Source organism: Deltaproteobacteria bacterium (assembly GCA_029860075.1).
GTDB lineage: Bacteria > Desulfobacterota > JADFVX01 > JADFVX01 > JADFVX01 > JAOUBX01.
Genome location: JAOUBX010000024.1, coordinates 1 through 54636 on the forward strand (window position 1 = coordinate 1; position 54636 = coordinate 54636).

Below are 54636 nucleotides of genomic sequence, written 5' to 3' on the forward strand. Positions count from 1 at the left end.
TGTGCCTGTGGTGACTATATTCGGACCCACGTCACCCTCATTTGGATATGCGCCTTATGGAAAGAATGTACAGATCGTGGAAAAAGCGCTTTCCTGCCGTCCCTGCCATCACCATGGCCCTATGGTATGCCCGAAAGAACACTTTCGCTGCATGAGGGATATCACCGTGAATGATGTGATGGACGCTATCGAAAGGACAGGGGCGCTTACTTGAAGATACTCCATATCGATACGGAAAGGACATGGCGTGGCGGTGAACAGCAGGTTCTTTATCTCCTCAGGGGCTTGAGAGAGAGAGGGCATGATTCAACGGTCATCTGTCAGCCGGCAAGTCCTTTAGCCGAAAGGGCGGGCGCTGAAGGCATCCATGTGAAAGAGGTCGCTATGAAGGGGGGCCTGGACCCCTTTGCAGTATTTGAAATTTCAAGGGCATACAGGCAGGGCTACCAGATATGTCATATGCATACTTCTAATGCCCATAGCCTCGGTTATTATGCGTCATTGCTTGCAAAAGGTCCGAAGCTCGCCGTATCGAGAAGAGTTAGTTTTCCCCTTAAGGGTTTTTTAGGTAAGTTGAAATACACCGGTGCAGACAGAATTATTGCCGTATCGGCTGAAATAAAGAAAGGGCTTGTTAAAAAGGGGATTGATGAAGAGAAAGTTGCCGTCGTGCACAGCGCCATTGATCTTAAACGTTTTGATAAATATGAAGGGGAGCCTGAAAAACCGGTAGTCGGAATCTTTGCTCATCTGGCTGAACACAAGGGCCATAAATATTTTTTCGATGCCGGATTAAAGATTTCCAAAGACTTTCCCCATGTTTCCTTTATAGTGGCAGGTGATGGAGAAGAAAGGGGAAACCTTGAAAAATACGTTGAGTCCCTTGGCATTGAAGGAAAAGTGGATTTTAGGGGGTTTAGCAAGGAAGTTCCCTCTTTGCTAAAGGAATGTACCATTACAGTTCTCTCTTCCATAAGTGGTGAAGGATCGCCCGGTGTATTGAAAGAATCCATGGCTGCCGGCGTGCCCGTTATTACGACCGACGTGGGGGGGAGCGCTGAAGTTGTTGAAAATGGCCGGTCCGGTATCGTCGTTCCCCCTGCTGATTCGGAGGCGCTTGCAAAAGGAATGGAAAAACTTCTGGGCCATAAATCTTTCAGGGAAGCAATGCGCCGTGGAGGGCTTGAAAGAGTTAAAGCCTTTAGCGCCGAAAATATGGTGGATAAAACAGAGGCCCTTTACAGGGAGATTTTGCGCATTAAATGAAAATACTCATAGTAAAGCTGGGCGCCGTCGGTGATGTGGCGCATACACTTCCGGCATTGCATTCACTAAGAAAGAGTTTCCCCGAAGCTTTCATTGCCTGGGTGGTAGAGAAAAAGGCCCTTCAAGTTATCAGGGATAATCCTTACATTGATGAAGTTATCCTCTTCGAAAGGAAGGAACTGGAAAGAACTTTCAGGAAGGATGGACTTTTTGCGGCAATAAGGTTCCTTGCCTCTTTTGGAAAAAAACTTAAAAGTTATCATTTTGATATTGCCATCGATTTTCAGACACTTTTCAAGAGTGGTCTTATTACCTGGTTGAGTGGCGCAAAAAAGCGGGTTGGTTTTGATAAGTGGAGAGAGCTTAACAAGCTCTTTACCAATAGCCGTCTTAAATCGAATAAAAGGCATACTATTGACAAGTACCTTGATCTTGTCGTGTCTGTTGGAGGAAGCGCTGATTCTACACCGGTAAAGATTTATTATGCTAAAGAGGATGCTGATTACGTTGACCGGTTTATAAGAGATGAAGGCCTGGAAAGTAAAAAATGGATAGCCATCAATCCCGGCGCCAGTTGGACTAGTAAGTTGTGGGGAGCGCAAAGATATGCTATACTTTGCGATCTTTTGAATGAGGCTTCTGTTCCCCATGTTATTGTATGGGGGCCGGGAGAAGAAAAAATCGTAGAAGAAATTCAGGAAAAGGCAGGCAATGAACTGCTTATTGCTCCACCTACCTCGATAAAACAGCTTGCCTGTTTGCTGGAACGGTCATCCCTCTATGTTGGTGGAGATACGGGTCCAATGCATATGGCTGTTGCCATGGGTACCCCCGTTGCAGGAATTTTCGGCCCTTCCGATCCTGAGAGAAACGGTCCTTACGGTGAGGGACAGAAGGTGCTTCAGGCCGACCTTGATTGCATTAAATGCTGGAAAAGAAGTTGTCCCACCGTCGAGTGCATGGAGAAGGTGACTCCCCAAAGCGTAATTGATGCCATAAAGGAAATTTTGAAGTGAAGATTCTCCACATCATTAGTGACTGGAAATGGACGGGCCCTGCCGAGCCTGTCGTCAATCTTTGCAGGGAGTTGCAGGACAGGGGGCATGATGTTACCCTGGCCATTGCCGATGTTCATGGTGATAATCATCCCGTGCTCAGAGAAAATGCAATCAAGCAGGGCGTGAAACTCTTTGAAGGACTTCATATGAGGCGCAGGGTAAAACCGGCAACCTTTAGCGATGTGTTAGCCCTTAAGCAATATATTAAGAAAGAAAAATTTGATATTGTTCATTGCCATTTAACCCATGACCATGCCCTTTCGGCTTTTTCAGTGGGTGGAAATGATGCTGTGAAACTTATCAGAACCAGCCATAAGGGGGGGCCGCTGAAAAACAGCTTCGGCAACCGTTTTATGATGAAACGAACGGCTGGCCTTATCACTGTCTCACAGTTGGCCGGCCGGGAAGACAGCAGGAATTTTTCCTTTCCGCCGGAGCGGGTGGCAGTTATTCAAAATGCCATTGACCTTAAGCTTTTTTCCCCAAGGGCTAAAAATAAAAAACTGATGAAAGAACTCGGCATAGCGCCTGGTGATGTGGTTGCAGGTATTGTAGCCAGGCTTCAGCGGCACAGGCGTTATGAGGTTTTTCTGGAAGCAATGAAGGAGGCGGCGAAAATAATGCCCAACCTTAAGGCCATTATTGTGGGTCGTGGTACTTATGCCGAGCAAGTCGCCTATCGGCCGGTAAGAGAAATGGGCCTGGAAAAGACGGTTATACTGGCGGGCTACAGGAAGGATGATTACATGGACGTGCTTGCCCTTTTTGATATGAAAGTCTTTCTCGTACCCGGCTCTGACGGCTCCTGCCGTGCATTAAGGGAACTGATGGCCATGGGTAAACCGGCTATTGCGGCGAAGAGGGGCATGCTTCCCGAGATTGTCGATGACGGTGCAGATGGTTATATCATTGATGATACTCCCGAAAACCTGAGGGATGCCATATTGAAACTTGCCGGAAATGAAGAAGGGCGGTTGAAAATGGGGGAAAAGGCGAGGTTGAAGGCAAATTCTCTCTTTTCGTTGAGTAAGCAGGGAGAGAAAGTTGAAGAATATTATCAAAGCATTTTTGAAATTAAAAGTTAGCAGAGGGCAACAGAAGAATGAAAGACTATTGTGATATTGTTCTTCCTGTATGGAACCAGCTTGAAATGACGAAAGAATGTCTTAAAAGTGTTCTTGATAACACAGATTATCCATACAGGTTGATTATTGTAGATAACGGGAGCGACAGTAACACTGCAGCCTACCTGCAAACATTCAGCGAAGAAAATAATGATATAGTCATGCTGCTTCGAAATGATGTTAATGTTGGTTATATTAAGGCAACCAACAGGGGGATGAAGGAATCAAGGGGTAAACATGTCTGTCTTTTAAGTAATGATACTGTTGTTTATCCTGGCTGGTTGTCTCAGATGATAGCTGTTGCAGAGAAAGAAAAAGACATCGGCCTTGTAAATCCGGCGAGTAATCATTTTGATCTCTCCTATGAGGATACCTTGAACAGTAAACATGAATACATAGGTATGGGAAGGTGTATTGGTTTTTGTATGCTTGCAAAAAGAGAACTCATTGATCAGATCGGATTTCTGGATGAACGTTTCGGTATGGGTTATGGTGAGGATGACGCCTATTGTTCAAGCGCCCATAATCTGGACTATCGTTGCGTTATGGCCAGAAAAGCCTATGTTGTGCATATCGGGAAGGCTACTTTTGGTAAAGATAAAAAAGCTAAAGAAAACAGGCAAAAGCAAAGGGCGCTTGCAAAACAATTGCTCGGTGAACAGTTAAAGGTAGAAGCCTTTTTGACAGCATCCATTGATGGAGAAAGGCCACCTTTGAAGCTCCTTAAAAAGTTGGCAGATAAAGGTGTGAGGTGTAAGGTATTTGCGGTTAATATTAAAGCAAGTTTACCCTATGAACATAGCTTTGTTAAATTCAGGAAACAAAGACAGGCAGTATTTTACTTTTCTTCTTTATATCGTTTTCTTTTTGACAGCAGATTCAGAGCTGCTGCTACAGAAAGCAGGTTGCTATACTCTCTTTTTTCCAAACTTAATTTTTTAGTAAGGAAACAATTGATTTATTTCGGAAGTACTGTAGATGGTCCATCGGGCATTATCGGGAATTATGATAATGTTAAGGCGCTTATTTTATACCTGAAAGGCAAGCTGTGAATAATTCTTCAGTAAAATTGCTTTATTGTACGGATAAAGTGCTTGAATTTTCTGTACTCATGTTTATTTCCTGTTTTGCCTTTGGAAGAAGTTTTAAAGAGGTTGCGATGGGATTGATTGTAATTTGTCTGCTAATTTTCAAAATTAATAAACGTCAAATATTGCCTGGCAATCGATTGAACATTCCTCTCATAATTTTTGGAATAACTATCGTTGTTTCCCTCCTTTTTTCAATGGACCGGGTTCGGAGTATGGATATCCTGAATGATGTTGTTCGCGCATCTATCATTCTTTTTGGTGTTTCTTCATATTTAAAAGGCAAGAAAGAAATAGGCAGAGTGTTGTGGGCTTTCCTCTTTATGGTTGTGCTTCAGGGGATTGACGGCACCTTTCAGTATATTTACGGTTTTGATTTTATCAGGGGCTATAAACTAATGGGGACTGTTCCGGGAGAGGGAAACAGGGTTACGGGGTCTTTTGGTTATTGGAGTGTAGGGAACCTGCTGTCTCTTACTTTACCTTTCAGCTTTGCCTTCATCGAAATAGTAAAAAAAAGGAGGCAAGAGATATTGTTAGTTCTGATGCTTTTACTTCCTATATTAACTATCATATTGTCGAGGACAAGAAGCTCATGGATCAGCTTTCTCATTTTTTTTGCGATCTTTTTCTTGTATGCCGAAAAAAAGCGCCTTTATATACCAATATTAATTATCCCTGTTTTATTTGTTGTTTTCGGGCCTTCCAGCTTACTTGACCGTTTGAATTCTTTGGCCAGAACGGGGGGCGCCGGAAGAATTGGTATATGGGGTACGAGCATGGAGATGATCAAAGATTCTCCCATATATGGGCATGGTCCTGGAACTTTCAAAAACTTATACCCTGATTATAAGAAAAAATTACCTCAATACAAGAGTCCGGGCAGAACACCTCATGCCCATAATATCTATATTCATACGCTGGCAGAAATGGGAATTATCGGTTTGTCATCTTTATTGTTTTTATTATATTCAATGGTAAGCGCCATTCTGTCAGCCATAAAAAAAAGCAGGGGAGACCCGCTGCTTTATTCCTTTTCCGTAGCAGTTCTCGGATCTATGACGGTTTATATTATTGAAGGTTTTCTCACGCACGGTCTTTTCAGAATGTGGTTAATGCAGATGCTTGCGCTTATAATCGGCTTTACTATAGCCGTCAGCGCTTTAGCTTCTGGTGAAGCCGGGACTAATTGTATTGATTCAGAGAAGTAAGCTATATGCGTCGGATAAGTATCGTTATACCAACATATAACAGGGCAGCCTACCTTAAAGAAGCTATCGAAAGCGCCCTTGCCCAGGATTATGAAAACCTTGAAATCATTGTTTCAGATAATGCTTCAACAGATGAAACAGAAGCGGTTGCTCAAGGTTATAAAAAGAATGACCGCTTCAAATATTATCGAAACAGCGCTAATCTTGGCATGGTTGGAAACTGGCGAAAGGCAATCTTTGATTATTCAACGGGCGATTACTTTCTTATTCTCTCTGATGATGATTACCTTCTTGATGAATCTTATATAAGCAAAGCGGCCGCGCTCATTGACAGGGAAAATGAAATGGTTATCGTTGTCGCCGGCAGTTACATACTTTATGAGGATACGGGAGAAAGGATCTCCTTTGATCTTCCCTTTAAGGAAACGATGGAGGGGAAGGCTATCTTTTTAAATCAAAAAAGAGAAAAGTCAAAAGGGTTTACGCTTTCCAATACAATATTTGACAGAAACCTGACTATAAAGCTTGACGCTTTTACCAATAGTTACAATTCTTCCTGTGATATGGAACTTTTCTGGAAGCTCTGTTTGTATGGAAAAGTGGGCGTTGTTAATGACCATGTTTCTGTCTACCGAAGGCACAGCCGCAATGAATCGACCTCTGTAAAGGGAGATATTAAGTTTCTTGTCAACAATAATGAGGCATATATAGAGCCATACAAACTGGCAAAGAATCTGGGATCATTTACTGCTGAACAATTGAAAGGCTGGGAAGAGAAGATCTATGTAAAGATCTACAGAACACTGAAAAGCGCCTGTAAGAGTCAATCCTTTGATGAAGTTTTAAATGCCCTGAGAGAAAAATATCCCGACATTGTCGAGATAGTATTAAAAAAATACTACTTTCAACTATTGTTTATTAAAATGAGACATTTGTTCACTTAATCGAAAAAAAGTTTCCCGCAGGAGTTCGACTTTTAAAGCAGGGTTTTAATGCGAATATTGGTTTTATTTAATCACGGTGATAAACCGGGCTTACTAAAAATGTTAAATGCTCTGGAAGTGAGGCTTGAATCAAGGGATTATCACTTTTTTCATGTCGTCGGCCCAAAGGAGAGCTACGCTTTTTCAAAGTATGGTTTTGATTTGAATCGTATCGAAATCATGGCGGGACTGAAAAAGCGGAGCAATCCTGTTACATCCTTCATAACGGCAAAGAGAATCAAGGAAAAGTGCCATAAAGAAAGTATAGATCTTATCCTGACCTATACCCTGTCTACCCTGCCCATAGCAATGAAAGTATCTGAAAAAAATGGCATTCCTGTTGTGGCGTGGCTCCATAATGCCTATCCTGATGCCGATTACAGATATAATAAGTTTGGCCTGCATCACTGCTACAATATCATTGCAGTATCCGATTTTATCATGTCCGGTGTCCGTAATTATTTGTCAAAAAAAGGTATTTATGCAGAAGAAAGAAACCTTGATGTTGTTTATAATGCCTTCGATGTGGAGGGATTTATAAAAAAGGGAGATCATGTCAGTGATTCAGGGGACATGCGTAAGGAGGCAGGTGATTTTGTTATTGCCATGATTGCGGCAATGGATAGAAACAAGAATCCCCAGGTGATTCTTAAAGCGGCTCAAAAAATCCTGCAAATTAATAATAAAGTAAAATTCTGGTTTGTCGGGGGCTTTCCCGAAGAAAAGTATGAGCAAGAGACGCTTGCTCTCGTTAAAGAACTGGGCATAAGCAACAATGTATGTTTCTGGGGACCCCGATTGGATGTGTCGAGAATATGCAAAAATATAGACCTTTTTGTTCAGCCCAGCTTCAGAGACGCCTGTCCTCTTGCTCCCATCGAAGCGATGATATGGGAAAAACCTGTTGTTGCGAGCCGTACCGGCGGCATTCCTGAAATTGTATCACATGAAGAGACAGGCCTCCTTTGTGAACCGGGGAATGAAAATGACTTTGCTCATGCAATTATTGACCTCATTAAGGATCCTGAATTGGGGAAAGCTATGGGACGCAAAGGGAGAAAAAGGGTTGATCATATGTTCACTATGAGCCGTTTATCTCAGGATATGGATAATATTTTCAGGAAAATAAAAGAAAAAAGTCAATATAATTAGAATTTTTTTATCAAGTAAGTTATGCTAGCACTCCTTCAATTTATTGCATTGAAGGAGTACCAGGCATTTTTTAAAATATAAAACACAAGAAGGAGCAGGAGCGGACATGAAAGTTGTTATTCTTGCCGGTGGTTTTGGCACACGCCTCAGTGAAGAGACGGATTTAAAACCGAAACCCATGGTGGAAATCGGAGGCAAACCGATCTTGTGGCATATTATGAAGATATATTCATCTTATGGTTTTAATGATTTCATAATCTGCCTTGGTTATAAAGGTTACCTTATCAAGGAATGGTTTGCCAACTACTCTTTGCATATGAGCGATGTCACTATTGATATGAAAAAGGGCGCTATGAAGGTGCATCAGAATTTTGCCGAACCCTGGGAAGTTACCCTTATTGATACGGGCGATGGAACGATGACCGGCGGAAGAATTAAGCGAGTGAAGGATTACATAGGCAGTGAGCCTTTTATGATGACCTATGGTGATGGTGTGGGAGATGTTGATATTGCCAAACTCGCTGATTTCCATAAAAAGCACGGCAAGTTCGCCACTGTGACTGCTGTCCAGCCGAGCGGAAGGTTCGGTTCCATGGATCTTGACAAGGCAGACCGTGTGACTGCTTTTCAGGAAAAGCCTAAAGGTGATAATGCCTGGATTAATGGCGGCTTCTTCGTTCTCGACCCTGAGGCTATCGATTATATCGAAGGTGATTCGACAATCTGGGAGAGATCACCCATGGAAAAGCTGGCTGGAGAGGGTCAAATGGTTGCTTTCAAACATTCCGGCTTCTGGCAGCCTATGGATACCCTTCGGGACAAACATCATCTGGAAGAAATGTGGGCCTCCGGTGATGCGCCGTGGAAAAAATGGAAAACCCTGTAACTTGAGATATTTACAATGATTGACAGGCATTTCTGGAAAAATAAGAAGGTCTTTTTAACAGGCCATACGGGATTTAAAGGCTCATGGCTTTCAATGTGGCTTCATTCTATGGGAGCAGAGGTGACGGGCTATGCTCTTGAACCGAATACGGAACCAAACCTTTTCGAGGTCTGTAATATTTCCGGTCTGGTTCATTCCCACCTTGCCGATATAAGGGAAACCGGTGAACTGTTCCGAACTATCAAAGAAGCTTCTCCTGAAATAGTTATCCACATGGCTGCCCAACCTCTTGTGAGAGAGTCCTATAAAAATCCTGCTGAAACCTATTCTGTTAATGTAATGGGAACGGTAAATCTCCTGGAAGCTGTTCGCAGGTCAGGTTCAGTGAGAGCCGTTGTCAATGTGACGACTGATAAATGTTATGAAAATAAAGAGTGGGAGTGGGGATACAGAGAGCTTGACCGCCTTGGCGGCTATGATCCCTATTCAAACAGCAAGGCCTGTTCCGAACTGGTTACATCCGCTTACAGGAACTCTTTCTTTAGTGCGGACAAGTATGAAGAGCACAAGGTTGCGCTTGCTTCGGCCCGCGCAGGAAATGTAATCGGTGGTGGTGACTGGGCCCATGACAGGCTTATTCCCGACTTTGTCAGAGCTGTTTTAAAGGGAGAAGAGATCTTCATCAGGAACCCTTATGCAACCAGGCCCTGGCAGCATGTGCTTGAACCTCTTGGCGGCTATCTTCTTCTGGCGGAAAAACTCTATAAGGAAGGAACCCTTTATGCCGAAGGATGGAACTTCGGGCCCAATGATGAGGATGCAAAGACCGTTGGCTGGATGGTAAAAGAGGTCTGCCACGCCTGGGGTGGAAAGGCTTCCTTCAGTATCGATAAAGGTGTTCACCCTCATGAAGCAAAGTTCCTCAAACTTGATTGTTCAAAGGCAAAGCTCAAGTTGGGGTGGCAACCGAGATGGAATGTTAAAAAGGCGATAGAAATGGTGATAGAGTGGACCAGGGCCTATGAAAAGAATGATGATATGAGACAGATCTGTTTACAGCAGATTGAGGCCTATGAAAAAGAAAAAGTAGAGGTATGAAGTGGATAATCCGGCAAGTGTAGAAAAAAATCTGAGAAAAGAGGCCATAGCGGCTGCCGTAAAATATTATGAAGCCATTCATAAAGATAAAAAAGTATTTGAAGCCGGTGATAGAATTGCCTATGCCGGGCGTATATTTGATGAAAGAGAGATAACAAATCTTATCGATTCATCGCTTGATTTCTGGCTTACGACAGGAAGGTATGCTGAACAGTTTGAAAAAGAATTGGCCCAATTTCTGGGAGTGAGGCACTGCTCTCTTACCAATTCAGGCTCTTCTGCCAACCTTCTTGCCTTTATGGCCCTCACCTCTTCCAAACTGGGTAAAAAAAGGATTAAAAAAGGGGATGAGGTCATTACCGTGGCGGCAGGATTCCCTACGACGGTGGCCCCTATTATTCAGTTCGGCGCTATTCCCGTCTTTATTGACGTTACCATCCCTTCATATAATGCAGACTGTTCTCAACTGGAGAAGGCCCTTTCAGACAAAACAAAGGCCCTTATGATTGCCCATACACTTGGTAATCCTTTTGACCTGCAACATGTAAAGGATTTCTGTGATGAACATGGACTTTGGCTCATAGAAGACAATTGTGATGCTCTCGGATCAAGGTACAAGTATAAGGGGGAGTGGAAATATACGGGAACAATCGGCCATATAGGCACTTCGAGTTTTTATCCGCCTCATCATATGACCATGGGTGAAGGGGGCGCTGTCTATACAAATGATATGCTGCTCAAACGCATCATAGAGTCCTTCAGGGACTGGGGACGAGATTGCTGGTGCCCTTCGGGGAAGGACAACACATGCAATAACCGGTTCGGCCAGCAGTTTGGAGAGCTTCCCTTCGGCTATGATCATAAGTATGTTTACTCTCACTTCGGTTATAATCTGAAAGTTACCGATATGCAGGCTGCCATAGGTTGCGCACAGCTTGAAAAACTGCCGGACTTTGTGAGCGCCAGGAAAGAGAACTGGCAGAAGCTCAGGAATGGCCTTGAGTCACTTTCAGAGCACTTGATTTTGCCTGAAGCTACGGAAAATTCTGATCCTAGCTGGTTCGGTTTTCTCATTACCGTGAAAGATGATTCCCCATATTCAAGAGACGACATCCTGTCTCACCTGGAAGCCAAAGGGATTCAGACGCGAATGTTATTTGCAGGGAATATTCTGAAGCACCCCTGTTTCGATGAAATGAGAAATACAGATGAAGGTTTCAGGGTGACAGGTGATCTTGAATCAACAGAGAGGATTGTAAATGATACTTTCTGGATAGGTGTTTATCCGGGACTGACGGAAGAGATGATATCTTACATTATTTCCGTCTTTAATAATTATTTTGGAAACCGGTTGCCTTGAGAGCGAGTTGATTTATGAAAATCAATGAGACAGAATTACCGGGCTGTTACGAACTGGTCCCTCATATTTTCAAGGATGAAAGAGGTCTTTTTGTAAAGACCTTTCATGAAGAACAATTTAGGGAGAAGGGGCTTGTAACGCACTTTGGTGAAGAGTATTATTCTTTTTCTCATAAGGGCGTGTTGCGGGGATTGCATTTTCAGACACCGCCCATGGATCATGCCAAAATGGTCTATTGTGTTTCCGGCGAGGTTATCGATGCCGTTGTTGACCTGAGAGTCGGGTCACCGGCTTATGGCAAGTATGCGCTTTTTGATCTTAATTCGGAAAAGTGTAATATTATTTATATCCCTTCAGGCATGGCCCATGGGTTTTATGTGACAAGTGAATCGGCGCTCCTCATGTACAAGGTAACGACGGTCTATTCCCCGGAGCATGACAGCGGTATTCACTGGCGTTCGGCAGGTATCCCCTGGGGAAATGATAATCCTCAAATATCAAAGCGTGATGGGAGCTTTCCCTCTCTGGCTGACTTTAAAAGTCCCTTCCAATACAATTAAGGACTGAGTAAATGAATAACAGCGCATATGAAAAGGTGTTGATTACCGGTGCCACGGGATTTGTCGGATCTCACCTTGCGAAAAGACTGGTCAGTGATGGAAAGGATGTTCATCTTATCGTGAGACCAGGTTCAGATCTGAGTCCCTTAAACAGTATTTCAGAGAAAATTACCTTGCACTGCCATGACGGATCGACGGAGGGGATGTTTTCAGTTGTTGAAAAGGCAGAGCCTCATATTGTCTTTCATCTTGCCTCCCTTTTTCTTGCACAGCATGAATCCAAAGATGTTGCGCCCATGATAGAGAGTAATATTCTTTTTGCCACGCAGCTTGCGGAGGCCATGACAAAGTTCGGTGTAAATTCCCTGATCAATACAGGAACCGCCTGGCAGCACTATAATAATGAGGACTACAATCCCGTTTGCCTCTATGCAGCAACAAAAGAGGCTTATGAAGACATTCTCAGGTACTATACGGAAACAACGGGTCTTAAGGTCATTACCTTGAAACTTTATGATACTTATGGTCCCGGGGACATGCGTCCCAAACTCTTCTCCTTACTAAACAGGGTGGCCAGGGAAAAAGAAACAATGGCAATGTCACCGGGTGAGCAACTGATAGACATTCTCTATATTGATGATGTTATTAATGCCTTTATCATTGCTGCCCATAGGGTGATGGACGCTGGCAGCGGTTCTATGGAAAGCTTTGCCCTGTCATCAGGAAATCCTCTGAAACTAAAGGAACTCATTCTTCTCTATGGTGAAGTTTTCGGTGAGGAATTAACGATTGAATGGGGGCAGAGGGAATATCGACAAAGAGAGGTTATGGTTCCATGGAACAGGGGAGAGGTTTTGCCGGGCTGGAAGCCTGAAATTGCTCTAAGGGAGGGGATTAAAAAAATAATACAAGAAGAGTAAACTAATAAGCCCCATTTTTTATTTCATTAAGCTTCCCTTCTAAAACCGCGACAACCTTATCCGCTCCCAAATTGCTGAGATGCCCGTCAGAGTAAGAACTCAACGCTTTGGTAATATAATGGTAATCTTTTTCGTTCATATCCCAGACAAGGTCTTTGTCTGAAAATAGTTTATCCATTTTCTTTTTGTAATAGGCCCATGCCCCGCTTTTCCTGTATTCTTCATAGAATTCATGGTACATGGGGAAGTAAAAGGCAAATAGCTTAACTTTTTTCCTGTGCAAAAAATTAATGAGCTCCTGAAAATCCGAATAAGCATTTTTGTCGATATGAATTTCTCTTTTCGGATCGGCTCTGCGGGTCTTGACTATGTCGGCAAAGTCGATGCCTTTTTTCAATATATTAAAGTCGTTATACCCCCATTCACTGGCATGAAAGCGGTCTTTTTCAGGTTCTTTTAATGTTTTTTTCTTCTCTTTGTAGATTCTGTGAGGCAGGAAGGAAAAGAGGCTGCCCCAGTATTCCCTGGGATCGATTTGCCTCCCTTTTGTTCCTGAATCGTTTGTTATGTAGGGAGAAAGGCAGATGATTACATATTTCACGCCGCCATAATTGATGACATTCTCAATGGCATACTTGAGTTCGCTAATGTTGGCTCCATCCATGGACATATTGTATATTTTAAAGCCCTTGATTTTTCGGGTATCCAGGTTGTCAGAGAATGAAGGGCCCATAATTACGCCTTCAAAATTTTCCGGAATGTACCTGAAAGAGAGAAGGTACTTTGACGTTTTTTCCTGTCCCCATATCCTGATGTTTTTTCTCGATGCGAATAGTCCAAACTCGTTAAGATAGAGATTGGACCCTATAATGGAAAAAGAAAGGGCAGAAATAAGGAGTATGGTGCTATAAAAGAATCTTTTAGAAGTCATAATATAAAAATTCCGACTTTTGGATAGTTTGTATCGTCAGCATGGTAATAAGAACCATCATGGTGATCAAAAGGGAGGCGCTGAAACTGAATCTGAAGTTGAATAATTTATGCCTGTAGGGCTCAATCTCACCCTTGTATATTTCGTAGGCCGGCCTGAAGTTGTACATAAATTGCTGAGTGTTGGGTAAATAGAGAACGATGAGCGTCAGTGCTATAAGGATGTGAAGCTCAATGCCGCCAAAAAAATCAAAGCGCGCCGGTTTTTGTACAATAATTCCCCATTGAGATAATATATTACCGGCTCCGTTTAAGTTGTTAAGCAACTCAATATAAGAGGTCGGCAATGCAATACCGTTAAGTCCGGACATGGCATAAAGCATGTTATATGCCCCGTCGAATGTTTCTGCCCTGAAAAAAACCCATCCCACAATGACGGCGGCAAAGGTAATCATTTGAGAAGTAAAATTACCCCACCCGGTGAAAGAGCTCAGGTCATGGCCTAACATTCTGCGTATGGCGTGGAAACCGTGATTGATAATGAGATAGAAGCCGTGTAAAGCGCCCCAGACCACAAAAGTCCAGCTTGCGCCATGCCAGAGGCCTCCTATTAGCATGGTAATGAACAGGTTTATATATCGTCTGAACTTGCCTTTCCTGTTGCCTCCAAGGGGGATGTAGAGGTAGTCCCGGAGAAAGCGCGACAATGTAATATGCCAGCGGTGCCAGAATTCAATAATATTATGGGCCTTGTAGGGTGAGTGAAAGTTGAGTGGCAGTCTGATGCCGAACATTCTTGCCAGGCCGATGGCCATGTCGGAGTATCCTGAAAAGTCAAAGTAAAGCTGGAAGGTATAGGCCATGGCGCCTCCCCATGCTTCAGTCATGGTGAGGATGCTGTTGTTTTCGGCCATGGCGAAGACTGATGAGGCATGCATGGCGATTCCGTCAGCAATGACGACTTTTTTAAAGAGACCGATGAAGAAGATAGTCATTCCCACCGATATATTTTCATAATCGAATTTATAAATCTCTTTCTTGGCGAATTGAGGCAGCATTTCCTGGTGATGAACGATGGGACCTGCAATGAGTTGGGGAAAAAAAGTAACAAAGAGGCAGTAATGAGAAAAACTGTACTCTTTGGTAATTCCCCGATAGGCATCGATGAGGAAGGTGATCTGCTGGAACGTAAAGAAGGAGATAGCAAGGGGAAGGATGATTTTGTCCAGCTGAAAGTCCGTTCCCGTAACATAGTTGACGTTGTCTATAAAGAAATTGGCATATTTATAATAAGCAAGGAGCGACAGGTTTGCCGAAATGCCGAAAATAAGGAATGATTTCTTTTGTACTGCATGTTTTAAAAAAGAGAGGTTATCACTGTTTGATAGAGTCCTGCCTACAGAATAATTGAAAAGGATGGAAGCAATGATAAGCAGCAGATAGGCAGGGTTCCACCAGCCATAAAAGAAGAGAGATGCCAGCACAAGCCATATAATTGAGAACTCCTGAGAACCTTTGCGGCCCAAGAAGTAGAAAAAGGCCAGAGTGACAGGCAGAAAAAATAAAATGAATTCGAAGGAATTAAAAAGCATGTTTTTTCTTTTTGCCGGTTTTGATAAATGCAGGTTTACGTTCCGGCATTTGTCATAATGTCTAATAAAAATTTATTGACAAAACAGCGCATAAAGATAGCAGATTTATATAAGAAATTAAATGATAAAGTAGACTTGCCGGCCTCTGTCTTAGTCATTGATTTAGCATTGAAAAGCAATAGGCAATATTTTAAATGGTTTTTTAATCGTTAAAAAAAACTGGTGATTTGCTCTCAATTGTATTAAAGTCTAGCCTTTAATTTATTACTTGTGGCGGTAGAAATCTGATGAAGAAAATTAATAAAAAACAAAAAATAGCGGAACTTGTAAAAAAGCATGTCAAGCCGGGAAGCAGGGTTCTTGAGGTTAGCTGCGGTCATGGCAAGATTCTTGAGGAGCTTGATGAAGCCGGTTATATGGTTAAAGGAACGAACTACTCCAAATACCCTGATGCCTGCAAATCAGTTGATATCGATTTTGGTATTGATATTAATGCAGGCCTTCCCTATGAGGATGATGTCTTTGACTGTGTCATTCTTTGTGATGTGATTGAGCATTTTCCGAACCATATTGCTACCATTCAGGAAATATCAAGAGTTCTGAAAAAGGGTGGTTATTCGGTAATTCTTACGCCCAACACCATGAAAATCGCTTCCAGGCTCCATTTTCTTTTTACCGGTTTTTTCAAGTTGAAGCGGGCCTTTATCGGCTTTGATGTGCCGGCCGATAAAGCTTTTGTTTTTCATAATAACCCTCCTCATCTCCCCGTATTTCTTTACCATCTCCATTCTCACTACCTGGAGTCGGTCAATGTGTATGGCGTTAATTATAAATTCAAATCATTTCTTTTCTGGCTCCTTTTGGCTCCACTTATTATTCCCTTTACTTACAGCAAGACCAGCTTCATGGAGAGGAATATGAAAAATGCCGGTGGAGGGGAATTGCTCTTTAGCAGGCTCACTTCCTTTGAAACGTTGAATGCTGAATACTGGATTGCCATAAATCAGAAAGTCGATCCGTCATTAACTGAACCTGTCCTCAAATCAAAGCTCCCGTCGTGGGCTGAAAAAAGTGTTTAATCCCATTGAGCAGCATGGCTAATCAGAAAAGCAGGGTTTCCGTAATTATTCCGACCTACAACCGCGCCCATTTTATTGCAGAGTGCCTGGAGAGTGTGCTTAACCAGACCTGCGGGGACTATGAGGTGATTCTTATTGATGACGGTTCCACCGATGACACGGAAGCGGTGATTAAACCTTACCTCGATCGTATCCGCTATATTAAACAGGAAAACCAGGGGAATGCAGGGGCCAGGAACAGCGGAGTTGAACTGGCAAAGGGTGAAATCCTTGCTTTTAACGATTCTGATGATCTCTGGCTTCCTGATAAACTGGAAAAGCAGATCAACTATCTCGATGAGCACCCTCAAGTTGATATGGTCTGCGGGAACGGCCTTTTCTTCGGCAGTCATAAACTGGAAGGAAAGCCCGTTATTCCTTTCAAGCGTGCCGTGCCGCTTGAAAGGGATGGTGTCAGTCTCGCTTCCATATTCATGAAGAGCAGCTTAAGGACACCAACCATGGTGGTGCGGCGTAAGGTCTTTCATAAAGTGGGTGGTTTTGATCCTGATTTCAAGGTTTGTGTCGATCTCGATTTCGCTTTTCGGGTACTTATGCACTTTAATGTGGCTTTTATGAATGAACCACTCTTTAAACTCAGAAAACACGATGGTCATGTTGGCGGTGACAGTGAGAGAAGAACCCTGTATAACATCAGGGCCATTGAGAAGCTTTTGAGGGATTATGCTGAAGCGAAAGATCTGATTGGCGAGGAAAATATTAAACGTCGCATATCTTATCGTTACTGCAGGTTGGGGAGTATCTATGGCAGGAAGGGGAGAAAAAAGGATGCCCTCGATGCTTTCAAAAAGGCCCTCGCCTATCGTCCTTTCTACCCCTCCTGTATGATAAAATACTTACGCTTTAAGTTCTCCTAAAGCCGTTTTGCCCCGACTTTCCTGTCTTTAACGGCAGAAGCCGCCAGCACAAGCCGGGCCAGTGCCTTCCATCCCCCGTTATTACAATATTCCCTGATGAAGGTGATACGGTCGGTGTTGGTCATGATTCTGCCTATAGTCCTGTTTACCTGCATCAGGTTTTCAATGAGACACCTTTGGGGGAGTTGACTGAAACTCTGAACACCTTCCAGATCGAGGAGAAAAAAGCGCGGTTTACCCTCTTCATTTCTAACGAGGATGTTGTAGTCCTTGAGATCGTTGTGATAGATACCCTCTTTGTGAAGGTCCCTGAAAAGACGGGCAAGGGACCTGATAAAATGCCGCTTTTCCTCGACGGCACCCTTTCCCTTAATAAATCGCTTCTCATAGTATTCAACGGATATTTCACTTTCACTGATTTCCCTGGTGACGTAAAAACATTTGCCCGGCAGGCCTAAACTGCGGCAGTCGATGGCGGCGACAGGCTCAGCCGTATTGATTCCCCTGCTGCTCAGCAGGTGTGCCCCCTTCCATGAGCGCATTGCTTTTGAGCCGAATGCCAGCGCTTCCAGGGTATTCCAGAGTGAGTAGGGATTGTATCGCTTGATGAAGAGCGGCTCACCGTTCCATATGATACGGCAGACCTTTACCCTTTTCTGGTTCTTGATTATTTCGCACTCCCCGACATCGCATAAACGGTCTATATCCTCATTGAAAAGAGATCTGAAACCCTCTGCCGCCCATCCGCGCTTTGAGCCTGCTTTAATGAATTCAGCCATGGCGTTTCTCTTTGATGATCTTGTTGCAGAGCTTTTCTATGGCTCTGGCATTTGCTTCCAGCGTGTAGGCCTTTGAAATCTCTCTTGCCTCTCCTGAAAGTCTTTCCCGCAATGTTTTGTCGGTCAGTTTACTGATGATTTTTGCAAGGCCCTGCACATTGTGCGGATCATTGAGGACAAGGCTTTTCATCTCTCCCTCCATAACCTCGGATGCGCCTGATAAAGAGGTCGTAACGGCAGGAAGGCCGCTTGCCATGGCCTCGAGAACGACATTGCCGAAGGCTTCCTGCAGCGATGGGATGACGAAGATATCGGCTGCCCCATAGAACTTTTCAGCCTCTTTCTGAACACCGGCAAAGACGGTTTTATCTTCTATGCCGAGAGAACGGGCTTTCGCTGCATAGGATTGGGGGCGCTTGTCTCCACCGACGACGAGGCAGTAAGTATTTTTATGATTTACCTGAGGCAGGGCTTCAAGGAGTGTGGTGAGGTTTTTTCGCTTATAGCCGCTGCCGAGAAAAAGGATGACAAAAGCATCCTGAGGGATGGAAAACTTCTCTCTTATTTCATAGCGATACTTTTCTCTCTTTTCGGGGGAGAAAAGCTTTGTATCGATACCGTCATAAATGACTTCAATTCTGTCTTCAGGAACACTGTAGACACTCATGATTTCATGCTTTACTACTTCCGAAATAGCCAGCACTTTTTTGCAGCCTCTTTGAAACTGCTTTTTTTCGACAGCAATGAGGGCATTATGGTAAGGGCTTATACTTCGCAACAATCTTTTAAATCCGCCTTCAGCGCTTTTCATTTTTTCCACAAAAAGTTTATGCGTGCCGCCGCCGCAGCGAACAAGGTCCTGTTTCAGTACCCGTGTAAAACCGATGACCATGTCGTGGCCTCCATGGTATGCCATTTTAGGGCCTATCCATGCCAGGCCAAGCATCTGCATAAGGCGGCCCAAAGGGGGAGCGGGTACCTTTTTTATGGTAATGCCGGGCGCAGGACTTGTTCTAACCTGCTGACAGTAGACGGTTATGTCGTGTCCGAAGCTCGCCAGGAGTTCAGTCAGGTGGTAGAGATCGATTTCCGTGCCACCCACCCTGTCATAGCGTCTTGCGATAAATGCGATGTTCATGGGATTCATTATCTTGAACAGGTTTCTAAAATTTTACTCCAACACAGGTGAAGACAGATAAGTCATGATTTTCACCGATGGATCTCTTGTTTTATCTTTAACATGGCTTTGGATAAATTATACCGAATCAGTGAAAATCAGTGTCGGCATATCTCATAAATTTTACTCCTTCCATGCCATAACAGCCCTGAAAGTGGTAAACTTTCTTTTTTCTGCGCTAATGCCCCGGTGGCGCATTACCCGCTCCGATGTTATTTCGCCTATCTTTCTTAACAGTTTTTTTCTGACTGATTCAAGATCGCGGTTTTCTTCCAGGTAGGCATCGAAGAACCTTACCCTGTCTGACGCTGTAACCCTGGGAACGATGACCCTGTTAAACTGAACAAGGTTTTTTATGCGTTCATTGTGAGGGAGCTTGTTCACTTTCCTCGTTCTTTCATTGTCGAGCAGGCAGAGTTTAATATTATCATTTTTTCCCATGGCAAAAATGTTTCCGGGGATAAGGTCCCCATGAATGATTCCTTCCCTGTGAAGTCTCCCTATTTCATGGCCGACGCGCCTTATGACACTTCGTTTTATTTTGAAGTCTCTCACGGGCAGGAGCAACTCGAGAAGGGATATGCCCTCAATGGGAAGAGTAATCATAAATGAATCGGACAGCAGGCCGAGTGAGCGCCTTTCACCCATTGCAATTATCCGAGGGACGCTGAAATCTCTTTTTTCGAGCATTTCTCCCGCCTTTAATGACCTCAGGGCACGTGATCCTCTTAGTGAGTCCTTCAGTCTGACGGGGAAGCTCTCGGGACGGAAGCGTTTAATAAAATAAGCATTCCCCTCAAAATTCTCGATCTTCCAGACGATGGAGTAGCGTGAGGTATGGAAAGGGGAGGGGAGTTTATTTTCATCTTCCTGATTTTCAAGAAACCAGTCGACTATTTTCCCGTGGTCTTTATCTGTGAAAAGTTTATAGCCATTTCTATGTAATTGAGTTAATGCCATATGGGTCAGCCATTATATCAGCTTGATTTTAAATGTTCTATGCCTTATTTCTGTTCGGGCGCAACGACAGCGCTTTGCCCGAAAGATGAAAGTGTGTTAACTTTGATAGCGCTTGCAGATAAAGTTAAGAGATGCTTCCTATTACTGGAATCGATGACAGATAAAAAATTCCCTATATCACTATTCCTGTTCATGACTATTCTTTTTGTCACTTTTTCCGTTTCAGGTGCAGGTGAAATCTCCGCCGGCGCAGAAAATGAGATTGTAAAGGATGAAGAAAATAATCGTCATAGTCCTGTTTTGAGCGCCTATATTTCCCATTCGGCTGAAATTCTGACAGCGCCTGCAAGATGGAAGGAAAAAGATTGGTTTGAGGGAGCCCTTTTTTTAACGGCAACGGCAGGCCTTTATAGTCAGGATGAAAAGATAAGGCGCTGGACGCAGGATAACAAAAATGACAGGGCCCATGGAATTCTCGAATTTGCAAAGGATTTCGGTGATGGGAGGTATCTCCTGCCACCCCTCGGCCTCCTCTGGCTCTACGGAAAGGGATGGGATGACGGAAGCGCAAGAGAAACGGCTTCCCTTGCTCTGGAGAGTTTTCTTATTTCAGGTGTCTTTACGCAGGTCCTTAAAGGGGGAATGCGACGGCACCGGCCCTATATGGAAGACGGACGCGACCATTGGGATGGTCCCGGTTCGGACTTTAGCGGATCCACCCTTTCTTTTCCCTCGGGTCATTCACAGACGGCTTTTTCCATTGCCACAGTCATTGCAAAGCAGTACAGGCATGTTTCCATCATTCCGCCTCTAGCCTACGGCATGGCGAGCCTGGTTGGCATGCAGCGGGTTTACGACGATAAACACTGGGCTTCCGATGTGTTTGTCGGTTCATCAATCGGTTATTTTACGGCAAAAAAGGTGATGGCCCTAAAGAAGGACGAGAAGAGGAGCGCTTATCTTCTCATGCCTCACTTTGATGGAGAAAAAGCAGGCATTACTTTCCTGGCATTCTTTTAAACCGGGAAAGGGCAGTTGGCCATGATTATGGAGGTAAGCTCCTGCTGCCAGGGCGCTTTCAAAAAATCCCGGCTTTGCCCCTGGCTTAAGCGGGCATTTTCAGGTTTAACGGGCAGCTTTAGCTGTTAACCTTCAGTACGTAAGGTCTATGAAATTTTCTCCCTCCCGCCTTGACTGTAATGGAGTAGATTCCTTTTTGGGGAACAGGGATTTCTGCGTGGTAGAGGTGGCCCTTATCGGGAAGGTCGGCACAGGATTTTACCTTTATTTCCTTTTTTCCCGTCAACTCTGACTGGATAGCGATTTTGTCGTATTTTTCCCCCGACATGATCCAGATATTGAAGTTTTCACCTGCATTTCTTTGCTGTATTGTCCCTGCCCCGGGGAGTATAGCTATTCTGTGGTCAAGTTCTTCAGAAGCAATAGGGCAGCGTCCACTTATGGCGGAAAGTTCTTTTACAAAGTTTGCTGATTTTCCAATTTCATTATCAACTGAAAGGCTGTTTAAAAATTCCATAGTAAAGGGCATGCGCCAACTCCAGTTATGGTCGCCGAATGTACCGGGAAAGTTGATGCGGTGTTCTTCACTAAAGCCGACAATATCCTGAAAGGGGAGAATGACAAACTGTGCCCTCGAATGATAGAGTCTTTGCAGAACATGCTCTTTTACCTCACCAAAGGCGGGTTCCTTACTGAGGCAGAGGTAATCGATGAGGGCCTCTTTTTCTTCGTGGCGCATATTTTCCCACCAGTGCGCCAGGGTAGGCGTGTCGTGAGTTCCCGTTGTGGCGAGAAAATCCTGGTCATACTCTTCGGGGAAACGATAGCCCGACGCCAGACCCGATGATTCACCTTCACCCCAGCCGAAGATGAACGTTTTATATCCGGCAATGCCCAGTTTTTTTCTCAGGTGATGGACTTCAGGCGTTATGGAACCAAGGTCCTCGGCAAGAGGAATGGCCAGTTTTTCGTAAAGTGACGTTTTTAAAAGCCGCTGAAGGAGTTTTTCTCCCGGTCCTTTAACCCAGTAGCCCTCCTTGGCGCTCCTGTTATTGGGGACAAACCAGTAGGATTCAAAGCCCCTGAAATGATCGAGACGGTAGAGATCGAAGTAGGCGCATTCACGTTCCACCCTTTTTCTCCACCAGCCATAGTCATCGATGGCCATTTTTTCCCAATTATAAAGGGGGTTGCCCCATGATTGACCGTCCCAGTTAAACATGTCCGGCGGTGCGCCGGCCGTTCCTTCCAGGTTGCCATGAACATCCATTTGGAAGAGATCGCGCCTGGCCCATACTTCGGCGCTGTCTATGCCCGGGTAAAAGGCCACGTCTCCCATGAGGTAGACACCTTTTTTGTGGGCATAACTTCGCATTTCATTCCATTGGATTGAAAAAATCCATTGAAGCCACTGGTAAAAAAGGCCTTGTTCGTGACGCTCCCTGTCGATTTCATCGAGGGCATTTCTGTCCCTGTCTCTGTATTCTTCAGGCCACTGCCGCCAGTCAACTTGTCCCAGCTTTTCTTTGAGGAGGCAAAAGAGAGCATAGTCTGTAATCCAGCTCTTTTCACTTTCCATGTAAACAAGAAATTCATCTGACTTTTCCGTACAGTGGGTCCAGTCGTTTTTGATAAAATCTTCAAATACTTCAGAAAGAATGGACAGTTTGACCGTTCTTACTTCATCATAGTCGACACGTTCGTTATTCTTAAGCCGTAAAATGATGCCGTCATCAGTCAGCTGTTTAATGAGTTTATTTGCTCTTTCGTATTGATCGAGGTTCTCAATGCTGTCGATGGAGATGTAGAGAGGATTTGCCGCAAAGGTGCTGATTGCCGCATAGGGGCTTGCGTCGCCGGGGCTTGTGTCATTGATGGGAAGGATCTGGATTATTCGCTGATTATTTTCAGCAGCCCAGTCAATGAGTGGATAGAGATCGGCAATGTCACCGATGCCGAGACTATTTTCCGTCCTCAGGGAAAAGAGGGGAAGAAGAAAACCGGCGCTTTTAGTTGCCCAAAGGTCGTTAAAAATGACACCCTTATTGTTCGCGTTCATAGGCGAAGCTCCATAAAAAATTAACCTCTGTAGGGAGAGACTTTAATGTTAACATTGACGGCATTACATATATCATCGAGAGGGTCCCGCCACTTGTGGTATTTCAGATCGGGAGGTGCAACGACGATGGCCGTCATGGTAAAGAGTATGGTTCCACTCATGGGAGCAGGCGCCGTATTTGTATCCATTGATTCTATATTGATACCATTATTTGCCAGGTTATGAGTAATGGAATTTATGATCCCTTCGTGATCTGCTCCGCTGACCTCGACCAGGTAGGGAAGCCACCCTGTATATTTGGTTTTTGCTTCCCCTTCGGTTTCCCGCAGAAAAATCTGAAATCCATCCTTGTTGAACCTCTCAAGAGAAGCGCTGAGGCTTTCCCTGTTTTCGGCAGATATCGATATAAAAAGGAGCATGGCAAAGTCACCGCCGAGCCTTGCCATGCGGCTCTCTTCGATGTTGCCTCCCAGTTCCAGAATTTTCTTTGTCACCCTGTCTACTATCCCGACATGATCAGGGCCGGCCAGGGTAGCAACGATGTGTTTATTCATGGATATCTCCCCGGAATTTTCATTTTTTGTTGTTTATGCATTCTTTTACCAGAGGTGAGGAAAAATTAGTTAAGTATATATCATAAAAATGTTGAGGAAAGAAGCTCATAATGAGGTATGGAAATATTATTTGAAAAAAACCGGTCATGAATAGATGAAGAGAATAAGTTATGATTCACACGGACAAGAAGCATGCAGAAATATATTTGGTTAGTAAGTGTTTACTTCATTGACATGGGACAGGAAAATAACTATAATGGCGACTTTAAAAATTACCAATTGCAAGGAGATAATTAGATGGCGACAGAACTGAAACTTTCGGCCTCCGGCTTTGATGAAAGAAAAGAAGAAATTGTAGAGGCTGTGAAAGGTCTTGAAAAGGATGACAAATTGACCTTGTCCTGTGGAGATGATTTTTTTGGCGTAATTTCTGCTGTTCAAAGGGAACTTAAAAATGAGTTTATCTGGGCGCCGCTTGTTAACGGACCCCGGATGTGGAAAGGTGAAATCAGGAGGTTTGCGCCTGAAGATGTGATTCACGGCAGCATTGTCGCTTATATGACCTTTGACCACAAAAGATGCGATGAACTCTATGCCGATGCGGAAGCTGCCTGGAATGACGGTGATGAAGCGAAGGCTATGGAGCTTTTAAGGGCCTTTGATCTCGGAATGAAGAGACATCTCGGTGAAGAGGAAAATGTGCTTTTTCCCCTCTTTACCGAAGCAACGGGCATGGTTGGCGGACCTGTCCAGGTAATGACTATGGAGCATGAGCAGATGAGGGGCGTGCTTAGCCAGATGCAGGAAGCCCTTGATGCAAATGATCTTGAAACAGCAATTGCAAACGGCGATACCATGGTCATCCTCATGCAGCAGCATAATGTCAAGGAAGAGGGCATCCTCTACCCCATGATCGAGCAGCATGCCCCGGGTGATTCAGAAGAGACCATCCGCACACTGCAAACCTATCTGCCCTGAATCGTGGCGCATGTCCGACATCATTAATTCAAGAAAAATCATAACTGTCGATTGCAGGGAACTCGAGCCTCCGGAACCTATGATAAAGGTACTGGAGGCTGTTCACCACATGGGAGATGACGAAGCAGTCATGATGGTGCACAGGAAAAGGCCGAGGCTGCTCTTTCCCCGGCTCGATGAACTTGGATTAAAGCATGAAATCAGGGAAGAGCGTGAAAATCGGATCAAAATACTTATCTGGAGAGAAAACTAGATGTATGCCGGTGTAAGCCTCGATCAGGCGCCGCCTGAGGACATTCCCGTCAGGTTTTTTCTCTCTGCTCCCGCTTACGGCATCATAGCGGGCCTGCTTATAGCTATCAGGGGAGAAGATCTTTTTCTCAGTATCTGGGGCTCGGAAACGATTGCCCTTACCCATCTTTTTACGCTCGGCTGGCTTGCCATGATTATGATGGGGGCTTTTTACCAGATGGTGCCTGTCCTTGTCGGAGGGACGGTTCCCTTTATCAGGGCTTCAAGAGTGGTGCACAGCCTCTTTTCTCTCGGCGTTGTCCTCATTGTGTCAGGAATGTACCTTGCCAAAGAGCCCTTCATTATTGCCGGAGCAGCAGCGCTTGCTCCGTCGCTTCTTTTTTTTATTGTTCAAATCTCCATTGCCCTGCTCAAGGTGAAGGCCGACAGACCGACGGTTGTTGCCATGCGCATTTCCGTCACTTCTTTCCTCATAACCATTCTGCTGGGCATCTATTTTGCCGGTACCCATGCCTTTTTATGGGAAATGTCAGATAACCGGATGGGATTGACGGGGACACACATGGTGACGGGACTCTTCGGTTGGGTTGGCGGGCTTATAATGGGCGTCGGTTTTCACGTTATTCCCATGTTTTATATGACGCCTGAATTTCCAAAAAAGAAGGCCTCTCTTATTCTCCGGCTCTACGGGACCTCCCTCCTTCTGCTTCCTTTGGCGCTGCTTACGAACCTTGGCTCTCTTTTTTATCTTGGTGCAGCCATTCCGGGATTAGCGGCACTTACCCTTTTCGGAGTGGAAACTTTTGCGCTTATGGGGAAAAGAAGAAGAAAAATAAAGGATACGACACTCAAGGCCTGGCAAAGAGGGCTTATCATTCTTCCTCCGGCCCTTATCGCCCTCATTGTGACGCTCTTTGTTGATACTGAAATTCCGCGTTTCCTCTTTGGTCATCTATTTATCGTCGGCTTTGGCCTGACTGTTACAACAGGCATGCTTTACAAAATCCTTCCTTTCCTTGTCTGGTTTCACCGCTTCAGCTTCCTCATCGGTAAAGTCAAGGTGCCGCTTATGAAAGATATCTGTTCCGATAAGAAAGCCGACAGACAACTGCTCCTATTTCTTACCTCCGTAGTGATACTATTTTTCGGCATTGCCTCCAATTTCGACATTATCATCAGGGCAGGTGGCCTTGTCTTTTTCCTGTCTTCAGCCATGCTGCTTCTTATCCTCGTCAAAATGATCCGGATGAAAGCCCCTGAAGTGCCTCAGGAAAAGGCGCAGGGTATGTCTCTTTAAGGGTTTTCTTCCGACGCAGATTTTCACATTTTGTTTATGATTATTTTCGGGAGAAGCTGCCCCGGAAAAGCTGCCCCGGAGAAGCTACCGCAGTGACGAAGTTGTCATTTCAATGCCAGGCGAATTTTGACGCATCGCTTTGTCTTCGGCAATCCGGATAGTTATGTTTTCCCCCCTTTGTCATTTAAAGTAGCCTGTCCTCTTTTTATAGCCTGATAAGGGTATTCTCTGCAAGTTCCATTGCCTTTTCTTTAAGTTTAAGGGCAAAGGGATCCTCATTTTTAAGGGCCTTTTCCATATGATCCAGAATATCGTAATAAAGGTCCCAGGCTTCTTTCTCCCTCTCAAATATTTTCTTTAGACCGCCCTCTGCCGTCACTTTTTCAATGGCTGATTTGAGTTTTTTTGCGCCTGTATTGATGAGTTCAAGCCCTTTATAGCGTTCTTCCTCATTTTCATGGGCAAGGAAAGCGCCTGCCTTAAGGGCCAGGCGAAGAAAGGCGATATTTAAGGGAATAGGGCTGACAAAGCTCCCTGTAAAAGGGTTGATGACCTTTTTAATCTCTTCCGTACTCCATGGAAGGGCTCCGGCATAATATGAAAAGATAATGATTCGCTCGTAGTCTCCCACGAGTTTGCCTATTGCAGCGGCCTTGATGGCTTCCCCGGCGAAGGCCTCCTTGTCGTGGCGCATAATAAAACCATCTTTATGAACATACCTGAGCGCCGGTTCTCCCCCGTCGTGGAAGAGTCGTGAGAGGATATAGGCCTGGTCTTCAGCCCTTCCTACAAAGGTGGGAGTAAAAGGGCGATGCTTCCTTAATGAATCTATAAGGATACCGTTTGTTCCGCCCGTAACGTGGATCCTGTGAATGCAGGACTTCCTGCCGTCTATCTCATCGTCATAGCGGGTCATCATTTCGGCAACCGTTGAGAGCGCTTGTGGAACCCTGCTGCAAAAGAGCCTGTCCTCCCCTGTAAAAGGGGCCGGGGGAGGGGTAACGTCGGGTGTGAAGAGCGACTTTGCGATGTCTTTTTCATTAACCAGCGCCCCTGCAATCATCCCGAGAGAAAGGGCGTTGCCATCGCAGTCGGTCCCCCCGGCTCCCCAGAGGGGCGACATAAGGTGCTCAAAAGCGGACTCTCCGCTTTCATTAAGGAGGGCTTCATGGGGAAAGACCTGATCGAGATCGATTTTAAAGGTTGCCTTTACATGCGGGGCGATAAAAACCTGCCAGAAGGCGGTAATGGCCTTAAGGAAACTGTAATGCCTGCCGTACATGCCGTCAACACCGATAATCTCTTTTAGCAAAAGGGCGCTATCTTCCTTTTCAGGCAGATATCTTTCTGCTGCTGGAATCAGTACCTGGTGGAGCAGTTTTGATGTGTCGGCCTCGGTAAAGAGGTAGACATTGAGGCCCGGCAGTTTATGGACCTTATTAAGTTCCCCTTCAATGTAATCTTTTGCCAGCCCCTGCAAGCCTTCGTGAGTGACAGAGACTGAAAGGAGGCATGTCAACTCTGACGCTTCGTTCACATTCCCTCTTTTTTTTTCATGTTGCAGGGTCTCTGAAAGATGTCTGAGCCCATAAATAATTTCATTTTTCTCAGGCTCTACTCCAATCTGAACAGGATGATCATACCAGAAGAGCTGATCTTCTCCGCTAACCTCATGGAGCGCTTTTTTCAGATTCTCCTCAAGATGAAGAGAGCCCAAATCAGTTTGTGATGAAGGGATGGTAATGAGGGCATTCGAAGTAAAAATGACTTCTGCGGCAACGTCTTTAACGGGATTTGGATTGAGAAAATCTATCTTAACTTTTCTTTTTTCTCTGAGCGAAGCCTTTTGGGCCGTTTGCCGGTCAATAATAGAAACCGCCTCTGGATGAAAGAGGGACCATAGTTTTTCCTGAAACTTTTGGCTGTCAGTCCGGTCTTCACCTTCCGGAAAATCTTTTAATAGGGATATTTCCTTATTATGGGCGAATTCCCTAAATTCAGCAGGCAGCCTTTCCAGGCCTTCTCTGTAGAAGGACGCAATATGTTTCCAGAGAGGATCGTATTCCATTTCTTTCAGGTAGGCAAGGGCCTCGCCGTAGCGGGGATGATTTTCCGCCGACAGGCAAATAAGAAAGGCCGCATTGAGGTTTCCGGGAATTGACAGGCGCCCCGATTCACCGGGATTGAACTGCTTTGAAATATTGATGCTGCAGGCGCCTTCTTTGGAATCATCTCCTATAAGAAGCGAGATGATGTTGTCATACCTTTTCCAGCCTGACTCCCCTGAAGTTGACTTTACCGCTTTATCTCCTGCTGTTTCATTTCCCATTTTCTTAATGTGCTCCCTCATGAAATTAATTGTGACCCCTCAGATCCATAAAAAGCGGTCAACGAAATAGTACCATAAAGGAGGAAGGGGCTAAACTTTTTATTGCAATTAAATTTATGTTCTCCCATGCTAAAAATTGATTCTATTCCTTGCCGCCTCGATTGATTGTATAGCAGGCAATTATCAGCCAGTCAATTTAATAAGGTGATTTATGTCGTGACAAAAGGTTTTTGTTATGTTATGTTTCCGCTTCTTTTGGTGAAGCCATAAAAAAATCGTTTTTTTAGGGTATTTTTACGCCGGCAATGGCGACATTTATTGATATGGGCGCCTGTTTTTTTATCGGCAGGGTTTGAATTTTTTTCATGATTATATGAAATTTATTCTATATAAATTGTTTTTTTTGTGCTGAAAAAAACAGGTGGAATTTTAAATAAATCAGATATTACAAGCAACGAGAGGGACAGGTCACTTGCGGCATTCTTTTTGCTTAATGAAATTTAGATGTTTTTGGGCTAATCAAAAAACACTCTGCTCAGAGCAAACCCTGGGAAACCTTGGGGCGCAGAGCAACGGGGCTAAAGAAAGGATGAGATAAATTTATTCTCTCTTCTTTCCATGTCTGCCGGGCCGCCAGAGATAATTCTTTGGCGGCTTTTTTTGTTGCCATAATATGAAAATGTGGAGGACATGAGATGATAACGACTCTTAAATTAAAAGCAAAGACGCCTCTTTTGACGCCAAACTACCCTTCCCGGGGAAAAGAAGAAAAAGCATCATCACAGAAAAAGGCTTTTTCTTTTGAGAAGTTTCTCGCCTTTATGGCCCTGTACACTATTGTTATTTTTACCTATGAAGGACTAACGGAAAAATATATTCCTCAAATAAGTATTTTAAAACTTCTGCATTCCCATGATTTGCTTCTGGGCTATTCCATCGAATATGGGCCGAGCAAGGGAATCTGGATTGATCTCGGTTGGGCCGGTTCTATCATGATGATGGTCATGATGTTTTACAGTGTAAGAAAGCGGGTGTCCATTTTTCGATCCTTCGGTTCTTTGCGTAAATGGCTTTCTTTTCATATGCTGTTGGGAATTTTAGGCCCTATTCTTATCACCTTTCATACGACGTTCAAGTTTAACGGTCTCGTTGCCACCAGTTTCTGGTGCATGATCATCACCATGATTTTCGGGATTTTGGGGCGATACATTTACGTGCAGATTCCCCGAAATATTTCCGGCGCCGAACTGGAGGTCAGTGACATTGAAGAATCAGTGCAATCTCTTAGCCTCAGCCTGGACAAAAATCTGGGACATGACAAGCTTCTCAGCCTGATGAAAATGATAGATTCGGGAGAGGAAGATATGGAAAAGCTTTCCCCGCCTTATATTCTTTTTCTCATGATGAAGATGGATATTAAAAATAAGTTTAAGCTCATTTTTCTGAAAAAAAGACTAAGATCAGACTTTCAGATGAGCGGAAAATTACAAAAGGAAGTTATCGACCAGCTAAAAAAGAGAGCAAGCCTTATTAGAAAAAAGCGGCTTCTGGCAACTTCACACAAGCTGTTGCATTATTGGCACGTATTTCATATCCCACTGGCTATCGTCATGTTTTTGATCATGTTTATCCATATCTGTGTTCACTTTCTCTTTCGTTCCGTCTGATAAGCAGAACGGACATTTACCCCGTTACAGTCGAATTTTTTTATCTTGTGGAGTGTAAATGAAGTCATTTTTCTTTATCATCCTTTTTCTTTTTATCCATACGGAGCTTCAGGCCGAAGACCTGGGATCGCTTATCAGTCCGGGCAAGCTGGCTAAATCCCATGAAAAGTACGATGCCATCAAGAGTTGTACCAAATGCCATAAACTGGGAGGGGGAGTGCCCGATCAAAAGTGCCTCAATTGCCACGAAAAGCTGGACAAGCTCATTAGAAACAAAAAAAGTATCCATGCGCGATACAGCGATCCCTGCATCCAGTGTCATGGTGACCATAAAGGACGCAACTATAAGCTGATTTCCCTTGATGAGAAAAAATTTGACCATAATCAGACGGGATATAAACTGGAAGAAAGACATGGCGAGATTGCCTGCAAAAAATGCCATAAAAAGAAAAATACTTTTCGTGGTCTAAAGGCAGACTGCCTCTCCTGTCATAAGAATTATCATAAAGGCCGCTTAAAAAAGGATTGCTTGAGCTGTCACAATTTCAGAGACTGGAAAGAGACGGAGAAATTCGATCATAACAGAGACGCTGCTTATAAACTGACGGGCTTGCATTTAAAAGTTAAATGCAAGGATTGCCACCGAAAAAACAGGTATAAGATCAAACATTTTAAACGATGCGATTCCTGCCATAAAAATCCGCATAAAAAGGAAAAAATCACAAAGAAAAAATTATGCAGAGAATGCCATGTTACCGGGGGGTGGAAGGTCGTAAAAATAAACCATTCAAAAACGAAATATCCCTTAACAGGAAAACATAAGAAAGTTGCTTGCGGGAAATGCCATAAAAAAAAGAAAATTACCGGAATTCCATTTGATACCTGCAATTCATCATATTGTCATAAAAACCCTCATGGGAAGCAGTTTAAGGGCCAAAAATGTGACGATTGTCATACCACCAGGCGGTGGAGCCCCTCTCTCTTTCGTCATGGTTCCAGTTATTATAAAGGATTTAAGCTAAAAGGCAGGCATAGAAAAACATCTTGTGAAAAGTGTCATAAAAAAGGCCGTTACAGAGGTCTGAAATATGGCAGCTGTGTCACCTCCGACTGTCACAGAGATCCCCATAGAAAGCAATTTAAAGGCCAAAAATGTACGAACTGCCATTCGGAAAAGCGGTGGAAACCTTCTCATTTTGACCATAATTCCAAAAGGTACAAAGGTTTCAAGCTGGAAGGAAAGCACCTGAAGACAAAATGCAACAGGTGCCATTTTAAAGGAAAGTACAGGAAAACTTCATCCAGGTGCTATAGCTGCCATAAGAAGGATGATATTCATAAAAAAGCATTAGGGAAGACCTGCGGTAAATGTCATAACGCTGCCGATTGGAAAAAAAGTTTTTTTGATCATAACAAACAGAGTGAATTTCCCCTTATTGGAAAGCACAAAACAGTCAAATGTAAAAAGTGCCATAAAAATAAAAGGTATCAGTCAAAAAAGAAAAAGTGCGCTCATTGCCACAAGGATATTCACAAAGGTGAATTTAAGGGTGCATGCAATGTTTGCCATACGCAGTATGACTGGCAGCCTAAAAAATATCCTCATGGCGATAAAACAGGGTTCTTTTTAAAAGGTGTTCACAGAGACCTTATTTGTATTGATTGCCATAAAACTAAGGGCTCATTTAAAAACCTGAGGAGAGAATGCAGCCGCTGCCATGAAGACCCTCATTTTAATCAATTTGGAAGGCTCAGTTGCAGTGAATGCCACGGAGAATTCACATGGGCCCCGACGGCGTTCAACCATAGCAAAACCATTTATCCCTTAATGGGAAACCACCGTTTGGCTGAATGTGATAGCTGTCATAGCAACGGTCTCTATAAAGCGACTACCCGAAGATGCATCAGTTGTCATGAAAGCCAATACATGGCTGCCCCCAATCACCTCAGTGACGGCTACAGTCAGGATTGTACCCATTGTCATTTTGTAAATTTTATCGGCTGGGGTTTCAGGCATGAACCTGTGAGCACGGGCTGCTCCTCCTGCCATATTAATTCAAGCAATCCACCCAAACCGGCAGACCATAACGCCAATAACTGGGTGACCTGTGAAGATTGCCACAAATCGACAGCGCTGTGGACCTTTACGCATTCTTCAAAGGGCGGCGGCTGTTCCTTATGCCATCTTGACTACAGCACTCCCCCCAAGCCGGAAAGCCATAGGATAAACAATCTCACCGTCTGTGAGGATTGTCATCAATCAACAGCTACCTGGGCATCGGCCCATCCTTCAGTGAGCGGGGGCTGCTCCTCCTGTCATCTTAACAGCAGCACTCCGCCTAAACCGGCCAGTCATAGCATAAACAACCTGACCACCTGTGAGGATTGTCACCAATCAACCTTAACCTGGGCAACAACTCATCAGTCCGTCAGTACGGGCTGTTCCGCCTGCCACCTTGGTTACAGCAATCCGCCCATAACGGCAAAGCATACCACCTACAACTGGGTAAGCTGTGAGAATTGTCATCAATCGACGGCACTGTGGACTTTTACTCATCCTGCGGCGGCTACAGGCTGTTCCTTATGCCATCTTGACTACAGCACTCCCCCCAAGCCGGCCAGTCATAGCATAAACAACCTGACCCTTTGTGAGGATTGCCATCAATCAACGGCTACCTGGGCATCGGCCCATCCTTCAGTGAGCGGGGGCTGCTCCTCCTGTCATCTTAACAGCAGCACTCCTCCTAAACCGGCCAGTCATAGCATAAACAACCTGACCACCTGTGAGGATTGTCACCTGTCAACCTTAACCTGGACAACAGCACATCAGTCCGTCAGTACGGGCTGTTCCGCCTGCCACCTTGGCTACAGCAACCCGCCCAGGACGGCAAAGCACACAAGCCAAAACTGGGTGACCTGTGAGGAATGCCACAAATCAACGACGCTGTGGACCTTTGCTCATCCTGCGGCCGGTACGGGCTGTTCCTCCTGCCATCTTGACTACAGCAATCCGCCCAAAACGGCAAAGCATACCAGCCATAACTGGGTGACTTGTGAGGAATGCCACAAATCGACGGCGCTGTGGACCTTTGCTCATCCTGCGGCCGGCACGGGCTGTTCCTCCTGTCATCTTGACTACAGTAATCCTCCCAGGACGGCAAAGCATACCAGCCAAAACTGGGTGACCTGTGAGGAATGCCACAAATTAACGACGCTGTGGACCTTTGCTCATCCTGCGGCCGGTACGGGCTGTTCCACCTGCCATCTTGACTACAGCAATCCGCCCAAAACGGCAAAGCATACCAGCCAAAACTGGGTGACCTGTGAGGAATGCCACAAATCGACGGCACTGTGGACCTTTACTCATCCTGCGGCCGGTACGGGCTGTTCCTCCTGTCATCTTGACTACAGTAATCCTCCCAGGACGGCAAAGCATACCACCCATAACTGGGTGACTTGTGAGGAATGCCACAAATCGACGGCACTGTGGACCTTTACTCATCCTGCAGCCGGTACGGGCTGTTCCTCCTGTCATCTTGACTACAGCAATCCTCCCAAAACGGCAAAGCATACCAGCCAAAACTGGGTGACCTGTGAAGAATGCCACAAATCGACGGCGCTGTGGACCTTTACCCATTCTTCAAATGGTACGGGGTGTTCCTTATGCCATATTGATTACAGTACTCCGCCCAGGACGGCAAAGCATACCACCCAAAACTGGGTGACCTGTGAGGAATGCCACAAATCGACGGCGCTGTGGACCTTTACCCATCCTTCAGTGAGCACGGGTTGTTCCACCTGTCATATTGACTACAGCAACCCGCCTAAATCGGCAAGCCACACAAGTAATAACTGGGTCACTTGCGAGGAATGCCACAAATCAACGGTAATTTGGAGTTTTACGCATTCTGCAAATGGCACGGGCTGTTCCTTATGCCATATTGCGTACAGCACTCCCCCCAAGCCGGCCAGTCATACCATAAACAACCTGACCGTCTGTGAAGATTGCCACCAGTCAACGACGACCTGGACGACAGCCCATCCTTCAGTGAGCACGGGCTGTTCCTCCTGTCACCTTAACTACAGCAATCCGCCCAAAACGGCAAAACACACAAGCCGTAACTGGGTGACCTGTGAGGAATGCCATCAATCGACGGCGCTCTGGACTTTTGCCCATCCTTCAGTCACTGCGGGCTGCTCTTCCTGTCACCTTGACTACAGTAATCCCCCCAGGACGGCAAAGCATACTACCTACAACTGGGTGACCTGTGAGAATTGTCACCAATCGACGGCGCTCTGGACTTTTGCCCATCCTTCAGTGAGCACGGGCTGTTCCTCCTGCCATCTTGACTACAGCAACCCGCCTAAATCGGCAAGCCACACAAGTAATAACTGGGTCACTTGCGAGGAATGCCACAAATCGACGGTAATTTGGAGTTTTACGCATTCTGCAAATGGCACGGGCTGTTCCTTATGCCATATTGCGTACAGCACTCCCCCCAAGCCGGCCAGTCATACCATAAACAACCTGACTCTTTGTGAGGATTGCCACCAGTCAACGACAACCTGGACGACAGCGCACCCGCCGGCCGGTACGGGCTGCGCCTCCTGTCACCTTAACTACAGCAATCCGCCCAGGTCGGTAAATCATACCACCTACAACTGGGTAACCTGTGAGGATTGTCATCGCTCAACGGCTTCATGGGCGTTTACCCACCCTCCAACGAGTTTCCCTTTGAATCATAACGGGACAAATCCAAATGACTGCGGGGCATGCCATCCCGGCGGCGCATTCACGAATAGCGGTGGATGTGTTGAATGCCATCAGGCAGAAGGAGCAAAAGTTCATAAAACTACTTTAAATTCCCGCTGTTTAAGCTGCCACACGACAGGAAAACCCTAGAGAACAGCTTTATGTTATTGCCAAACCATTTATATAAAGTTGTACTGGTTCAGATACTTTTGCTTTTTTTGGGAGCAAGGGATACCTTCGCCGCTGAACACCGCGGCCGCATATCTATTGAGGATTTTTATTCATCTGATTCAGGTTCGGCCAATAACCGTCATCTTCTGACGAGCCGTGTCCATATGAATTCAACAAAACTGAATAAAGCTGAAAGCCTTTCATTTCATTTAGACATGACGGCAAGAAAAACAATCAGTGGAGAAGAAAGCAGCAGCACTTTGAAAAATGAACGTATCAGCGCCCTGAATTTTGAATATACAGGGCCCTCCGATAATATCTACTTTGCCATGGGGCGACTATGGCCGAAAGAACTTTTTCTGGAACATGTCGATGGAATCAATCTCATTGTGCAGAAAAAAAAGACCGGTATCGGTCTTTTCGGCGGGGCAAAACCTGACCCTTATACGGAGGAATATAATTCCGACTACAGGGTGGCAGGCGCCTATTTATTTTATAATAAAAATAAAATAAATGCCCATTTTGCCATGGTTCAAAATAAGTTCAAAGGAGAGACGGACCGTGAATATGTCTATGGAAAGCTCTTTTGGCATCTAACGGATAAAGTGAGGTTTTATAGTACAATTATCTCGGACCGGAACCAGGAAAAGAAAAGCTTTGATCTGACCAATGTCATTGCCGAGCTTACGCTGAGGCCCGATTTCAAAAAAAGCCTCTCCCTGGGTTATAGCCGCTTCCAGGCTTTTCAACTTTTCCAATCGATGGATTTTGAAATAACGGGGAGTAAGCAGGAGTCTTACTATATGAGAGCAAACCGCCAGTTTTTGGATAGATATAATATCTACGGTAAATATGAGTTGCAGAGGTTCAGCTATGATATACCCGGCAGCGAAAGGCAGGATTCGACTATCAGCCAGGCAGGTTTTGCAAACAGCAAGCTGCTGGGGACGACTGTTCATCTTGACTTAAATGGTGTGGTGACGGACAGGCATGATTCCCGCTATCAGACTTATATGCTTGGCCTTAGCCGGCAGTTGACGGAGAAAACCCGCCTTACTTTAAACGGCTCGTATATGCTGACTGAATACGACACAACGGAAGAAAGGGATATTCAGCGGAGTTACAGCGCTTATTCTTATTTCAGCTTAAATAAAGAATGGAATGTTACTGTCAGTTATGAAGCAATTAAAGGGGAAGATTATTCATCGAGGACCGTTGTTTCACGTCTTACCTATAAATTTTAACTTTTCAGGACAAAGTGAATTTTTTAAAGACAGCCTGCTATTTTTTGGGTCCTCAATCCTGCCTTTCTGCGAAAGAACCGTCCCATTCAAAGAAAAATTAATATTAAATTTCAAGGGTAACTCAAAGTGAATCAAAGGCCCCGCCGCAAACTGTGGGGAGCTGAGACTCACCTTGTTTTCCCTGGGCCTTTACATTTGTGATTTAAAGGCTATACTTAGTTGTCAGGGTGGGTTCTTTTCGCACGGCACACTTTGAAGATTTTTATCCGCCCTGCGTCTCTTTTGTGACGTTATTTCCCCAAATTTACTATAAATACGGTTTTTCCGGAGAAAGACAGATGCATATTGCTATGCTTTCACCTGTTGCCTGGCGAACGCCGCCCCGCCATTATGGCCCATGGGAGAGCGTTGTTTCTCTCCTCACAGAGGGACTCATCGCCAGAGGGATAGATGTTACCCTTTTTGCAACGGGAGATTCCGTTACAAAGGGTTGTCTCCATTGGGTCTGTAAAAAAGGCTACGAGGAGGATGAGCATTCAGACCCGAAGGTGATGGAGTCTCTTCACATATCGGAACTCTTTGACAGGGCCGCTGATTTCGATCTCATTCACAATCATTTCGATTTTCTCCCTCTTACCTACAGCGGACTGGTGAAAACGACCGTTCTTACAACGATACACGGTTTTTCCTCTCCCCGCATTTTGCCGGCCTATAAGAAGTATAACGGCAAGGCCTTCTACGTCTCCATAAGCGAGGCCGACAGGGCGCCCGGTCTTGACTATATTAAGACAATACACCACGGTATCGATCTCAATGAATTCTCTTTTAATGCCGAGCCTCAGGGTAATTACCTCCTTTTTTTCGGACGCATTCATCCCGACAAGGGCGCTAAAGAGGCCATAGAGATTGCCCGGCGCACTGACAGCAAACTTATTATGGCCGGTATCATCCAGGATGAGGTCTACTATGAGAGAGAGGTAGAACCCCACCTTAATGGCAAGGACATTACCTACGTGGGCAGCGTTGGTCCTGAAAAGAGGGACGACTTGTTAAGGAACGCCAAAATGCTGCTGCATCCCATCAACTTCGATGAACCTTTCGGCCTTTCCGTTGTTGAGGCCATGGCCTGCGGCACCCCTGTTATTGCTTTTAACAGGGGGAGTATGGCTGAACTTATTAGGGATGGCGTCAACGGTTTTCTCGTTACCGACCTCGATGAGGCCGTCCATGCTGCAGACAGGCTCGGTGAGATCGACCGCGCCCATTGCAGAAAGTTTGTGGAGGAGAATTTTTCCGTCGAGAGGATGGTTGATGATTACATAAAGATCTACGAAGAGATCATTGAAAAGACAAAAGGTAATGATCGCAGGCCTTGGGGGTATTACGAAGTTTTTGCCGACGATTCCAACCACAAGGTAAAGCGTATCGTGGTATATCCCGGCAAGCGGCTCAGTTTGCAAAGGCACAGACGGCGCTCTGAACACTGGCATGTTATCTATGGCGAAGGTGTGGTAACGCTTGATGACCGGGAAATAGTGCTCAAGGCGGGGGAATCCATCGATATTCCGCAAGGAGCCGTCCACAGGATGGAGAACCGGGGGACGGAGCACATGGCCTTCGTTGAGGTGCAGCGGGGCGATTATTTCGGAGAAGATGACATTGAGCGGCTGGAGGATGATTTTGGACGAAAGTAAACCCTGTTTTCCATCAACTTTCTGCTGCCTTACTTTAAACTGCCTCACAATCAATCCTGATGAGACAGGCAGGCCCGGAGAAAAGCTATGGAACCTTTGGTAAAGCGCTATGAAAAGAATCCCCTGCTGACGAAGCAGGACGTTCCTTACCCCGTGGAGACCGTTCATAATGCCGGTGTTGTTAAACATGAGGGGCGATACATGATGCTCTTCAGGTCACATTTAAGAAACGGCAGATCCATCATCGGCAAGGCCCATAGCGAAGACGGCTTTTCCTTCATCGTTTCTCCCGAACCCTTCATAACACCTGCTGTTGAGGGCCTATTTGCCGAATATGAAGAATGCGGTGTGGAAGACCTGCGCATTTGCCACATGGAGGGGGAAGACTACCTGCTCACCTACAGCGCCTATTCAAGGCATGGCGTAAGAATCGCCCTGGCAAGGACGACTGATTTCAAGTCTATTGAGCGTATAGCTCTCATCTCCCAGCCCGATATGCGAAACGTTGTCCTTTTTCCGAGGAAAATAAAGGGACGCTATGTGCGCCTCGACCGTCCTCACTCGGAAATATCACCCTGGTCGATTTGCATATCCTATTCTCCCGATCTTGTTCACTGGGGGGACTCGAAGGTGGTCATGAAGCCTGTTACCTATCACTGGGATGAAATGAAGATAGGTCCCGGCGCAACCCCTTTCGCCACAGACAAAGGCTGGCTCCATATTTACCACGGCGTTTTTGAGACCATGGCAGGCGCCGTCTACAGGCTTGGCGCCGCCCTTCACGACATTGAAGACCCTTCAAAGATCATCGGTGTTTCCGATGACTGGATACTTCAGCCTGAAGATCCCTGGGAGATTACAGGCTATGTCTCAAATGTTGTTTTTAGCTGTGGCGCAGTCCCTGAAGATGACGGGACCCTAAAGATATACTGGGGAGGCGCAGATTCCGTCATGTGTGCCGGAACTGCCAGAATTGAAGATCTGCTGGAGATGTGCACAGGCGACAGGTCGAGAGCGCCCTTATAGAAAAGAGATGAATGTAAGCCCCTAAATTTATGCATCTGTGAGGCCATATGAAAAAAACGAAAAGATCAGTCAATGTAGAAAGGCGTAAGGAAAAATTTACCTCTCAGCCAACAAGGGTTATCGCCAAATTTTATCTTCCGGGAGGAGAGAAGCGAACCAGGCATATTATAGCGCGTGTCTTATTCCTTTCTGAAGAAGAAGTTCATGCTAACCTGGAAGAGGTCATTGCCGGCTTTACTGCCCGGCACAAAGAGTTAAGGAAGATTTTCAGACGAAATTTCGATGAGGTAGAAAGATACATCCCTGCCGACATTGAAATATCAGAGGAGAGGCGTATTCTCATCGGGGCTTATTTTACTCATGAATACTCAATACAGGCGGTTGCCTTTTTTAACCCTTCCATCGTAGACCATCCCAATCAGCAGCGTTTGCCGGAAGGGGAGAGAAGAGTCATACTCAGTTTTCGCTCCACCGGTGAGGGGCATATATCATCTATTGAGTTCAGGAGCGGCATCCTTGATAAAAAGAATGAACTCCGTTTCGATAAGGTAAGCCGTTATGTCGAAACGCCTGAGGTGATAAAGAACCCCACATACGACAACCCTACTTTCCGCTATAAACTGGAAGATATGGAGGCGCTCAATGAGGTTTCCGCGCATATTCTGGACAGGCTCCCGGGCCGCTTTAGTTTTTATGACCTGAACGGGTCGATACAACATGAACTGGATAGTCATCATGAGCCCTATCCCTTGCTTCATGACACTGTGGACAAGATATTATGGCTTGCCAGGTCAAATTATGAACTCAAATTCAGAAAAGACAGGAGGATATCGGAAAAGGTCATATTCCCCGTGTCGGAAAACGAAAGCAGGGGGATTGAAGACGCCAGGTTTGTCCGTTTCGTCTATGAAACAGGTGAAGTAAAGTATTATGCGACCTATACGGCATACAACGGTTTCAATATCCTTCCTATGCTGCTGGAAACGGAAGATTTTGTCACTTTCCGTATCAAGACACTAAACGGCCGGGCTGTTCAGAACAAAGGGATGGCCCTTTTTCCCAGGAAGGTAAAGGGCAGGTATATGATGATCTCCCGCCAGGACGGTGAAAACATGTTCATCATGTCTTCCGACAATATCCATTTCTGGCACGAGGCGACGCTTCTTGGTGAGCCCACATACCCCTGGGAATTTATACAGATAGGGAACTGCGGTTCTCCCCTGGAAACGGAGGCGGGCTGGATACTTCTTACCCACGGTGTCGGCGCTATGCGCAAGTACTGTATAGGAGCCTTCCTGCTCGACTTTGACGATCCCTCGAAAGTTATAGGCCATCTGCCGGAACCGCTTCTTCTCCCCACTGAAGATGAACGGGAGGGCTATGTGCCGAATGTTCTCTATACATGCGGTGCGATAATACATAACGATGAATTGGTTATTCCCTATTCCATGTCTGATTCGGCTTCAGGTATTGCCGTTATTCCCGTCAGGGAACTTCTGTCGAAGTTCAGCGCATAGGTGTCTGTTTTATGGGGGAAGATAGTGGAAAAACATATATCTTAATAAGGAAAGCATATGAGTAATTACAAAAAAATAGCTGTGATTGGAAATTATCTTCCACGGCGATGCGGAATCGCCACTTTTACTACCGATCTCTGCAATGCCATTGCCGGTGAAATGGAATGCGGGGGCAACAATCTTGTGGCTATTGCCATGGATGATGTTGAAGAAGGCTATCATTACAAGGACAGAGTAAAATTCCAGGTGAAAGCAAACGTTCTTTCAGACTACCTGTGCGCCGCAGGCTTTCTCAATCTCCATAAGTTTGATGTGGCCCTTTTGCAGCATGAGTTCGGCATCTTCGGTGGAAGTTACGGCGCTCACATAATCCATATGCTGAAAAATCTGAGGATGCCCGTAATTACCACGCTCCATACGGTACTGGAAAACCCCACGGAAGAGCAGCGCATAATTACCGGTGAACTGGCAAGGCACTCTGAGGCGCTGGTGGTGATGGCCCATAAAGCGCATTCTCTCCTGATGGAGGTTTACGGCATCGATGAGGGGAAGATCGTCCATATCCCCCATGGCATACCGGATGTGAAAGGGGACATGTCCCTCACATTTCGCAGGCAACTGGGTCTCGATGGCCGCCGAATACTGCTTACCTTCGGGCTTTTAAGCCCCGGAAAAGGGATAGAAGGTATGATAAATGCCATGCCTGCTATTCTCAAGGAGCATCCCCATGCCGTATTCATCATTCTTGGAGAGACCCATCCCCATATCAAAAAGGAACATGGCGATTCTTACAGGCAGTCTCTTTTCCAGCAGGTAAGACGTCTGGGTCTGAAGGATAATGTGCTTTTTCACAACCGCTTTGTCGATCTCGATACGCTGACCAAATATATAACCTCCGCCGACATCTACGTCAGCCCCTATCTCAACAGGGAACAGATTGTCTCGGGGACTCTCGCCTACGCTATGGGACTCGGCACGGCCATCGTCGCTACGCCCTACTGGTATGCCGAAGAACTGCTTGCCGATGGCAGGGGGGTTATCGTTCCCTTTGGCTGTGTTGATTCAATGTCGAAAGAGATTTGCGCCCTCCTTAAGAATGAGAAGAAGCGAAGCGCTATATGTAAAAAAGGTTATACAAAGGGGCGTTCCATGGTCTGGCAGGAAGTGGGGAAGAATTACCTTGCTCTTACCTGTGAAGCGTTGAAACAAAGGTCAGAGAAGCCCATACAGCAGATAGCAGAAAGGAGCGATGCACGGATTATTTACGAACTCCCCGAGGTAAACCTGAAGATCATGACTGACGATACGGGTATGCTGCAGCATGCCAAATATTCCGTGCCTGACCGCCATCACGGCTACTGCGTCGATGATAACGCAAGGGCTCTTATCGTGGCGGGCATGCACTACTCACTTTTCAAGGACAAGTCCGTCATACCGCTAATGCAGACCTATCTCTCCTTTATGCATTATTCCTTTAATCCTGAAAAGGGGAGTTTCAGGAACTTCATGTCCTATGACAGGCGCTGGCTGGAAGAGGCGGGAAGCGAGGATTCGCAGGGGCGCTCCATCTGGGGGCTGGGCGTTGCCGTTAAATGCGCGCCCAATGAAGCCGTCCGTAATATGGCGGCCAGTCTCTTTCTGGAGGGACTCAACTGCCTGGAGTCCTTTGTCTCTCCCCGTGCCTTGTCTTTTGCTATCCTGGGTCTCCACGCCTATATGGAGGTTTTTGGGGGAGATGCCAATGCCCGCAGGCTTCGGCAGAACCTGTCGGAGAAGCTCTTTGCCCTCTTTGCTGAATGTTCTTCAAAGGATTGGCCCTGGTGCGAGGAGATCGTAACCTATGCCAATGGAAAGATACCTCATGCGCTCATTCTTTCCGGGCAATGGATACCCGACCCTGAAATGCACAAGGCGGGACTGACCGCCCTTGAATGGTTGCTGGAAAAACAGACTGCCCCTGAGGAGCATCTCTCTATCATCGGAAATTCCGACTGGCTGAATCGCGACGGGAGGTCAGCCATATTCGACCAGCAGCCCATAGAAGTCATGTGTCTCATAGAGGCCTGTGCCGAAGCCTTTCGCTCAACGGCAGACAGGAAGTGGATGTTAGAGGCAAAAAGATGCCTGGGCTGGTTCCTGGGCTGGAACGACCTTGGCGAGCAGGTCTGCGTTCTTGAAACAGGCGGCTGCTTTGACGGCATTGAGGCTATTGGTGTAAACGCCAACCAGGGGGCCGAGTCCACCCTCTCCTGGCTCATATCTCTCCTCACCATGTACGAGATAATGGTCGATGGTGTGCTGGTGGAAAGGTAGGTGTTTCCAGGGCGCTTTTTATCTTCGTTGTCAGCAATTGATTATAAGGGCTGATGCCGTTGCGGCAATTTACTTGACATGTTGGCCGGGCCCGGGAGTTTACCTCCCAGGCTGTTGTTTTACTTTTTTATAACACTACTTCTACCGGTCTCGTATTTATAGTAAGTAAGGCCATAGCCACAACTTGATTTGACGTGACCCTTAACAGGAGACTGGTGACAACCGTTAGCTCTGTCAGGGGAATATGATTTCAACTTCCTCGCTGGATATCTGTTTTACCTTCAGTTCCGTATGAAAGAGCTCTCCCACACCCTTCAGGGCGCCCACAAAGATAGCGATTAGCCCTCTTTTGGAAATATATTTCATAATGAGCGTGCTGGAATCCTTCCACTTGTATTCAAACATGGGAGGCTGCGCATTGGGCACCATATTCGTAACCTGTTTGTGTATAATATTCAATTTCAGAATGAGGTCCTTTGCGTTCGTTATGCCCCGGTAATAGGACTTGTAGAGTTTGGGCACATAATGGGTTACCCAGTATTTGCCGAAGGTCTCGGCCGCCTGTTGCGGAGGAAGGTTCAAAACCTCGCAAAGAGATTTGAAGGTCATCATTACTGCCGCCTCTTCAACATCGTGGGTTATTGAAAAGGTTGTATTTTTGTCCAGTCCCACCTTTTCAAGTATGGCTTCCCACTTATCCTTGCCGAAATTGTCGGAAACCATATCTTTCATGGCATTTACAATAACACCTTTCATTTTTCTTTCCCTTTCTTATTAAAGTTCGCCCAGTTCCAATAGCGCTTCCATGAACCTGGGCTCGTATTTTTTCATCATCAACCGGCCCATACCGATATTGGCCTTCCTTGTGAGAAGCAGTTGGTGATAGTGATTTTCTCCGAGAAGTCTAAGGAGAATATAGATTTTATCGCAAGTGATCAAAATATCCTCCGCTTCTCCAAAAATATCGACTCCTCCCAGAAGCTCCGCTGCCTGCGACTGGCTGTTTATTACCTGGGCATAAGCTGCCGAGGCGGCAGATGAATCAATATTCGGGTCGCTTGATATGCCTCCGATCGACATACCGTCTCCCAGTCTCACAATATCAGTGGCTAAAAAATCCGGTATATCCATTTTAAAATTCTCAATGATTTCTTCCAGTACAGCCATTGTAATACCTCCTTTGTCAGGATTTCCATTTTCCTGTTTATTTTCTAAACTTTGGGCGCGCTTTTTTTCTTTCTCCGCTTGTTGCTTTTCATCTTTGATTCTCATTGTTTCCATCAGTATGTAGCTCAGGGAGGAGTTTATCTGTCTCCTTTTTTTGCAGATGCCTTCAATCTCCACCTCCGATTTGTCCCAGGATATGATGGTAATTGCTGCCTCTTCACCGTTTACCCCCCCTGCTTCGGCATCCATTAATTCACCATTTGACAGGTAGAGGTAACCTGTCAATTTATTGCACATTACTTTGAGAGTGCAGGTCTTTTTCTCCATTTCCACCATCTGAAGAAGGGTCGGAAGGGTAATGCCTTGAATATACCCCTTTGTGGCTGCCTTCATCCCTTCCAGTATACTTTCGGCCAGCAAGTCGATATCGAGTGGTTTCTCAAGGTATTGAAAGACTCCCGTGCTTTGAAGCTGGTCTTCGATCTCCGGTGTTCCGAATGCCGTCATGGCAATGATGGGAATAGAGGGGTAGTTGCTGTTCATGTAGACAAGAAGTTCCAAACCGTCCATTTTTGGCATTTTCAGGTCCGTCACTAAAAGTCCAATGTGGTTGGATTCAAGGATTTTTACAGCTTCATTTCCGTTTTCGGCGAGAAGCACATTGAACTTGTCGGGGTAGCCTTTGGCGAGGCCGTCTGAAAGGCTCATAAGAAATGGCTTTTCGTCGTCAACGATCAATACGTTTTTATCGGGCTTTGTCATAAAGTGATTCTTGCAGCAAGTAGCATGCCAAAATTGTCACAAATTGAAAATGCCTTTAAATCCGCCTGTTATAAAAGTTGGAAGGCGTTATGTAAGGGGCAGGGTGTTCATTTTGAACCATTCATTTTGACATGTCTGTCATTTTGAACGGGCGGGCAGAAGATTGTAACGGTGGACTTTTCGTTTCAGAGTGGAAAGGGAGATGCCAAGGGCCCGGGCCGTCCGGGTATAGTTGCTGGCATGGTGGTCCATCATACGGCGGATATGGTCCTTTTCGACTTTTTCAAGGGTGTCGAGACGGTTTATCTCCTCTGCATTTGTATTGTTAAGTGAGGGGGCTTCCCTCTCCATCAACAGTTTAGAAGGCTCGATAAATGTGTCTCTGCTGAGGATTACGGAGCGTTCCAGGATATTCCTGAGTTCTCTTACATTGCCGGGCCAGGGGTAATGGACCAGTTTTTTTAGCTCTCCCTCAGGGAGCCGGATATCCCTCGTTCCTCCGATCCTCTTTATCCAGAAATTGCAAAGTTCCGGAATGTCTTCCCTTCTTTCCCGTAAAGGCGGAATGTGTACGCGGATCACATTGAGACGATAGTAGAGGTCCTCCCTGAAAGTTTTTTCCTCAATGGACTTGTCGATATCGATGTTCGTTGACGCGATAATGCGTACATCGACCGGTTTCTCACTGTCGCCGCCAAGCCTTCGTATCTTTTTATCTTCCAGGACACTGAGAAGCTTTGGCTGAAGGGAAAGGGGCATGCAGCCGATTTCATCGAGGTAAAGGGTGCCGCCGTCAGCCATTTCGAAGATGCCTTTTTTGTCGGACAGGGCGCCTGTAAAGGCTCCCTTCGTATGGCCGAAGAGCTCGGATTCAATAAGGTTTTCAGGAATGGCGGAACAGTTAATGCTGATAAAGGCATTTTTACGGACACTGCTTTTGTAATGAACAAATTTTGCAAGCAGACTTTTGCCCGTTCCCGTTTCCCCTGTAATCAGCACAGGGGCTTCGCTTGAGGCCGCCAGTTCCGCCAATTGCAGGGTCCCACCGAGACTACCCGCCAGAATGGTTTCTTCGCTGTCCTTTTTAACGGTATAGCTCTGTATCTGTTCTATTTTTTCGAGATACTGAATCTTGAAGGATCTTTCTATTGCAATATCCAGTTCTGCAAGCTCAAAGGGTTTGGAAAGGTAGTCATGTGCACCCATCTTAATGGCGTTGAGGGCATTTTCAAAGTTGGGGTAGGCAGTGACAAAGATTATCTTGGTCTGGTCGTTGTGCTTCAGGATGGCCGGACAAAGGGTATGGCCTTCGGCATCGGGCAGTCTTTGATCTAAAAGGACGAGGCTGATTTTTCTGCCTGAACAGATTTTCAGGCCATCTTCAGCCGTATGCGCCGTGAAAACCTCTACATCGACGCTGGAGAAATGATCTTTAAGGGCGCTGCAGAAAATCCTGTCATCGTCTATAAGGAGGACGACCTTTTTAGGGTTCTTTTCTTTCAAGGCGTTTTTCTCTAAGAATATCTATTTTAACGGAGGTTCCCTCCTTTTCGGCGCTTTCTATCTCAATACTGCCCTGCATTTTTGTAAGGAGATTTTTTGTTATTACCAGTCCCAGGCCGGTGCCGTTGGGTTTGGAAGTATAAAAGGGCTTGAAAAGGTTCCCCTTCTCCGTGTCTCCCATTCCACAGCCATTGTCCTTAATCGTTATGGATACATAGTCGGTTCCCGTATTTTCTGCGCTTATGGTAATTTCCGGGTCCTTTGCTTCCTTCAGGGCATCGGAGGCATTGGTAATGACATTCAGCATAACCTGCTGAAGCGCTCTCTGGTCGGTGCGGATATATTTGACTTCGGGAGAGATGAGCGTTTTAATATTAATGCCATTTTCCTCGAAGTCCTTTACGGCAAGAGACAGCAGGCTGTTTATAAAAGAAGGCAGATTCACACGCTGGATAACGGGATTCTCAAACATGTTAAAATTTTTCAGTGTTTTAAGAAGGTACTCAATCCTCGCTGTTTCCATTAAAGCCCTGTCGATGTATTCCAGAACAGTGGCCTGGGGGAAGGTTTCCAGATTTTTTTTAAGAACACTGAGCGTCATTTTAATGGAGTTAATGGGATTACCGATCTCGTGCCTTATCCCGGAAAAGATGTAGCCCGTATTTTCCATGGTATTGACTGCTTCGGCAATAGACTCGAGCATCATCTTTTCAGTAATATCCCTTAAGAATACCAGTACCGATTCACGGTTAATATGATAAATGGTATAGCAAAAATGCTTGTTGCTCATTTGGAGCGTTTTTGAAATGCAGCCACCCTTATCTGCCGATTCCTTTTCACCGATGCCGGAGAGGAAATGATCGCTCATGACTTCGTAATCATAAGGTTTAAGCGGGGTGTTTTTCAGAATTTCCGTAATGGAATTGCTCAGGAAAGATACGGATTTTCTCTCCCTGTCGAGAACAATGATGCCGACTCTGGGACAGGCCGTATTGGATGCAATGCATCCCGTGCCGTCTGTATAATGTGAACACTCAACGAGATTAAAATATTGGGTATAGTCAATCATTGTTTACGTAAATTTACAGGCAAGAAAAAAACATCTGACAAGGCAAAGTATCACGATAGTGCAAAAAAATCAATAGGCGAAGCGGCTGCCGGCGTCTCCCCATTGATTTCAATTCCCCTCCTGTTGTTTCCCGGCGCAATAATGAAAGGCGCCGCTGAAAATAACTCAGGCTGTTCCAAACTTTTTTTCTATTTTAATTCCGATGGATTTTAGAAACTCGTTGGGAAGTTCCCCACCGGCAAAAATATAAACGTAATCATTTTTTATAAAACCGGTTTTTTCCCCTTCAGAAATTTTAACGTCCTTTTCTCTTATCTCTTTAACATTGGAATTAAATATGACTTTAAGCGCTTCTTTTGCTATTGCGCTATCGAGACGGGTCTTGTTCCCCGCTTTGATCCGGCCGAAAGCCTCTTTCCTGTAGGATAAAATAACCCTGTTCGCCCCCTGGCCGGCAAGGGCCATCGCTGCCTCAACAGCGCTATCTCCCCCGCCGACAACAAGAATATCCTCATCTTGATGTTGTTCAGGGTCGAGCAGCCTGTAGGCAACCTTTGGAAGCGCTTCTCCGGGCACACCCAGTTTTCTTGGTGTGCCCCGCCTGCCGATAGCGAGAATAACCTTTTTTGCCCTGTATTCCCCTTTACTGGTTTTAATCGTATAAGAGCCGTTTTTATGAGGTGACAGAGCTAACATTTTTTCATTTGTATTTATTTTAAGGCCTGTTTGACTAATGATCTTCATCCATAAATCAAGGAGCGCTTCTTTCGTTGTTTCTCTTAATTTCACTTTTCCATAGAGTGGTATTTCCACGGGAGAGGTCATGACGATTTTATGTCTGGGGTAATTAAAGACCGTGCCCCCGATCTCACTTTGATCAATGGTTAAAAAGTTCAGTTTATGCTTTAGCGCCGACAAGGATGCTCCAATGCCGGCGGGACCTGCGCCAATGATAATCAGATCATAAGTGTTCTCCTCTTTTATTTCTTCACTTTTGAGAGCGCAGGCAATATATTCGACGGCCTCCCGGCCCTGGGTGATTGCATTTTTTATGAGCCCCATTCCCCCTAACTCTCCGGCAATGTAAACGCCTTTTACATTGGTTTCAAAGTCAGGCGTTACATAAGGAATTTCTACGCCTCTTGTTTCTGTCCCAAAAACAAGGGTTATAGCGTCGACAGGGCAGGCGGCGGCACAGGCGCCATGGCCGACGCAGTGAGAGGCGTTGATCAGTTTCCCCTTACCTCTGGAAATGCCGAGAATATCTTTTTCCGGGCAGGCTTTAACGCAGGCGCCGCTGCCGATACATTTTGCCGGATCAATGGCGGGGTGAAGAGAGACGGGCTCGTGAAATCCAAATTCCTTTGCTCTCGTTATTTTCTTTTCAGTATGCCCTGATTTTTTTCCTTTAACCAGAACATAGATTCCAATAGCCAAAGATATAACAACTAAAGATATAATTTTTGATAACATTTAAATTATTCCTCACCCAAAATTTTTCGGTTTATAGAATAGATATTGTTAAACTTTAATTAACGGAAAGAGCGCGCTCATATATTCATTTGCTCCCATCTGCAAAAAAGCCCGTAACCGTTGCAGGTCCGGGCTCCCGGATTTTTCTTCAAAATTCCCCCTCTCCTTAAGCATCCCTAACTTTATTATTTTTATACCCTAATTATTTTGCTTTGTAAATGGTTTTGCACCCTTTTCCGACTTTACTCTCAGGCACCATCAGGGAGCATAAAGGATGCCTCTTCTCCTCTGAAAAAACCTTGCCACCTCTTCCTCATTATGCAAAACTTTTAGAGAGGTATTTCTATTCCATGTATAAAAGTATTCTTTATTTCTCATTTATCGTTTTTGCATTTCTTTTTGCAGCAGATAATCTCGATGCCAAAAAGACTTATAAATACAAAGACGAAAATGGCCTTTGGCATTTCACCGACAGGCCGCCTGCTACCGATCAGCCGGTTGAAGTGGAACAGGTTTATGTCAGTGGGAATGAAAAGAAGGTTCTTGTCGAGAGCAGGGGAAGCAGGTATGAACCTTATATTCATGTTCATAACCTGTACCGGGGGCCTGTTGAAATGGTTTTTGAGGCCATAAGTACGGAGAATGCGGCATTCACTCCCCCTTTGCCGATAAGCGTCGTCATTCCCGCCATGACGGAAGTGGATCTTTTTTCCATAAAAGCTGTTCAAAAAAATAAAAGATGGGCTTACCGTTTCCGGCACAGTTATGTTCCCGGCAAACCTGATGCTGTCCACAAACCTGAAAAGCCATACAGACCGCCTATTGAAAGGGGGGTGACTTTTCTCCTTTCCCAGGCGTTTGGTGGCGATTACAGCCATAATGACCCCTGGAACCAATATGCCGTCGATATCGCCATGCCCGAGGGGTCACCTGTTTATGCGGCGCGCGGGGGGATTATCATGGATATAGCCCGTGATTTTTATACGGGCGGGTCGGATATGGAAAAGTACGGAGAGCGGGCCAACTATGTCAGAATCCTTCATGATGACGGGACGATGGCCGTCTATGCCCACTTGAAGCTGGAATCGGTTCGCTATGGCCTGGGCAGACGCATAGAGGAGGGGGCCTTCATTGCCGAGTCGGGAAGCACCGGTTTTTCTTCAGGTCCCCACCTGCATTTCGTTATCCAGAGAAATACAGGTATGGCTATCGAATCACTTCCCTTTCAATTCGAAGGGGAGGGGGGGAGAGCCTATACGCCTGAAAAGGGGATGGTCCTGGAGGTTTTGATGTGACAGGTCAACTTGATATTTATTCAGTCATAGGCTCCCGGGTCCGGATTTTTGTCTGCTGCATGTCATCCTTTGCCGGCTCCACTCTTCTTCCATTGAAAAACTTTTCATCAATTGTTATTATCCTTGCCTATAAAAATGAATCAGAGGAGAAATAATGAAATACGACGTTATCGGCATAGGTAATGCCCTTGTAGATATTGAAGTGCAGCTTGGTGATGAAGAGCTTGCCGGGCTCGGCTATCCCAAAGGAGGAATGACGCTTTCCAGCGATGAAGACCAGCAGAAGCTCCTTGAAAAATTGAAGAAACATTCCTTTTCCACCTGCTCGGGAGGTTCGGCTGCCAATACGATTCACGGTATGGGCGCGCTTGGTGGAAAGGCTTATTACGTGGGCCGGGTGGCCAATGATGATTACGGGAAGCATTACACACAGGATATGGCTGACTGCGGTGTCGGCTTTTCGGGACCCGGCGCTGAAAATGACGGCACGGGAACGTCTGTTGTTTTGATTACGCCGGATGCGCAAAGAACGATGGTGACACATCTTGGCATTTCAACGGCTCTTCATACCGATAATGTCGATGAAACGATTGTTGAAGGGGCGAAGTTTGTTTACATAGAGGGCTACCTCTGGTCCGGTGATGAGACGCGGGCCGCCGGTATTGCCTTGGCGCGAGCTGCCAAAAAGAGAGGTATTCCCGTTGCCTTTTCATTAAGTGATACTTTTATCGTTAACGGTTTCAGGGAGGCCGTCGAGGATTTTATCAAGTGGGATGTGGACATCCTCTTTTGCAATGAGGTGGAGGGCCTGTCCCTGGCCGGGGAAAAAGACCCTGCCACGGCATTCGACAAAATTCTCGGTATCTGTGAAACGCTTTTCCTTACCCGCGGTGAAAATGGGGCCTGGGCAGCCAGGAGAGGTGAAGAGAAGGTGTCTGTTAAAGGCTATAAAGTGAGGGCCGTCGATACAACAGGGGCAGGTGATCTCTTCGCTGCCGGGGCCTTGACGGGGCTGCTCCATAAAAAAGGGCTGAAGGAATGCACCATACTCGGCTGCTATGCCGCCTCGCAAGTGGTGAGTCATCTCGGCGCCAGGATGCCTGCTCATTGCCATAAAAATATTAACGGGGTTATTGAAGAGTACAGCGAATAAAGGATTAAGTTCATATGCAGTTTTGTTGTCTGCAAGGGAGAGTGACCGGCTGCTAAAGGGCGAAGGTCATTGTACTTTCTGAAGGGTTCACCTGTTATGGGAAAATTTTATTGGTACGGCGGCGCTTTTTTTGCCTTCATTTTCTTTTTAATTTTGGGCTTTTTTATTGCCCGGAGCTTTCTAAAAGGAAAAGGGGCCCGTGATGCCGGGATTTTTCTTAAAGCCACAAGCGATAAAGATGAAGCCGCCCGGTCTTTGCTTGTTTATTTAAATGGTGATTTCAAAAGGAGCAATAAGGAAATTGCCCTTTATGACGGCACCCGGACTTCCGATGGAAGGGCCTGGATATTTTTTTGGGATACGCTGGAATTTATAAGGACGAAAAATCCTGCCTTCGGACTCAAGGGAAGTAATCCTGTTCTTTACGATAAAGAGACGGGCCGCATTCAATTTATTCCGCAGCATGAGGTTTTCAAGTATTTCGGTGAGAAAAAGCCCGATAATGCTTAAAAATATTTATTCCTTTTCCGGTAGGGGGAATTCCTCGGGAGGTTGCTCTTGATAGACTTCCTGCATGAAATCGATAAAGATGGGAAGCGCCGCTCTCGAACCGGTTTCTCTTCTGCCGAGAGGCCGCCGGTCATCGAATCCCACCCAGACACCGGCAACAAGGTCAGGTGTAAAGCCTATGAACCAGGCGTCACGGTTTTCATCGGTTGTTCCCGTTTTTCCAGCGACAGGCCGCTTTAAGACTTTTGCCTTCTTTGCAGTGCCTTCCTGAACGACACCTTGCAGAAGCATTGTCATCGTATAGGCTGTTTGCGGCGGGATAGCATATCCCAGGGGGACGTCATTCTTTTTTTCCTCTTCCCGGGGGACATCATCTTCAGTTTTTTCCTCTTTTTTCCTTTCATAAGGATTAACTTTATCAAAATAGGCGTTAATATTATTTTTCAGGACTTTTCCATCACGGTCCCTGATTTCCCTGATAAATAGCGGTTCATGCCTTTTCCCTCCCGAGGCAAAGACTGCATAAGCCGACGTTATTTCAAGCAATGAAAGACCTGAAGAGCCGAGAGAGAGGGAAAGGTTTTTTGAAAGATCGCTTCTAATGCCGAGTTTGCGGGCATAATCAATAACCTTACTGATACCCAGCTTTTTTGCCAGCCTTATAGAAACGATATTTCTTGACTGGGCCAGCGCCTTTTTTAGGGATATGGGCCCAAGAAAGCGGCCGTCGTAGTTTTGGGGACGCCAGACAAAGTTTCTTTGACTATCTACATACACATAAGGCGAGTCGACAATCTTTGTTTTTGGCGTCATTCCTTTATCGAGGGCGGCTGAATAAATAACAGGTTTGAAGGATGAGCCCGGCTGTCTTCTTGCCTGTACGGCCCGGTTAAAACGGTTTATCCTAAAATCATAACCCCCTTCCATAACCTTTATCGACCCATCAGAGGGGTCGATTGCCAAAAGCGCCGCCTGGGCTATGGGCTCCTGGTGAAGTGAAAAGAGGGGCACTCCTTTTTTGCCCTTCACGTCAATGACTTTAACCCTGATGATATCACCTACCTGGAAGGCCTCCGAGGGATGTTTTATATAGGCTTCATAGTAGTTGACTTCCGGGTTCGGTGTTCTGGCCCATCTCATTTCTTTAAAGAGGATTTCTCCTTTTATACCGCCTTTCAGGCTTATTGTTGTTGATTTGTCTTTCCTCTTTACAGAGATAACGACTGCTTCATATACTTCACCTTCTTTAATCTCCATGGGGGATGAAGATTTATCCTTGGGGGGAGCCATAAATGTTTTCATATCATTAAATTCAAGGTGTTTGACGACCCCTCTGAATCCCTGTCTTTTGTCATGGTCGAAAAGGCCCTTTTTAAGCGCTGCCTGCGCCTTTTTTTGCATGGCAAGGTCGAGGGTTGTAAAAACTTTGAGACCTTCTGAATAAAGTATTCTTGATCCGTAGGTCTTTTCAAGGTATTGCCTGACATGCTCCGTAAAATAGGGCGCTGCAGAATTATTTATATCAGCAATGGGGTAGACGGTAATTTCTGAATTCATGGCGTCAGTCGCTTCGACGATGTTGATGAAACCTTCTTCCACCATTCGAGAAAGGACATAAAACATCCTCTGTTTTGCCAGTTCGGGGTTTACATAAGGCGAGTAGGCGCTGGGCGCCTGTGGAAGACCGGCAAGGGTTGCCATTTCTGCAAGGTTCAGTTCACTCACATCTTTTCGAAAGTAGTTTTCCGCTGCCGCCTGGACACCATAGGCGCCATGGCCGAGATAGATTTCATTGAGATAGAGGAATATAATGTTATCTTTCGTTAGCTTGTTTTCAATCCTGTAGGAAAGAATGGCCTCCCGTGTTTTTCGTTTGAGCGTTCTTTCCGATGAAAGAAGCGATTTGGCCACCTGCTGGGTGATTGTGCTCCCCCCCTGGACAACTTCGCCGACAAGGATGTTTTTGATAAGGGCGCGAAATATGCTGAAAAAATCGAGCCCTTCATGTTCATAGAACCGGCCGTCTTCGGCGGCAACAAATGCCTGTACCAGTCTTTTCGGCACTTTATTGAGGGGAATAACTTTTCTTCTTTCCGTATAAAATTCTCCGATGAGCCGGCCATTACCGGAATAAACCTCGGTAATGCTTTTGGGCCTGTAATCCATAATTGAATTCAGTGGAGGGAGGTTCGAGGAAAGATGGTAGTAATAGCCCAGGGTAAAGAGCAGAAAGCCTGCGGCAATGATAACCGAGGCAATAAGGGTATACTTGCGTATTTTCTTTACCTTCGGTGAAATATACTTGATGTTTCTTACTATAATTGAATCGCGGGAAAACATATAAAAAAGCTTTATGCTTTATAAATTTAAGTTAAAATAACGACTTTGATCAGTGTACCATAAAAGCCGGCCCGGTGGTAGTTTGGCGGAAAATAAAATGAGCCCCCTTTCTCAACGTTTTTTTTACGGCAGCGGCTAATCTTCATGGCCATCTGCCTTTTCCCGGTAAAACCGCCCCGTGACAAAGGCTGGTGAAAAAAAGGGATTGCTGAGAAAGAGGGGCTGAAAATTCACCAGGGCAGAAGTTTTTCAGGCACATGAAGCGCAATTTTTTCCCCCGAGAAAGGAGACGCAAATTCCAGCTTTATGGCGGCAAGCTTCATCCCTTCCCTGTTTTTATTGCCCCGTCC

The 54636-nt window shown here is 45.5% G+C and carries 46 protein-coding genes and 1 riboswitch; of the genes, 30 read left to right on the forward strand and 16 right to left on the reverse strand.

Annotated features, from left to right (window positions below; translation table 11 throughout):
* The 13 genes from OEV42_09010 to OEV42_09070 all read left to right on the forward strand — a co-directional run.
* Positions 1-214, forward strand: a 214-nt coding sequence (locus OEV42_09010; GenBank protein ID MDH3974402.1) for a lipopolysaccharide heptosyltransferase II, incomplete at its 5' end; no start/stop codon positions are given.
* Entirely contained in the window at positions 211-1266 is a 1056-nt protein-coding gene (gene pelF / locus OEV42_09015) for a GT4 family glycosyltransferase PelF (protein ID MDH3974403.1), read from the forward strand. The genes OEV42_09010 and pelF, both read left to right, overlap by 4 nt.
* Positions 1263-2282, forward strand: coding sequence for a glycosyltransferase family 9 protein (locus OEV42_09020; GenBank protein ID MDH3974404.1), 1020 nt, complete (start codon positions 1263-1265; stop codon positions 2280-2282). The genes pelF and OEV42_09020 overlap by 4 nt, the downstream gene beginning before the upstream one ends.
* Positions 2279-3409 (forward strand): glycosyltransferase family 4 protein, encoded by a 1131-nt coding sequence (locus OEV42_09025; GenBank protein MDH3974405.1) that lies wholly within the window; start codon positions 2279-2281, stop codon positions 3407-3409. Before OEV42_09020 ends, OEV42_09025 begins: the two co-directional genes overlap by 4 nt.
* A 17-nt stretch (positions 3410-3426) precedes the next feature.
* A complete protein-coding gene (locus OEV42_09030) occupies positions 3427-4500 on the forward strand; it encodes a glycosyltransferase family 2 protein (protein ID MDH3974406.1) in 1074 nt (357 codons plus the stop codon).
* Positions 4501-4733: 233 nt separating this feature from the next.
* Positions 4734-5747, forward strand: coding sequence for an O-antigen ligase family protein (locus OEV42_09035; protein ID MDH3974407.1), 1014 nt, complete (start codon positions 4734-4736; stop codon positions 5745-5747).
* A 5-nt stretch (positions 5748-5752) separates the two neighbouring features.
* Positions 5753-6691, forward strand: coding sequence for a glycosyltransferase (locus OEV42_09040; GenBank protein MDH3974408.1), 939 nt, complete (start codon positions 5753-5755; stop codon positions 6689-6691).
* Between the two features lie 48 nt (positions 6692-6739).
* Positions 6740-7882 carry a glycosyltransferase family 4 protein gene (locus OEV42_09045; GenBank protein MDH3974409.1) on the forward strand — a complete coding sequence of 381 codons (1143 nt, stop codon included), beginning with the start codon at positions 6740-6742 and terminating at the stop codon, positions 7880-7882.
* Positions 7883-7988: 106 nt separating this feature from the next.
* Positions 7989-8768 carry a glucose-1-phosphate cytidylyltransferase gene (gene rfbF / locus OEV42_09050; protein ID MDH3974410.1) on the forward strand — a complete coding sequence of 260 codons (780 nt, stop codon included), beginning with the start codon at positions 7989-7991 and terminating at the stop codon, positions 8766-8768.
* Positions 8769-8783: 15 nt separating this feature from the next.
* The gene (rfbG, locus tag OEV42_09055) at positions 8784-9866 is read left to right on the forward strand and encodes a CDP-glucose 4,6-dehydratase (protein MDH3974411.1); all 1083 of its coding nucleotides are present in this window, start codon (positions 8784-8786) and stop codon (positions 9864-9866) included.
* A gap of 1 nt (position 9867) precedes the next feature.
* Positions 9868-11226, forward strand: coding sequence for a lipopolysaccharide biosynthesis protein RfbH (rfbH, locus tag OEV42_09060; GenBank protein MDH3974412.1), 1359 nt, complete (start codon positions 9868-9870; stop codon positions 11224-11226).
* Positions 11227-11240: 14 nt separating this feature from the next.
* Positions 11241-11786: a dTDP-4-dehydrorhamnose 3,5-epimerase gene (gene rfbC, locus OEV42_09065; protein ID MDH3974413.1), complete on the forward strand. Its 546-nt coding sequence runs from the start codon at positions 11241-11243 to the stop codon at positions 11784-11786.
* Positions 11787-11797: 11 nt separating this feature from the next.
* Complete coding sequence (locus tag OEV42_09070) at positions 11798-12706, forward strand: NAD(P)-dependent oxidoreductase (protein MDH3974414.1); 909 nt, start codon at positions 11798-11800, stop codon at positions 12704-12706.
* A gap of 1 nt (position 12707) precedes the next feature.
* Here the strand turns inward: OEV42_09070 and OEV42_09075 are convergent, their stop codons facing one another.
* The gene (locus OEV42_09075) at positions 12708-13637 is read right to left on the reverse strand and encodes a hypothetical protein (protein ID MDH3974415.1); all 930 of its coding nucleotides are present in this window, start codon (positions 13635-13637) and stop codon (positions 12708-12710) included.
* A complete protein-coding gene (locus tag OEV42_09080; GenBank protein MDH3974416.1) occupies positions 13627-15228 on the reverse strand; it encodes an MBOAT family protein in 1602 nt (533 codons plus the stop codon). The genes OEV42_09075 and OEV42_09080 overlap by 11 nt, the downstream gene beginning before the upstream one ends.
* A 287-nt stretch (positions 15229-15515) precedes the next feature.
* On the opposite strand from OEV42_09080, the gene OEV42_09085 reads away from it, so the two are divergent.
* Both OEV42_09085 and OEV42_09090 read left to right on the forward strand, forming a co-directional pair.
* Entirely contained in the window at positions 15516-16307 is a 792-nt protein-coding gene (locus OEV42_09085) for a class I SAM-dependent methyltransferase (protein MDH3974417.1), read from the forward strand.
* A 14-nt stretch (positions 16308-16321) separates the two neighbouring features.
* Entirely contained in the window at positions 16322-17224 is a 903-nt protein-coding gene (locus OEV42_09090; protein ID MDH3974418.1) for a glycosyltransferase, read from the forward strand.
* On the opposite strand, the gene OEV42_09095 is transcribed toward OEV42_09090, so the two are convergent.
* The 4 genes from OEV42_09095 to OEV42_09110 all read right to left on the reverse strand — a co-directional run bounded on the left by OEV42_09095 (position 17221) and on the right by OEV42_09110 (position 20334).
* The gene (locus OEV42_09095) at positions 17221-18003 is read right to left on the reverse strand and encodes a hypothetical protein (GenBank protein ID MDH3974419.1); all 783 of its coding nucleotides are present in this window, start codon (positions 18001-18003) and stop codon (positions 17221-17223) included. The two genes, OEV42_09090 and OEV42_09095, sit on opposite strands and share 4 nt — an antisense overlap.
* Positions 17996-19141 (reverse strand): glycosyltransferase family 4 protein, encoded by a 1146-nt coding sequence (locus OEV42_09100; GenBank protein MDH3974420.1) that lies wholly within the window; start codon positions 19139-19141, stop codon positions 17996-17998. Before OEV42_09100 ends, OEV42_09095 begins: the two co-directional genes overlap by 8 nt.
* A 162-nt stretch (positions 19142-19303) precedes the next feature.
* Positions 19304-20140 (reverse strand): lipopolysaccharide kinase InaA family protein, encoded by an 837-nt coding sequence (locus OEV42_09105; GenBank protein MDH3974421.1) that lies wholly within the window; start codon positions 20138-20140, stop codon positions 19304-19306.
* A 44-nt stretch (positions 20141-20184) separates the two neighbouring features.
* On the reverse strand, positions 20185-20334 hold the full coding sequence (locus OEV42_09110; protein MDH3974422.1) for a hypothetical protein: 150 nt from the start codon (positions 20332-20334) through the stop codon (positions 20185-20187).
* Between OEV42_09110 and OEV42_09115 the strand changes: the two genes are divergently transcribed.
* On the forward strand, positions 20333-21160 hold the full coding sequence (locus OEV42_09115; GenBank protein MDH3974423.1) for a phosphatase PAP2 family protein: 828 nt from the start codon (positions 20333-20335) through the stop codon (positions 21158-21160). The genes OEV42_09110 and OEV42_09115 overlap by 2 nt on opposite strands.
* Positions 21161-21278: 118 nt before the next feature.
* Here the strand turns inward: OEV42_09115 and malQ are convergent, their stop codons facing one another.
* Positions 21279-23219 carry a 4-alpha-glucanotransferase gene (malQ, locus tag OEV42_09120; protein MDH3974424.1) on the reverse strand — a complete coding sequence of 647 codons (1941 nt, stop codon included), beginning with the start codon at positions 23217-23219 and terminating at the stop codon, positions 21279-21281.
* Between the two features lie 20 nt (positions 23220-23239).
* The gene (locus OEV42_09125) at positions 23240-23773 is read right to left on the reverse strand and encodes a transcriptional regulator (GenBank protein ID MDH3974425.1); all 534 of its coding nucleotides are present in this window, start codon (positions 23771-23773) and stop codon (positions 23240-23242) included.
* A gap of 297 nt (positions 23774-24070) precedes the next feature.
* Between OEV42_09125 and OEV42_09130 the strand changes: the two genes are divergently transcribed.
* The 3 genes from OEV42_09130 to OEV42_09140 are packed head-to-tail and all read left to right on the forward strand — an operon-like array spanning position 24071 to position 26300.
* On the forward strand, positions 24071-24751 hold the full coding sequence (locus OEV42_09130) for a hemerythrin domain-containing protein (GenBank protein ID MDH3974426.1): 681 nt from the start codon (positions 24071-24073) through the stop codon (positions 24749-24751).
* Between the two features lie 10 nt (positions 24752-24761).
* Entirely contained in the window at positions 24762-25004 is a 243-nt protein-coding gene (locus OEV42_09135) for a DUF2249 domain-containing protein (protein MDH3974427.1), read from the forward strand.
* Positions 25005-26300 (forward strand): hypothetical protein, encoded by a 1296-nt coding sequence (locus tag OEV42_09140; GenBank protein MDH3974428.1) that lies wholly within the window; start codon positions 25005-25007, stop codon positions 26298-26300.
* Between the two features lie 205 nt (positions 26301-26505).
* On the opposite strand, the gene OEV42_09145 is transcribed toward OEV42_09140, so the two are convergent.
* Positions 26506-28629, reverse strand: a complete 2124-nt coding sequence (locus tag OEV42_09145) for a hypothetical protein (GenBank protein ID MDH3974429.1) — start codon at positions 28627-28629, stop codon at positions 26506-26508.
* 529 nt (positions 28630-29158) lie between these two features.
* Positions 29159-29267, forward strand: a riboswitch (cyclic di-GMP riboswitch).
* Between the two features lie 57 nt (positions 29268-29324).
* On the opposite strand from OEV42_09145, the gene OEV42_09150 reads away from it, so the two are divergent.
* The 7 genes from OEV42_09150 to OEV42_09180 all read left to right on the forward strand — a co-directional run bounded on the left by OEV42_09150 (position 29325) and on the right by OEV42_09180 (position 43014).
* Positions 29325-30296, forward strand: a complete 972-nt coding sequence (locus OEV42_09150) for a hypothetical protein (protein ID MDH3974430.1) — start codon at positions 29325-29327, stop codon at positions 30294-30296.
* A 58-nt stretch (positions 30297-30354) separates the two neighbouring features.
* Positions 30355-35199: a hypothetical protein gene (locus OEV42_09155; GenBank protein MDH3974431.1), complete on the forward strand. Its 4845-nt coding sequence runs from the start codon at positions 30355-30357 to the stop codon at positions 35197-35199.
* 17 nt (positions 35200-35216) lie between these two features.
* Complete coding sequence (locus OEV42_09160) at positions 35217-36464, forward strand: hypothetical protein (GenBank protein MDH3974432.1); 1248 nt, start codon at positions 35217-35219, stop codon at positions 36462-36464.
* Positions 36465-36802: 338 nt separating this feature from the next.
* Positions 36803-38158, forward strand: a complete 1356-nt coding sequence (locus OEV42_09165; GenBank protein ID MDH3974433.1) for a glycosyltransferase — start codon at positions 36803-36805, stop codon at positions 38156-38158.
* An 87-nt stretch (positions 38159-38245) separates the two neighbouring features.
* Complete coding sequence (locus tag OEV42_09170) at positions 38246-39184, forward strand: glycoside hydrolase family 130 protein (GenBank protein ID MDH3974434.1); 939 nt, start codon at positions 38246-38248, stop codon at positions 39182-39184.
* A gap of 47 nt (positions 39185-39231) precedes the next feature.
* The gene (locus tag OEV42_09175) at positions 39232-40701 is read left to right on the forward strand and encodes a glycoside hydrolase family 130 protein (protein MDH3974435.1); all 1470 of its coding nucleotides are present in this window, start codon (positions 39232-39234) and stop codon (positions 40699-40701) included.
* 57 nt (positions 40702-40758) lie between these two features.
* Entirely contained in the window at positions 40759-43014 is a 2256-nt protein-coding gene (locus tag OEV42_09180) for a glycosyltransferase family 4 protein (protein ID MDH3974436.1), read from the forward strand.
* Positions 43015-43248: 234 nt separating this feature from the next.
* Here OEV42_09180 and OEV42_09185 read toward each other — a convergent pair whose 3' ends face one another.
* From OEV42_09185 to OEV42_09210, 6 genes are all read right to left on the reverse strand, one after another.
* On the reverse strand, positions 43249-43770 hold the full coding sequence (locus OEV42_09185) for a heme NO-binding domain-containing protein (protein ID MDH3974437.1): 522 nt from the start codon (positions 43768-43770) through the stop codon (positions 43249-43251).
* 18 nt (positions 43771-43788) lie between these two features.
* A complete protein-coding gene (locus OEV42_09190; GenBank protein ID MDH3974438.1) occupies positions 43789-44943 on the reverse strand; it encodes a response regulator in 1155 nt (384 codons plus the stop codon).
* A 138-nt stretch (positions 44944-45081) separates the two neighbouring features.
* On the reverse strand, positions 45082-46446 hold the full coding sequence (locus OEV42_09195; GenBank protein ID MDH3974439.1) for a sigma-54 dependent transcriptional regulator: 1365 nt from the start codon (positions 46444-46446) through the stop codon (positions 45082-45084).
* A complete protein-coding gene (locus OEV42_09200) occupies positions 46427-47515 on the reverse strand; it encodes a HAMP domain-containing histidine kinase (protein MDH3974440.1) in 1089 nt (362 codons plus the stop codon). Before OEV42_09200 ends, OEV42_09195 begins: the two co-directional genes overlap by 20 nt.
* Positions 47516-47565: 50 nt before the next feature.
* On the reverse strand, positions 47566-47694 hold the full coding sequence (locus OEV42_09205; GenBank protein MDH3974441.1) for a hypothetical protein: 129 nt from the start codon (positions 47692-47694) through the stop codon (positions 47566-47568).
* Complete coding sequence (locus tag OEV42_09210; GenBank protein MDH3974442.1) at positions 47681-48988, reverse strand: NAD(P)-binding domain-containing protein; 1308 nt, start codon at positions 48986-48988, stop codon at positions 47681-47683. Before OEV42_09210 ends, OEV42_09205 begins: the two co-directional genes overlap by 14 nt.
* Before the next feature lie 350 nt (positions 48989-49338).
* Here OEV42_09210 and OEV42_09215 point away from each other — a divergent pair, with 350 nt between their 5' ends.
* The 4 genes from OEV42_09215 to OEV42_09230 all read left to right on the forward strand — a co-directional run bounded on the left by OEV42_09215 (position 49339) and on the right by OEV42_09230 (position 51946).
* Positions 49339-50283, forward strand: coding sequence for a M23 family metallopeptidase (locus OEV42_09215; GenBank protein MDH3974443.1), 945 nt, complete (start codon positions 49339-49341; stop codon positions 50281-50283).
* A complete protein-coding gene (locus OEV42_09220; protein MDH3974444.1) occupies positions 50280-50438 on the forward strand; it encodes a hypothetical protein in 159 nt (52 codons plus the stop codon). The genes OEV42_09215 and OEV42_09220 overlap by 4 nt, the downstream gene beginning before the upstream one ends.
* Positions 50438-51436, forward strand: coding sequence for an adenosine kinase (locus tag OEV42_09225; GenBank protein MDH3974445.1), 999 nt, complete (start codon positions 50438-50440; stop codon positions 51434-51436). The genes OEV42_09220 and OEV42_09225 overlap by 1 nt, the downstream gene beginning before the upstream one ends.
* Before the next feature lie 96 nt (positions 51437-51532).
* Positions 51533-51946, forward strand: coding sequence for a YrhB family protein (locus OEV42_09230; protein MDH3974446.1), 414 nt, complete (start codon positions 51533-51535; stop codon positions 51944-51946).
* 6 nt (positions 51947-51952) lie between these two features.
* Here the strand turns inward: OEV42_09230 and OEV42_09235 are convergent, their stop codons facing one another.
* Positions 51953-54286, reverse strand: coding sequence for a PBP1A family penicillin-binding protein (locus tag OEV42_09235; GenBank protein ID MDH3974447.1), 2334 nt, complete (start codon positions 54284-54286; stop codon positions 51953-51955).
* Positions 54287-54636 lie beyond the last annotated feature (350 nt).

Coding starts and splice junctions, on each gene's coding strand:
- OEV42_09020 (MDH3974404.1), top strand. CDS start 1,263: ATGAAAATACTCATAGTAAAGCTGGGCGCCGTCGGTGATGTGGCGCAT.
- OEV42_09030 (MDH3974406.1), top strand. CDS start 3,427: ATGAAAGACTATTGTGATATTGTTCTTCCTGTATGGAACCAGCTTGAA.
- OEV42_09035 (MDH3974407.1), top strand. CDS start 4,734: ATGGACCGGGTTCGGAGTATGGATATCCTGAATGATGTTGTTCGCGCA.
- OEV42_09040 (MDH3974408.1), top strand. CDS start 5,753: ATGCGTCGGATAAGTATCGTTATACCAACATATAACAGGGCAGCCTAC.
- OEV42_09045 (MDH3974409.1), top strand. CDS start 6,740: ATGCGAATATTGGTTTTATTTAATCACGGTGATAAACCGGGCTTACTA.
- rfbF (MDH3974410.1), top strand. CDS start 7,989: ATGAAAGTTGTTATTCTTGCCGGTGGTTTTGGCACACGCCTCAGTGAA.
- rfbG (MDH3974411.1), top strand. CDS start 8,784: ATGATTGACAGGCATTTCTGGAAAAATAAGAAGGTCTTTTTAACAGGC.
- rfbC (MDH3974413.1), top strand. CDS start 11,241: ATGAAAATCAATGAGACAGAATTACCGGGCTGTTACGAACTGGTCCCT.
- OEV42_09070 (MDH3974414.1), top strand. CDS start 11,798: ATGAATAACAGCGCATATGAAAAGGTGTTGATTACCGGTGCCACGGGA.
- OEV42_09075 (MDH3974415.1), bottom strand. CDS start 13,637: ATGACTTCTAAAAGATTCTTTTATAGCACCATACTCCTTATTTCTGCC.
- OEV42_09080 (MDH3974416.1), bottom strand. CDS start 15,228: ATGCTTTTTAATTCCTTCGAATTCATTTTATTTTTTCTGCCTGTCACT.
- OEV42_09085 (MDH3974417.1), top strand. CDS start 15,516: ATGAAGAAAATTAATAAAAAACAAAAAATAGCGGAACTTGTAAAAAAG.
- OEV42_09090 (MDH3974418.1), top strand. CDS start 16,322: ATGGCTAATCAGAAAAGCAGGGTTTCCGTAATTATTCCGACCTACAAC.
- OEV42_09095 (MDH3974419.1), bottom strand. CDS start 18,003: ATGGCTGAATTCATTAAAGCAGGCTCAAAGCGCGGATGGGCGGCAGAG.
- OEV42_09100 (MDH3974420.1), bottom strand. CDS start 19,141: ATGAACATCGCATTTATCGCAAGACGCTATGACAGGGTGGGTGGCACG.
- OEV42_09105 (MDH3974421.1), bottom strand. CDS start 20,140: ATGGCATTAACTCAATTACATAGAAATGGCTATAAACTTTTCACAGAT.
- OEV42_09115 (MDH3974423.1), top strand. CDS start 20,333: ATGACTATTCTTTTTGTCACTTTTTCCGTTTCAGGTGCAGGTGAAATC.
- OEV42_09110 (MDH3974422.1), bottom strand. CDS start 20,334: ATGAACAGGAATAGTGATATAGGGAATTTTTTATCTGTCATCGATTCC.
- malQ (MDH3974424.1), bottom strand. CDS start 23,219: ATGAACGCGAACAATAAGGGTGTCATTTTTAACGACCTTTGGGCAACT.
- OEV42_09125 (MDH3974425.1), bottom strand. CDS start 23,773: ATGAATAAACACATCGTTGCTACCCTGGCCGGCCCTGATCATGTCGGG.
- OEV42_09130 (MDH3974426.1), top strand. CDS start 24,071: ATGGCGACAGAACTGAAACTTTCGGCCTCCGGCTTTGATGAAAGAAAA.
- OEV42_09135 (MDH3974427.1), top strand. CDS start 24,762: ATGTCCGACATCATTAATTCAAGAAAAATCATAACTGTCGATTGCAGG.
- OEV42_09140 (MDH3974428.1), top strand. CDS start 25,005: ATGTATGCCGGTGTAAGCCTCGATCAGGCGCCGCCTGAGGACATTCCC.
- OEV42_09145 (MDH3974429.1), bottom strand. CDS start 28,629: ATGGGAAATGAAACAGCAGGAGATAAAGCGGTAAAGTCAACTTCAGGG.
- OEV42_09150 (MDH3974430.1), top strand. CDS start 29,325: ATGATAACGACTCTTAAATTAAAAGCAAAGACGCCTCTTTTGACGCCA.
- OEV42_09155 (MDH3974431.1), top strand. CDS start 30,355: ATGAAGTCATTTTTCTTTATCATCCTTTTTCTTTTTATCCATACGGAG.
- OEV42_09165 (MDH3974433.1), top strand. CDS start 36,803: ATGCATATTGCTATGCTTTCACCTGTTGCCTGGCGAACGCCGCCCCGC.
- OEV42_09170 (MDH3974434.1), top strand. CDS start 38,246: ATGGAACCTTTGGTAAAGCGCTATGAAAAGAATCCCCTGCTGACGAAG.
- OEV42_09175 (MDH3974435.1), top strand. CDS start 39,232: ATGAAAAAAACGAAAAGATCAGTCAATGTAGAAAGGCGTAAGGAAAAA.
- OEV42_09180 (MDH3974436.1), top strand. CDS start 40,759: ATGAGTAATTACAAAAAAATAGCTGTGATTGGAAATTATCTTCCACGG.
- OEV42_09185 (MDH3974437.1), bottom strand. CDS start 43,770: ATGAAAGGTGTTATTGTAAATGCCATGAAAGATATGGTTTCCGACAAT.
- OEV42_09190 (MDH3974438.1), bottom strand. CDS start 44,943: ATGACAAAGCCCGATAAAAACGTATTGATCGTTGACGACGAAAAGCCA.
- OEV42_09200 (MDH3974440.1), bottom strand. CDS start 47,515: ATGATTGACTATACCCAATATTTTAATCTCGTTGAGTGTTCACATTAT.
- OEV42_09210 (MDH3974442.1), bottom strand. CDS start 48,988: ATGTTATCAAAAATTATATCTTTAGTTGTTATATCTTTGGCTATTGGA.
- OEV42_09215 (MDH3974443.1), top strand. CDS start 49,339: ATGTATAAAAGTATTCTTTATTTCTCATTTATCGTTTTTGCATTTCTT.
- OEV42_09225 (MDH3974445.1), top strand. CDS start 50,438: ATGAAATACGACGTTATCGGCATAGGTAATGCCCTTGTAGATATTGAA.
- OEV42_09230 (MDH3974446.1), top strand. CDS start 51,533: ATGGGAAAATTTTATTGGTACGGCGGCGCTTTTTTTGCCTTCATTTTC.
- OEV42_09235 (MDH3974447.1), bottom strand. CDS start 54,286: ATGTTTTCCCGCGATTCAATTATAGTAAGAAACATCAAGTATATTTCA.